Origin of the sequence: Paraburkholderia humisilvae (assembly GCF_902859855.1) — a bacterium.
In the GTDB taxonomy this organism is placed as follows: domain Bacteria; phylum Pseudomonadota; class Gammaproteobacteria; order Burkholderiales; family Burkholderiaceae; genus Paraburkholderia; species Paraburkholderia humisilvae.
In genome coordinates, this window is sequence record NZ_CADIKH010000029.1 from 1 (window position 1) to 57,671 (window position 57,671).

The following is a 57,671-nucleotide window of genomic DNA, read 5'->3' on the forward strand; positions in this document are numbered from 1 at the left end:
GCGATTCCAAGCCGTACGGCACTCGGTCTCGTGTTGCTACACAAGGGATGGCCCAAGAGGCCACCAATGGGACGGCTTGCGCCGTCCAGTCGATGCGACGCGTGTCGCACAAAAGTCGTTATAGTAGCAGGTTTAGTTTCCCTTCTTCCCGCAGGTTCATGGAACAAATCCGTATCCGTGGGGCTCGCACCCACAACCTGAAAAACGTCAATCTCGACCTGCCGCGTCACAAATTGATCGTGATCACGGGGCTGTCGGGTTCGGGCAAGTCGTCGCTCGCGTTCGACACGCTGTATGCGGAAGGGCAACGGCGCTATGTCGAAAGCCTGTCGGCCTATGCGCGGCAATTTCTACAGCTAATGGAAAAGCCCGACGTCGATCTGATCGAAGGGCTATCTCCGGCCATTTCGATCGAGCAGAAGGCGACGTCGCACAATCCGCGCTCGACCGTCGGCACCGTCACTGAAATTCACGACTATCTGCGTCTGCTGTTTGCGCGCGTCGGTACACCTTACTGCCCTGATCACGGCATTCCGCTCGAAGCGCAAAGCGTGTCGCAAATGGTCGACACGGTACTCGCGCTGCCCGAGGACACGAAACTGATGATCCTCGCTCCTGTCGTCACGAACCGCAAAGGCGAGCACGCTGAGTTGTTCGAAGAGATGCAGGCGCAAGGTTTCATTCGGTTTCGCGTGCGCTCGGGCGGCGGCACCGCGAATGAAGGGGTCGCGAAGATCGTCGAAGTGGATTCGCTGCCGGCGCTCAAGAAGAACGACAAGCATTCGATCGACGTGGTCGTCGACCGTCTGAAGGTGCGGCCGGACATGAAACAGCGCCTCGCCGAATCGTTCGAAACGGCGCTGCGCCTCGCCGACGGCCGCGCCATCGCGCTCGAAATGGACACGGATAGCGAGCATCTGTTCAGCTCGAAGTTCGCCTGTCCGATCTGCTCGTACTCGCTGCAGGAGCTCGAGCCGCGCCTCTTTTCGTTCAACAATCCGATGGGCGCGTGCCCGGAATGCGACGGGCTCGGCCAGATTACGTTCTTCGATCCGAAGCGGGTGGTCGCGCATCCGTCGTTGTCGCTCGCGGCGGGCGCGGTGAAGGGCTGGGACCGGCGCAACCAGTTTTACTTCCAGATGCTGCAGAGTCTCGCGGCGTTCTACGAATTCGACATCGACACGCCATTCGAGGAACTGCCCGAGAAAATCCGCAAAGTCCTGCTGTATGGTTCGGGCAAGCAAACCATTCCGTTCTCGTACATCAATGAGCGCGGCAGGACGTCGGTGCGTGAGCACGTGTTCGAAGGGATCATTCCGAACCTCGAGCGACGCTATCGCGAAACCGATTCCGTCGCGGTTCGCGAGGAACTCGCGAAGTATCAGAACAATCAGGCGTGCCCGGCGTGCGAGGGCACGCGTCTGCGCCGCGAAGCGCGCTTCGTGCGCATCGGCGCGGACAGCGACGCGCGCGGCATCTACGAAATCAGCGGATGGCCGCTGCGCGACACGCTCGGCTATTTCCAGACGCTGCGTCTCGAAGGCGCGAAACGCGATATCGCCGACAAGGTGATCAAGGAAATCGTCGCACGGCTGATGTTTCTGAATAACGTCGGGCTCGACTACCTGTCGCTCGAGCGCAGCGCGGAAACACTGTCGGGCGGCGAGGCGCAGCGCATCCGGCTCGCGTCGCAAATCGGTTCCGGCCTGACCGGCGTGATGTACGTGCTCGACGAGCCGTCGATCGGCCTGCATCAGCGCGACAACGACCGGCTGATCTCCACGCTGAAGCACCTGCGCGATCTCGGCAACTCGGTGGTGGTGGTCGAGCACGACGAAGACATGATCCGGATGGCCGACTATATCGTCGATATGGGTCCGGGCGCCGGCGAGCACGGCGGCATGATCATCGCCGAGGGCACGCCGGACCAGGTTCAGGCCGATCCGGCGTCGCTCACCGGCCAGTATCTGAACGGCACACGCCGCATCGAGTACCCGGAAGACCGCAAGCAGCCGGATGAGCGGCACCTGCGCATCATCGAAGCGTATGGCAACAATCTGAAGCGCGTCACGCTGGATCTGCCGGTGGGCCTGCTTACCTGCGTCACGGGCGTGTCAGGCTCCGGCAAGTCGACGCTGATCAACGACACGCTGTACCAGGCGGTCGCGCATCACCTGTACGGCTCGGCGACCGAGCCGGCGCCGTTCGAAGCGATCGAAGGCATCGAGCACTTCGACAAGGTGATCAACGTCGATCAATCGCCGATTGGCCGCACGCCGCGCTCGAACCCGGCCACCTACACCGGCTTGTTCACACCGATCCGCGAACTGTTCGCCGGCGTGCCGGCGGCAAAGGAACGCGGGTACGATCCGGGCCGCTTCTCGTTCAACGTGAAGGGCGGCCGCTGCGAGGCGTGTCAGGGCGACGGCGTGCTGAAGGTGGAGATGCACTTTCTGCCGGATGTCTATGTGCCCTGCGATGTCTGTCATGGCAAGCGCTACAACCGCGAAACGCTGGAAGTGCAGTACAAGGGCAAGAACATCAGCGAAGTGCTCGACATGACCGTCGAACATGCGTATGACTTCTTCAAGGCCGTGCCGGTGATCGCGCGCAAACTGAAGACGCTGCTCGACGTCGGCCTCGGCTATATTCGCCTCGGCCAGTCGGCCACCACGCTGTCGGGCGGCGAAGCGCAACGCGTAAAGCTGTCGCTGGAACTGAGCAAGCGCGATACCGGTCGCACACTATACATTTTGGACGAACCGACTACCGGGCTACACTTCCACGACATCGCGCTGCTGCTCGAAGTGATTCACCGGCTCCGCGATCAGGGCAATACCGTCGTAATCATCGAGCATAATCTCGACGTGATCAAAACCGCCGACTGGCTAATCGACCTCGGTCCGGAAGGTGGCGCGGGCGGCGGGCAGATCATCGCGCAGGGCACGCCGGAGCAGGTCGCGCAGTCGAAGGCAAGTTTTACCGGCCGCTATCTCGCACCGTTGCTGAGCCGGGAAGCGCAGACGGCGGAATCCGCCAGTGCGAGCAGCGACGCGGCAAGCAGCGCGGCAAACAAGTCAGCGAGAGCCGCCAAACAAAGCGCATAACCCTGTAGTTTGGAGACTGGACAACGCCAATGGCCAAGCGTAACGAGGCGACCGACGAAAAGCCGGTACAAGACCTGCGCCCCCGCCCGGTCAGGCTGACGAGCGATATGAGCCTGCCGAAGCTATCGGCGGTGGAAATCGGCAGTTATGTCGTCGCGCTGCTGGGGATGTGGGCAGTGCTCGAGCTCAAGCTGCTCGGCGCGCTGCTCGCCGGCATGCTGGTGTTCCAACTGGTCCATACCATCTCGCCGCGCATCGAGCGTCACATGTCGAGCCAATGGGCGCGCTGGCTGGCGGTTGTCTGGCTGTCGATCCTCATTGTCGGCACGCTGACCGGCTTCACGATCGGCATCATCGAGCACTTCGAACACGATGTGCCAAGCGTGCAGCAACTGCTTGGCCAGGCGATGCAGCTGATCGACCAGGCGCGCGGCCGCGTACCGCAATTTATCGCGGACAATCTGCCCGTCGACGTCGATCAGATGAAGGAAAGAGCCGCGTCGATGATGCACACGCACGCGGGCATGCTGCAGCAAAGCGGCAAGATGGTCGCGCGCGGCTTCACGCACGTGCTGATCGGCATGATCATCGGCGCCATCGTCGCGGTCGGCGCGCAAAGGCATGTGCAGCGGCTGCCGCTTTCGACCGCGTTCATCCAGCGCATTTCGCGCTTTTCCGATGCGTTCCGGCGCATCGTGTTCGCACAGGTGAAGATCTCCGCGATCAACACCGTGTTCACGGCGCTTTTTCTGCTGCTGTTGTTGCCGCTCTTTCACGCGCAACTGCCGCTTGCGAAAACGCTCGTGATCGTCACGTTCATCGTCGGCTTGCTGCCGGTGATCGGCAATCTCATTTCGAATACGCTGATCGTCGCGGTCGCGCTGTCGGTCAGTTTTCCGGCCGCGGTCACGTCACTCGTGTTCCTGATCCTGATTCACAAGCTCGAGTATTTCCTGAATGCGCGTATCGTCGGCGGTCAGATCGAGGCGCGCACGTGGGAGCTGCTGATTGCGATGCTCCTGATGGAAGCCGCGTTCGGCATTCCCGGCGTAATCGCCGCGCCGATTTTCTATGCCTACGTCAAGCGCGAGCTGATCTATCTGCGGCTCGTCTGACACAGCCGGCCACTGGGTCAGGGCTGGGAGGTCCGGGCCGCTACGTCAGAAATCGAAGCGCGCGTTCAGCGACAACGTGCGCGGATCGCCCGGTCCCACATAGTCGGCGTACTGGAACATCCAGTAACGGCGGTTGAACAGGTTGTCGACGGCCGCGCGCAAGGTGACGTCGTGGCCGGCCAGGCGTGTCGCGTAGCTCGCGCCCGCATTCACCAGCAGATATCCGCCCGTTCGCAGACCGCCCGCCGGACGCACCTCCGTGTTGCCGGTGTACTTTGCGTCGACACCGAGCCGCAGGCCCGGCACGCCCGGCACCGCATAGCTGACGTAACCTGCGCCGACGAAAGTCGGCGCACCCGCGACACGGTTGCCGACGTTCGCCGCGCCGCGCTGATATCTCGTGTTGATCCACATTACGTCGCCACCGACGGTCCAGCTTCTGCCGAGCCGCACATCCGCGCCCGCTTCGATGCCCTGGAAAATCTGTTCGCCATCCTGTACGAAGACGTTCGCACCGTTCGGATATTCGGCGCCGCGCTCGGTGCGGAACAGCGCGGCCGTCGCGCTCCAGCGCTCATGCTCGCTTTTGACGCCGACCTCGTACTGCTTGCTGCGAATCGGCGGCAGCAACGCGCCGCCGTTCGCGTAGGTCGGCGCGACGATCGAACCGGGCTCCAGCGATTCGACGTAGCTGGCATACAGCGTCGTCGTGCGCGCGAGCTTGAACATCAACGCGACGGTCGGCGTCAGCACGCCGTTCTTGCCATACGTCGAGGTTGTCGAACCGTCGAGCGCGTAGCCGTTCTGCTCGTAGTCGGTGTATCGCACGCCGCCGAGTACCGACCAGCGCTCGGTCAGCTGGATCGTATCGCTGGCGAATAGCGCCTTCTGGATGATGTCGGAGCTCGGGAAAGTCGTCAGGCCTTCCGGGCTGTAGAACACGTTCGTGTTCGGCTGATAGAGATTCCCGGTGCCGATCTGATCGTAAAAGCTGTTCACCTCGTAGTCGTTGATCTGCTTCTGGTACGCCGCGCCGAACACCAGTTGATGGGCGAAGGGTCCGGTCTTCACATTGCCCTCGACCGTCGCCTGCCAGAACGTCAGCCGATGCCCTTCCTTGCCGGCAAAGCGGAAGTCGTTGTAGTCGCCGAGATAGTTCTGCAGGAAGAAGGTGCCCTCGTTGCGGTCGCGAAAACTCTTGCTGAAACCGTAGGTCAGACTCGCGGTCCAGTCGGGCGTCAGGTTATAGCGCAAGCCGGCGGTGTACCACTGCAAGTTCGTGTTCAGGTGCTGGTCCGGGCCCGACAGATTGGAGCTGCCGCCGCTCACCGGAGGCGGCAGGTTCAGGCCGGGGTATTGCGCGGTGTAGATCGCGCTCGTGATGCTGGTCGAGTGACGCTCCTGCCACAGCAGACCGAACGTCGCAGTCAGGTCACGTGTGAGCCGCGCGTCGAGCGCGAGCGACACCGCATCGCGTCTGACATGGCCGTCGTTGTAGGTCTGCCCCTCCTCGTGCGTCGCATTCAGCCGGTAGCCGAACATTGCGTTCGGGCCGACGCGACCGCCGAGATCGATGTGCTGGCTCCATATGCCGTCGGTCCGGTAGCCGACGTCGACGCTGCCGAGAAACGTCGCTGAACCGGGCGGTTTCTTCGTCACGTAATTGACGATGCCGCCGGGTGCGCCGAAGCCATACATAAAGCCCGACAACCCCTTGAGCAACTGGACGCTCTCCAACTGCTCGTACGGCATCGTGATGCCGTACGCGTTGAACGGCAGGCCATCGATCTTGAAACCGTTCTGCCAGTCGAGTTGCATGCCACGCACCGTCACATAACTGGCCCACGCGTTGTATGGATTGCTGTTGTCCGATACCGACGCGTCGCGCATGAACACTTCGCCGAGCTTGGCCGGCTGCATCTCCTGCAGTTGTTCGTCGGTCACGATCGTCGTTGAAAACGGCGTGTCGAGCTGCGAACGGGTCCCGAGCGCACCATTGCTGACGTCTTCGTTCAAATTAAGCGGTGTGTCTTGCGATGCCGTGATGCGCACCGCCGGCAATGCTTTTTCAGCCGCGTCCGCTGTCGCATCGGCGGCCGGTTGCAGCTGCGCGAATACGGTTGGCGTCGCGGCCGCGATTGCGAACAGGACTGCCAGGTGAGTCGGCGTCGCCGGGAGCCGGGCGTCGAATGTGTGTCGGAATCGGGATGACCGTGTGTGTCGTTCGGTGTGCTGCATTGTTGTCTGAACCCCTCGTCGCGCCCTTGCTAAGTTATTGAGAACAATTCTCATTTACAAGAGACGCGATGATGCCCAATCCCGTCGGAATTTTGAAAGGAAAGATATGCGGCATTTTGTCGCATATGTCTGTAACGCAGATGGGGCAGGGGCTTCGAGGTAACGGCAGGAAGTGAGTCGGTGACCGCCTACTTTCCTGGCTGTCTACGCGACAGTCCTTGCGGCAACCGTTCACAATCTTTAAGATGCGAACAATTCTTATTTACGCAAGATAGATGCTGGTTATGGATTTCATTTCGCGCGCCGTCGCGGTTTTGCCGGGTTCACCGGGCGCTTCGTTTCGCGCATGAGGCCGCTTCTCGTCCACTTGCATCGATGGTTCGGCATCGCGACCGCGCTGTTCCTGTTCATCGCTGGACTGACAGGCGCGTTGATCGCGTGGGATCACGAGCTCGATGCGATGCTGAACCCGTCGTTCTTCCACGCACGCACAGACGGCCCTGCGCTGTCGTCGCTCGAACTGGCGCGACGGATCGAAGCGGCCGATCCGCGTCTACGGGTCACCTACCTGCCGCTCGCGGTCGAACCCGGACACACGTTGCAAGTGATGGTGTGGCCGCGCGTCGACCCGCGTACGCAACAGCCGTACACGCTCGGCTTCAATCAGCTAGCAGTCGACCCGGCGACCGGCAAGATTCAAGGTCGCCGCGAATGGGGCGCGGTATCGCTCGCGCGGCTCAATCTGATCCCCTTTCTGTACAAGCTGCACTACACGCTGCATTTGCCGTTCACACACGGCGTCGACGTCGGCACGTGGCTGATGGGCGTCGTCGGCATCGTGTGGATTGTCGACAGCGTGATTGCGCTCGTTCTGTCGTTCCCGAGCTTCAAGACCTGGCGTAAGTCGTTTGTGTTTCGCGTACAACGCGGCGGCTACCCGCTCACGTTCGACCTGCATCGCTCCGGCGGCGTATGGATCTGGGGATTGCTGCTGATGATGGCGGTGACGTCGGTGTCGATGAATCTCGGCAATCAGGTCGTGCGACCGCTCGTGTCGTTACTGTCGCCGCTGACGCCGACGCCGTTCTCGGATCCGAAACTCGCTGGCACGCCACAGCCGGGCCAAGCCGACCTCAGCCGTGAGCAGATTCTCGAAGACGCGAGCCGGATCGCAGCGGAAAGACACCTCAGCGCACCGCCGGGCGCACTCTTCTACGCGACCACGTTGCATACGTACGGTGTGGGCTTCTTCACCGCGGGCAACGATCACGGCGAGGGTCCGCTTGGCAACGCGTGGCTGTATCTGAATGCGCAAACCGGTCGGCCGGTGAGCGCGACGATCCCGGGTGAAGGCTCCGCGGGCGACATCTTCATGCAGGCGCAGTTTCCGCTGCATTCGGGACGGATTGCGGGACTGGCCGGCAGGATCGCGATCAGCGCGCTTGGGCTTGCAGTAGCCGTCTTGAGCGTGACGGGTCTGATGATCTGGCTGAAGAAGCTCGATGCGCGGCGACGCCAGACACGCACTCCGCTGAAAACATCGGATCCGGCGCTAGCGAGCAAGCAGCGGACCGAACGCGCAAAGCGCGGCGAGCGAGTCGAACAAGCCGCGTCGCCGCAGTAATGGAGAGGCGAACCGCCCGCCTCGCCTCTCACTGTCCACCTAGCGGAACACCACCGTCTTGCTGCCGTTCAACACAATCCGGTGCTCGACGTGCCACCGCACCGCGCGCGCCAGCGTCACGCATTCGACATCCCGACCGATCGCCGTCAGCTGCTCCGGCGCCATGCTATGGTCGACACGCTCGACCTCCTGCTCGATGATCGGGCCTTCGTCGAGATCGGTCGTCACATAGTGCGCGGTAGCGCCGATCAGCTTCACGCCGCGATCGAATGCCTGGTAATACGGCTTCGCCCCTTTGAAGCTCGGCAGGAACGAGTGGTGAATATTGATCGCGCGTCCCGCGAGCCGGTCGCACAGGTTTGGCGAAAGAATCTGCATATAGCGCGCGAGCACAACCAGGTCCGCCTGATGCTCGTCGATCACTTCGAGCACGCGTGCTTCCTGCGCGGCTTTCGCATCGGCATGGGCATCGCCCTTCGCCGCGCCGGGCGGAAAGTGATGGAACGGAATGTCGTAGCTCGCGGCGAGTTGATAAAAATCCTTGTGGTTCGAGATGATCGCCGGAATCTCGATGTTCAACTGCCCAGTGCGATAGCGAAACAGCAGGTCGTTCAGGCAGTGCCCGATCTTCGACACCATGATCACGACACGCGGTTTCACCGTCGCGTCGTGCAATTCCCAGCGCATCCCGAACTGTTCGGCCAGCGCCGCGAATGCCGCGCGCAGTGCGTCAAGCCCCGGATCGCCGCCGACTTGCTGGAAGTGCACGCGCATGAAGAACTCGCCGGTGCGGCTGTCGCCGAATTGCGCGGAGTCGAGAATATTGCTGCCGCGCTCGAACAGAAAGCCCGAGACCGCGTGGACGATGCCGGGCCGATCGGCACACGACAGTTTGAGGATAAAGCTGTGATCGGTCGACATGACCCAGATGACTCCCTTCTGCGAAACCTTTGATTCGTTCAATTCGACGTGAGACCGGATTCGGCTACGGGCGGTTCGAACAACGCGTCGATGCCCGCACACGCGTCTTCATCGATCCATTGCCGACGCAGCATGCAATCGAGCGTCGCAAGGCTCGCATCGACGGTCATTGCGTCTTCTTCGATCCAGCGCGCCACTTCATCGATGCGCGCGAGCCGATGCTCGCCTACTTCGCCATCCTGATTGCGTGGCGCGAAGTCTTCCGGCAATACGAGATCGTAGATAAAAATCTGTTCAGCCTGCGTGCCCTCAGGCAGCGACTGCAACACATGCACCGCACGCCCTGGTGATGCACGCACGGCGATGTCTTCAGGAATGCCCGCTTCTTCCCAGCACTCCTTGATGATGGTTGTCTCGATGCTGAAGCCCCAGCCAATGCCGCCCGCGACGACGTTATCCAACATGCCGGGGTCGGTGGCCTTCGTGTCGCTGCGGCGGGCAATCCATAGCCGCGGCGCGGCTTGCGCGTATTCTACGATGCCGTTCAAATGCACCGCGTAGGTCATCGTGCCGAAGAAGCGCGACGCCGCGCGTTCGATGTACGCAAGCGGCGGCGCATCGAATGCATTGCGGATCGCGTAGGTTTCGTCGCGCCAGCCGGGAATGTAGCCATCGGCAGCGAGCGCGCCGATAACGGCGCCGAGCGCCGCGGTGCGACTGTCGACTGTCGAATAGCGCGAGCTCAGCACAACGCGTTGCGCGTCGGTCTCGAACACGTCCGGCCAGCGGGCAAGCCATGGCGCGTCCGTCGCGCGTATCCAGCCGACCTGCTGTCCGTCGATCCAGAACGAACGATGCGCGCGTGCATCGAAGCGGCGTGCGGCGGAAATGCAAGGCAAAGTCATCAGAACTCCGGCAATCTCGGTTTTTCGCGTGTCGTCGCGCGTGAAACGGTCAAGCGCGATCAAGCGGCATCAAGCGCAATCAATCGCGCAGCGCGACCCGCAAGCCGATCGCGATAAAGGTCGCGCCGGCAAGGCGGTCGAGCCACACGCCCGCGCGCGGGCGGCGCTTCAGCCAATTGCCGATCATCCCCGCGCATACGCCGAACAGCGAGAACACCGCGACGGTCTGCAGCATGAACAATGCGCCCAGTTCGAGCATCTGCACCGTGACGCTTTGCACGCCGTGAGGATCGACGAATTGCGGCAGAAACACCACGAAGAACAATGTCACCTTCGGATTCAGCATATTGCCGATCACGCTTTGCCGGAAGATCGACGACAACGGCTGCGGCCGCCGCTCGTGCGCGGTCGCCAACCCCTTGCTGCGCAGCGCCTTGATGCCGATCCAGATCAGATACACGGCGCCCGCGAGTTTGATCACCTGGAACGCGACCGGCGACGAGCGCAGCACCGCTGCCACGCCGAGCGCGGCAAGCGTCGTGTGAAACGTGATGCCGGCCGCAAAGCCGAGCGCCGCGACGAGACCGGCCGCGCGTCCCTGTGAAATGCCGCGCGCGAGCACCTGCAGATTGTCGGGACCGGGCGCGAACGTGATCGCAACCGACGTGGCGAGAAACAGCAGGAAGTTGGGCATCGCGCGAACCTTTTTACGTGACGACGACGTGTAGTGGGTCATGCGCAGCGAACTCAATGGCCGCCGAAACCGGTCACCGTATAAAGCGGCAACCCCGCCGAACGCAGCAGCGCCGATCCGCCGAGGTCCGGCAGATCGATGATCGCCGCGCCTTCGATGACCTCGGCGCCGAGGCGCTCGAGCAGCCGCTTGCCGGCGAGCATCGTGCCGCCGGTCGCAATCAGGTCATCGACGATCACGACGCGATCGCCGGGCTTGCATGCGTCTTCGTGAATCTCGACGGTGGCCGAACCGTACTCGAGCTCGTACGACTCCGCGACGCGCTTGTACGGCAGCTTGCCCGCCTTGCGGATCGGAATGAAGCCGATGTTCAGCTCGTACGCGAGAATCGGCGCGATGATAAAGCCGCGTGCATCCAGCCCCGCGACGTAGTCGAGCCGCGCGTCGATATAACGCTGCACGAACAGGTCGATCAGCACGCGCAGCGTTTTCGGGTGCCGCAAAAGCGGCGTGATGTCGCGAAACTGCACACCGGGCAACGGCCAATCGGGCACCGTGCGGATCTGGCTTTTGACGAACTCGGCCGCATCGAACGGTGGGTTCGCAGGCACGTCGGACATGATGTCTCCACAAGGATCGCTGACGATCCGAATCAAACTCGAGAATGTTTCAGTACAGTCGCGGCGCTTCTCGCAGCGCCGGCGCATGGGGGCACGGTTCGCCTCCCGGTCAGCCTCTCAGTTCGCCTTTGGGGCAACCGTCCAGTTCAGGCAAGCGCCGCGACAGACCGGCGCGCCGCTCAGTCAGGCTGTCGCGGCGCTCGCCCGCCGATGTTTCGACAGTCGCTCTTCCGCTTCGGCAAGCGCTTCGGGCATCCCGCGCAGCACGACGATGTCGCTTGCGCGCAGCTTCGTCGATGGGTCCGGCTCGACGCCGCGAATCCCGTGGCGGCGAATCGCGGTCACCTCGACACCCAGTTCGTACAGCCCCAGTTCGTCGAGCGTGCGACCGACCGCGTCGGCCTTTTCGTCGACCGGCACCGATTGTAGCCGCACCTGTTCGTGGCCGTCGTCATCGTCGACGTCGTCGGCGCCGTGGAAGTAGCCGCGCAGCAGGCTATAGCGCTCATCGCGCAACTCTTCGACCCGCCGCAGCACGCGCCGCATCGGCACGCCCATCACGACGAGCGTGTGCGACGCCAGCATCAGGCTGCCTTCGACAATCTCCGGAATCACTTCGGTCGCACCCGCTGCGAGCAGCCGGTCGAGGTCGCTATCGTCGACCGTACGCACGATGACCGGCAGCGTCGGCTCGAGCTCGTGCACGTTATGCAGCACACGCAGCGCCGACGGCGTATTCGCGTAAGTGATCGCGACCGTTCGCGCGCGATGAATGCCCGCCGCGAGCAGCGACTCGCGCCGCGCCGCATCGCCGAATACCACCTGCTCGCCGGCCGCCGCCGCGGCGGCGACACGGTCCGGGTCGAGGTCGAGCGCGACATACGACAGGCCTTCGTGCTCGAGCATCCGCGCCAGGTTCTGCCCCGCGCGGCCGTAGCCGCAGATAATCACATGGCCGCTTTGCTTGAGGCTTTGCGTCGCGATGCGCGTCATCTGCAACGACTGCTGCATCCATTCCGTCGACGACAACCGCAACACGATCCGGTCCGCGTTCTGGATCAAAAACGGCGCGGCCAGCATCGACAGCAGCATACCGGCGAGGATCGCCTGCAGCAGCGTCGCATCGACCAGGTGCTTGTCGAGAATCAGATTGAGCAGCACGAAGCCGAATTCGCCGGCCTGCGCGAGGCCGATACCAGTGCGCATCGCCACGCCGGGCGTCGCGCCGAAAAGGCGCGCGAGCGCGGTCACCATTACCGCCTTCAGCAGGATCGGCCCGATCAGAAAGCCGAGCACGATAAGCGGGTGATGCCAGATCACGGTCGGGTTCAGCAGCATGCCGGTCGTCACGAAGAAGAGCCCGAGCAGCACGTCGCGAAACGGCTTGATGTCCTCTTCTACCTGATGGCGGTACGGTGTTTCCGCGATCAGCATCCCCGCGATGAATGCGCCGAGCGCGAGCGACAGGCCGAACTTGTCGGTCACGAACGCCGCGCCGAGCGTCACGAGCAGGAGGTTCAGCACGAACAGCTCCTGCGAGCGCCGCCGCGCAACCACATTGAACCAGCGTGTCATGAAGCGCTGCCCGACGATCAGCAGCAACGCGAGCGCGACGACGATCTTCATGAACGCCAGACCGAGCGCGGCCATCACGTCTTCGGTCTGGCCGCCGAGCGCCGCGATCACGATCAGCAGCGGCACCACCGCGAGATCCTGAAACAGCAGCACGCCGAAGATATTGCGGCCATGCTCGGTCTCGATCTCGAGCCGCTCCGCGAGCATCTTGCTGACGATCGCCGTCGACGACATCGCCAGCGCGCCACCTAGCGCGATGCAGCCCTGCCAGGACAGATGCACCCAATGCTGGAACGCGAAACCCAGCCCGAGCGCGACGCCGATCGTGCCGAGCACCTGCAGCAGGCCGAGCCCGAACACCAGCGTGCGCATCGCGCGCAGTTTCGCCAGCGAGAACTCGAGCCCGATCGAGAACATCAGGAACACGACGCCGAACTCGGCCAGATTCTGCGCGCCCTTCGAGTCCGGCACGATGCCGAATGCGTGCGGTCCAACCAGAATGCCGACCGTCAGATAGCCGAGCATGGGGGGAAGATTCAGATACCGGAACACGACGACGCCCACCACTGAGGCCAGCAGCAGAAAGAGCGTCATTTCAAGCGGGGAAATCATCGGCGAGAGCGTCCAGGTTCGTCAGCGGCCGCCGCGCGCAAACCACCGCGCAGCAAGGTTCAGAGGCCCGTGAAGGCGACGCCCGGACAAGTTCCGTCCGGCGCGGCGAACATACGCCTTTGTTATACTCCGCGAATGATAGCGAAAATCAATGGCGACCGGGCGCTTGCGCTGGCTCGCGACGTGCTCGACATCGAAGCGGACGCCGTGCGCGCGCTTCGCGATCAGCTCGACGACGGGTTCGTCGAAGCGATCGACTTCATTCTTGGCTGCCGTGGCCGTGTGGTCGTTTCGGGCATTGGCAAATCCGGCCATATCGCACGCAAGCTCGCGGCGACGCTCGCGAGCACCGGCACTCCGGCATTCTTCGTACACCCCGCCGAAGCGAGTCACGGCGACCTCGGCATGATCACCTCGGACGACGTGTTCATCGCGATGTCGAACTCTGGGGAATCCGAAGAACTACTCGCTATCCTGCCGCTGATCAAACGGCTCGGTGCGAAACTGATCGCGATGACCGGCCGTCCCGGCTCGAGTCTCGCGAACATCGCCGATGTCCATCTGAACGCCGGCGTCTCGAAAGAAGCCTGCCCGATGAATCTTGCGCCGACGGCCAGTACCACCGCGGCGCTCGCACTTGGCGACGCGCTCGCGGTCGCGGTGCTCGAGGAACGCGGCTTCGGCCCGGACGACTTCGCCCGCTCGCATCCGGGCGGCGCGCTCGGCCGGCGTCTGCTCACCTACGTGCGCGACGTGATGCGCATTGGCGACCAATTGCCACAGGTGACGCCCGACCAGACGGTGCGGGACGCGCTGTTCCAGCTGACTGCCAAGCGCATGGGCATGACCGCAGTCGTCGACGACGAAACGCGCGTGAAGGGCATTTTCACCGACGGCGACCTGCGCCGGGTACTTGAACGCGACGGCGACTTCCGCAATCTATCGATCGGCGCGGCGATGACACCGCACCCGCGCACCATCGGTCCGGACCGTCTCGCGGTCGAGGCCGTGGAACTGATGGAACGCCACCGCATCAATCAGTTGCTCGTGGTCGATGAAGCCGGGCGACTGATTGGCGCACTCAATATGCACGACCTGTTTTCGAAGAAGGTGATCTGATGGCTGTTTCCCTTACCGCGACTGAACGCGCGAGCCGCGTGAAGCTGATGATTTTCGATGTCGACGGCGTACTGACCGACGGCGGCCTGATGTTCACCGCCGAGGGCGACTGGATGAAGTCGTTCAACTCGATGGACGGCCACGGCGCAAAGCTGCTGCGCGACGCAGGCATCGATACGGCGATCATCACCGGCCGCCAGTCGGGCATCGTTGTCGAGCGCGCGAAGAACCTGCGCATCACGCATGTCTATCAGGGCGTGGAAGACAAGCGTGTCGCATTCGCGGACCTGCTGAAGCAGACCGGCACGAAACCCGAGGAATGCGGTTACATGGGCGACGACTGGCCCGACCTCGCGGTAATGCTGCAAGTCGGCTTCGCCGCGGCGCCGGCCAATTCGCATCCGGAAGTGATTGCGCGTGCGCATTGGGTCAGCGAAGCGCGCGGCGGCCATGGCGCCGTGCGCGAAGTGTGCGACACGCTGCTGCGCGCGCAGAACCGCTACGACGATCTGCTGCGCGCCGCGTGCGGAATGTGAACGGATCGAACGGATGAACAGGTTTCGCTGGACTTCGCTTATTCCGGTCGTCGCGATGGCGCTGCTTGCCGGCATCACGTACTGGCTGCTGCAGGCGACGAAACCGCACACCAACGAAGACGTGATTCGCCCGAAGGCGCACACGCCCGATTACTTCGCCGAAAATTTTTCAGTCTCCGAGCTCGATCAGTCGGGCGTGACGCAGTACCGCCTCACTGCACAGAAGCTGATTCACTACGAAGACACTGAAGACAGCGACCTGACGAAGCCGGCCATCCGCGCGTTCCAGCCCGGCAAGCCGATCGTCACCGCGACCGGCGACTGGGGCACGGTGAATAGCGATGCATCGATCGTCAATCTCTACGACAACGCGCGCATCCTGCGCGCCCCCGGCGACGGCGATCCGGAGATGCAGGCGGATTCGCAGCATTTTCGGGTGCTGGTGAACGACGATGTGATCGAGACTGAAAAGCCGGTTAAACTTCGTCGCGGTCTTTCGGTCATGACGGCCGACGGCATGAATTACAACAATGTTACCCGGGTCATGAAGCTGTTCGGCAACGTGCGCGGCGCCATCGCCGCGTCGGACACGGCCGGCAGCATCTCCAGGTGATCCGGGTGTTTCATTTCCAGCGTGACTGCATGAGCGAATCGTTCCCCCGTTTCAATACCGGCTGCCTGCGCAAGCCGCACGCGTTTCGCGTGTGGCGTGCGCCGCTGGTCGTTCAGCTGGCGGCATTGCTCGCCGCGCTGCCGCTCGCGGCCTTCGCTCCGGTCGCGCACGCGGAGCGTGCCGACAAGGACAAGCCGCTCAATATTGAAGCGGACAATATGACGTACGACGACCTCAAGCAGGTCAATATCTTCACCGGCCATGTGGTCGCGACCAAAGGCACGATCCTGATCCGGGCCGATCGCGTTGAGGTGACCCAGGACCCGCAGGGCTATCAGTTCGCGACCGGCACCTCGACCGGCAACAACCTCGCGTACTTCCGGCAGAAGCGCGACGGCGTCGACGAATACATTGAAGGCAATGCCGAACGCATCGACTACGACGGCAAGCAGGACCTCACCACGCTGACCACGCGCGCAACCGTACGCAGGCTGCAAGGGCTGTCGACGGTGATGGACGAGGTGCACGGCAGCGTCATCACGTACGACGGCCAGAGCGATTTCTATACGGCGAAAGCGGGCCCGGACGTCGCCAGCCCGGGCAACCCGACCGGCCGCGTGCGTGCGATGCTCGCGCCGCGCAATACCGGCGCGCAGCCCGCTTCCGGGCCGCCGGTCACGCTGCAACCGTCGACCCGCTTCCAAGGCCAGAACGCGAATCCAACGCCCGGTACGTCGACCGCTCCGTCGTCCACTGACAGTCAAGGACAAGGAACCACCAAGCCGTGAGCACCCCTGCCCTCCCCAATCGCAAGCCGGCAGGCACCAGCAGTTCGCTCGCCGTGCGCAATCTGAAGAAGCGCTACGGCTCGCGCACGGTCGTCAAGGACGTCTCGCTCGATGTGAAAAGCGGCGAAGTGGTCGGCCTGCTCGGGCCGAACGGCGCCGGCAAGACCACCTCGTTCTATATGATCGTCGGCCTTGTGTCGCTCGACGCGGGTGAAATCGATCTGGACGGCAAGTCGATCAGCCTGCTGCCCATCCATAAACGCGCAGCGCTCGGGCTTTCGTACCTGCCGCAAGAGGCTTCAGTGTTCCGCAAGCTCTCCGTCGAGCAGAACATCCGCGCGGTGCTCGAACTGCAGTACGACGACAACGGCAAGCGCCTGTCGAAGGATGCGATCGCGCAACGCACCGAAGCGTTGCTCGACGAATTGCAGATTGCTCACCTGCGCGAGAACCCGGCGCTGTCGCTGTCGGGCGGCGAGCGGCGGCGCGTCGAAATTGCCCGCGCGCTCGCGACCAACCCGAGCTTCATTCTGCTTGACGAGCCGTTCGCGGGCGTCGACCCGATCGCGGTGCTCGAGATTCAGAAGATCGTCAAGTTCCTGAAGCAGCGCAATATCGGCGTGCTGATCACTGACCATAACGTGCGCGAAACGCTCGGCATTTGTGATCACGCGTACATCATTAGCGACGGCACCGTGCTGGCCGCCGGCGCGCCCGGCGACATTATTGAAAACGAGAGCGTGCGGCGCGTCTATCTGGGCGAGCACTTCCGCATGTAACGTCGCGCGAACCTGCGAACGGCGATGCGGATGTGCGAGGTTACATCGTCCGCGAGCGCGCAGGGAGTGGCTTCAGTAATTTTGACAAGATAGGCTCGATATTTCGCGCCCCGCGCGCCTATCCGCCTCGAAAAATCTCCCCCACCCGCATTTATGCGGTGTCGCAAGGTTTCGCGGTCGTGGCAAACTCTCTACAATGAATTCACTGCCATGAAAGCTAGCCTCCAACTCCGCCTGTCGCAGCATCTTGCGCTGACACCCCAACTGCAACAGTCCATCCGGCTGCTGCAGCTGTCTACACTTGAGCTGCAACAAGAAGTGTCGATGGCGATTTCGCAGAATCCGCTGCTCGAAACCGAGGACGACTGGATCGCGAGTCCGCTACGCGTGGCCGGCGACGGCTCGGTGATCGCACAGGCTCCGGCCAACGCGGCGCCGGAGCCGATGGCTAACGTGCCGTCGTCGTCCAGCTCTTCCGCGTCCGGTGAAAGCGCCGAGAGCAGCGAACCGCAGGGCGTCGACGAATACAACGGACTCGCGTCGGATAGCAACGCGGACGCGAACCAGTGGAATCTGGACGACTACGGCCGCTCGGGCAACGCTTCGGATGACGACGACCTGCCGCCGTTGCAAATCCACGAATCCACTACCACACTGCGCGATCATCTAACCGCGCAACTGCGTGTCACGCAGGCAAGCCCACGTGATCGCGCGCTCATCACGTTCCTGATCGAATCGCTCGACGACGACGGTTACCTGACCGCCACGCTCGAAGAAGTGCTGGCCGACCTGCCTGATGAACTCGAAGTCGATCTCGACGAGTTGAACGCAGCGCTCGCGCTGCTGCATAGTTTCGATCCGGCCGGTGTGGGGGCACGCTCCGCGTCCGAATGCCTGAAGCTGCAACTGTGTCGGCTTGGACCGTCGCCGACGCGCACGCTCGCGCTCGAGATCGTCGCACACCATCTGGAACTGCTCGCCGCACGTGACTTCACGCGTTTGCGCAAACACCTGAAGGCAAACGACGATGACCTACGCGACGCGCATACGCTGATCCGTTCACTCGAACCCTTTCCCGGCGCGGCCTACGGCAAGGCTGAAGCAGACTACGTGGTGCCCGACATCATGGTGCGCAAAACGGCACAGGGGTGGCAGGCCGAGTTAAACCCGGAAGTGGTGCCGAAGCTGCGCATCAACCATCTGTACGCGAATATTCTGCGCAACAACCGCGGCGATCCGGGCAGCGGATCACTGCGTCAACAACTGCAGGAAGCGCGCTGGCTAATCAAAAACATCCAGCAACGATTCGAAACGATCCTGCGCGTGGCGCAAGCGATTGTCGAGCGTCAAAAGAATTTTTTTGCCCATGGTGAAATTGCCATGCGCCCCTTGGTTTTGCGGGAAATTGCTGATACGCTGGGCCTACACGAGTCGACGGTCTCACGTGTAACAACCGGGAAGTACATGCTCACCCCATTCGGGACGCTTGAATTTAAGTACTTCTTCGGATCTCACGTATCGACCGACACCGGGGGCGCGGCCTCTTCCACGGCCATTCGCGCGCTCATCAAGCAACTGATAGGAGCTGAAGACACCAAATCTCCTCTTTCAGACAGCCGCATTGCCGAACTGCTGGCGGAACAAGGTTTCGTGGTTGCACGGCGCACCGTGGCGAAATACCGCGAAGCGTTGAAAATTCCAGCAGTCAATCTGCGCAAGTCTCTGTAGCTCGCTGCCTTCCGCGGCGGGCATTTTCCGGCCGCGCCGCTGGTTGGCGGAGCAGGCTGGCCGATACGACCTGTTGCGCTGTTACCGGGGAACGGCACAGGCAGGCCGGCAGATCGACCGGCGCTGACGCAATCCATGCGGATCCTGGCGGCCATTCGCTTGGAGAAGCACTATGAATCTGAAGATCAGTGGACACCATCTCGAAGTCACACCAGCATTGCGAGAATACGTGATCACCAAGCTAGATAGAGTGCTAAGGCATTTCGATCAGGTGATCGACGGCAACGTGGTCCTCTCGGTCGACAATCACAAGGAAAAGGAAAAGAGACAAAAGGTTGAAATCAACCTGCATCTGAAGGGCAAGGATATTTTTGTCGAGAGTTGCGATAGCGATCTGTACGCGGCAATCGACTTGATGATCGATAAACTGGACAGGCAAGTCATTCGTCACAAGGATCGCCTGCAAGGCCATCAGCACGAAGCAATCAAGTATCAACCCGTGCCGTCCCAGGCGGAGGTGCCGCCGCAATAGGCCACGAAGCCTGGCAGCCAGTCAGGCGACACGAGTCTCACGCGAAACCGCCCTTTTCAGGGCGGTTTTTTCGTTTGGCGAAACCTTCTCCCAAATAGTCGCCATTTTTCAATCGGGAGGGCTCGCGCCTGCTTCGGTTGCGAAATCGACCGGCATGGCGCGGCGCACCATCCGTCGCAACGCTGTTCTATAATGTTTTGGTCACTTTCGGGGTCAATCAGCCCGAGTCCTGCTTTTTGGGCTCAACTGCGCATCGCCGTGAGCATCTGCCGAGCATGGAACGCTATTCAAACGCCACAGCGAGGAGAACCCAGGCGATCAACGCGCCTGCCAACATGAATCGTTTAGCCAAATATCTTCCGCTCGAGAACGTCGTCGTCGGCCTTTCCGTTACCAGCAAGAAGCGCGTATTCGAGCAAGCGGGCCTGATCTTCGAAAACCAGAACGGCATTGCCCGCAGCACCGTCACCGACAATCTGTTCGCGCGCGAGCGTCTTGGCTCGACCGGGCTGGGTGAAGGCGTGGCGATTCCACATGGCCGGATCAAAGGCTTGAAGCAGCCGCTCGCCGCGTTTGTGCGCCTCGCGGACCCGATTCCGTTCGAGTCGCCGGATGGTCAGCCGGTATCGCTACTGATCTTCCTGCTGGTCCCAGAACAGGCGACCCAGCAGCACCTCGAAATACTGTCGGAGATCGCCCAACTGCTGTCCGACCGCGAGACCCGCGAGCGCCTGCACACGGAAGAAAATCGTGAAGCGTTGCATAGCCTGCTGACTCAGTGGCAACCTTGACAGATACCAGCATAGCGGCACAATGCGCGACCAGGGGCTTCGCCCGGTTTGCGCAGCGGCTGGCCAGCCGATCGGCAGTTACCGCACGGGTAATCGTGCGGGCGACCGTTTGACGCACGATCTGCCGTCGCGCACTCGCGCAGGACCGGTGGCCGCCGGAAACCAGCCGGCGGACCGAATGGCAACTGGAATCGCAACCGAACAGGCCCGCGCCGGCCAAACCCGCGGCGCACGCGTCGCGACGAAGAGCAGGTAAGCGGCGCACACCGGAGTCATGGACACATGGATACGTCCAGCATCAACGCCCAGAGTATTTTTGACGACAACGCCGCCACGCTGAAGCTCAGCTGGCTGACCGGGCATGAAGGCTGGGAACGCGGCTTTTCGGCGGAAACGGTTGCCACCGCAACGTCCAGTGCCGACCTCGTGGGCCACCTGAACCTGATTCACCCGAACCGGATTCAGGTGCTTGGCGAAGCCGAGACCAACTACTACCAGCGCCAATCCGACGAAGACCGCTCGCGCCATATGGCCGAGCTGATCGCGCTCGAACCGCCGTTCCTGGTGGTGGCCGGCGGCGTGGCCGCGCCTGCGGAGCTGGTGTTGCGCTGCACGCGCTCGTCAACGCCATTGTTCACCACGCCGATGTCACCGGCGGCGGTGATCGACAGCCTGCGGCTCTACATGTCGCGCATCCTTGCACCTCGCGCGACGCTCCACGGCGTGTTTCTCGACATTCTCGGCATGGGTGTGCTGCTCACCGGCGACTCCGGCCTCGGCAAGAGCGAACTCGGCCTCGAACTGATCAGCCGCGGCCACGGTCTCGTCGCCGACGATGCGGTCGACTTCGTGCGCCTTGGACCGGATTTCGTCGAAGGGCGCTGCCCGCCTTTGCTGCAGAACCTGCTCGAAGTGCGTGGCCTCGGCCTGCTCGACATCAAGACGATCTTCGGTGAGACGGCGGTGCGCCGCAAGATGAAGCTGAAGCTGATCGTTCAACTGGTGCGCCGCCCGGACGGCGAATTCCAGCGACTGCCGCTCGAAAGCCAGACGGTCGATGTGCTCGGCCTGCCGATCAGCAAAGTGACCATTCAGGTGGCGGCCGGCCGCAACCTTGCGGTGCTGGTCGAAGCCGCGGTGCGTAACACGATCCTGCAGTTGCGCGGGATCGATACGCTGCGCGATTTCATGGACCGCCAGCGCCTCGCGATGCAAGACCCGGACAGCCAGTTCCCAGGCAAGCTCATTTGAAATTACGACGGTGGGCGGCGGAGCGGACGAAAAAAGCTGATGCTATGATGAAACCAACCGACCCCTCTACCCCATGCGCATCGTCCTGATCACCGGCATCTCCGGCTCCGGCAAGTCTGTTGCGTTGAACGCGCTCGAAGACGCAGGCTACTACTGCGTCGACAACCTGCCGCCACGCTTTCTGCCTGAACTCGCGACCTACCTCACCGCCGGCGGCCACGACCGCCTCGCCGTCGCAATCGACGCCCGTTCGAGCGCGTCGCTTGACGAAATGCCCGAAATGATCCGCGACCTGTCGCGCGAACACGACGTGCGCGTGCTGTTTCTGAACGCAAGCACGCAGTCGTTGATCCAGCGCTTTTCGGAGACGCGCCGGCGCCACCCGCTGTCCGGTTCAACCGCGCATGATGCGGATGTCGGCCTGCTCAACTCGCTCGCCGAAGCGATCGAGCGCGAGCGCGAACTGGTCGCCGATCTGGTCGAATTCGGGCACCAGATCGACACCAGCAATCTGCGCGCGAACACGCTTCGCGCGTGGGTCAAACGTTTCATCGAACAGGAACACACCGGCCTCGTGCTGATGTTCGAATCGTTCGGGTTCAAGCGCGGCGTGCCGCTCGACGCCGATTTCGTGTTCGATGTACGCACGCTGCCGAACCCGTATTACGATCATCTATTGCGGCCGCTTACCGGTCTCGATCAACCCGTCATCGATTTCCTCGACGCACTGCCCGTCGTGCATCAAATGATCGACGATATCGAGGCGTTTCTCGTCAAATGGCTGCCGCATTTTCGCGACGACAACCGCAGCTATCTGACTGTTGCCATCGGCTGCACGGGCGGACAGCACCGCTCGGTGTTCATCGCGGAGACGCTTGCCGCGCGTCTGAAGGATCATGCGAACGTGATCGTGCGGCATCGAGACGCACCGATCGACGTCGAACAGTCGTCGAAGCTGGTGGCTTAGTCGGCCGCGCGTGCGCGGCCTTAACCGAAGCGTTGCGCCATGTCATCTACCTCGCCCGTGATTGCCGATGTGCCGCTTTTCCCACTGCACACGGTGCTCTTTCCCGATGGGCTTCTGCCCTTGAAGATCTTCGAAGCGCGCTATCTCGACATGGCGCGAGACTGCCTGCGCGATCAATCGCCGTTCGGCGTGTGCCTTCTGAAAAGCGGCGGCGAGGTCGCGAAGCCGGATGAACCGTCGGTGCCCGAGTCGGTTGGGTGCCTGGCGGACATCGATCAATGTGACGTCGACGAATTCGGCATGCTGCTGATTCGCGCGCGCGGCACACAGCGCTTCAGGCTGCTGTCGTACCGGGTCGAACCGAGCGGCTTGCTGGTCGGCATGGCCGAGCCGCTGGGCGAAGACGTGCCACTCGAAGGACAGACGCATCTCGCGAAGTTCGGCGCGTGTGCGGAAGTGCTCGAACGGATCATCGCGAGCATCCGCGAACGCGATCCGGACAGCCTGCCGTTCAACGAACCGTTTCGGCTCGACGATCCGTCGTGGGTATCCAACCGATTGTCGGAAGTCCTGCCTATTGCACTGCGCTCGCGGCAAAAGCTGATGGAACTGCTAGATGCGGGCGCGCGCATCGATGTCGTGCATCACTATATGCAGCAGCACCAGTTGCTTTAGCGATTGCGTAGTGGGCTGCAACGCGGGCTGCAACGCGGGCGCGCTGCGAAACAACCCGGCGCTACAGCAGCGAACCCTGCAGACCGTCAAGCAGCTTTCGCACGGGCGCCGGCACGCCATACGCATCGATGTCGCTCAATGCGACCCACGCCGTCTCGCCATCCGCGAGCGCCGCGTGCGCACCGGCAACGCGATTCAACTCGACGATGCGCGGTTCGATGTCGAGCCGAAAGTGCGTAAACGTATGCGTGAGCGGCGCGAGCGGCGACACCGCCGCGCTTGCGCCAAGCGCGCGCGCGCGTTGCGCGAGCGCGGCTTCATCGGCGGCCTCCGGCAAACTCCACAAGCCGCCCCAGATGCCCGACGGCGGGCGTTTTTCCAGCATCACGGAATTGCCGTCGCGTAACACCAGCATCCAGGTACGCCGTGTCGGCACCGCCTTCTTCGGCCGCGCAGCCGGCAGTTCGCGCTGGCGTCCGGTCACGTTCGCCACACAATCCGCCGCGAACGGGCAGCGTGCGCAGTCGGGCCTGCCGCGTACGCACAGCGTCGCCCCCAGATCCATCAGACCTTGCGTATAGGCGACGACTGCTTCATTTGTCGCGTTCGATGGCAGCAACGACTCGGCGAGCACCCACATCGCATTCTCGACGCGCTTCTCGCCCGGAAAGCCTTCGACGCCGAACACACGCGCGAGCACGCGCTTTACATTGCCGTCGAGAATCGTCGCGCGCGCACCGAAAGCGAACGACGCAATCGCCGCCGCCGTCGACCGGCCAATACCCGGCAATTCGGCAAGCGCCTCGACGGACGCGGGAAACACACCGCCATGCTGCTCGACGACCCCCTGCGCGCAGCGATGCAGATTGCGCGCGCGCGAGTAGTAACCGAGCCCGGCCCACAACGCCATCACATCGTCGGCCGGCGCCGCGGCGAGCGACGCAACGTCTGGAAAGCGCGCAAGAAATCGCGTGTAGTACGGGATGACCGTCGACACCTGAGTCTGCTGCAGCATGATCTCGGACAGCCAGATCCGGTACGCGTCGCGGGTGTTCTGCCACGGCAGGTCATGACGGCCGTGCTGGCGCTGCCATGCGATCAAGCGCACAGAGAAATCGGTCAAAGCGGGTATCGTGGGTAGAACGGACATTGAACAATCAGCGCTGGCAGGTCGGACAATAGTAAGTGGAACGCTGCCCTTGCACGATTTGCCTGATCGGCGTTCCGCATACCCGGCACGGCAGCCCCGCGCGATCATAGACGAAATAATCGAGTTGGAAGTAGCCGCTTTCACCATCGCTGCCGACGAAGTCACGCAATGTGCTGCCGCCTTTTTCGATGGCGGCGGCAAGCGTGACGCGTACCGCATCCGCAAGGAGTTCGTAACGCACAAGCGACACGCGGCCCGCCTGTGTGGTCGGCCGGATCCCCGCGCGAAAAAGGCTTTCGGAGGCGTAAATGTTGCCCACGCCGACTACAATTTCACCAGCGAGCAACGCCTGCTTCACCGATACGGTCCGCCCACGCGTTTTGCGGTGCAAAAGCTTACCCGAGAACGCCGGTGCGAACGGTTCGATGCCCAGTCCGGCAAGCAGCGGATGTTCGAGCACGTCGCCGTCCGCACGCGCGTGCCAGAGCACCGCACCGAAGCGGCGCGGGTCGCGAAAGCGCAAAATAAAATCGTCGAAGATCCAGTCGACATGGTCGTGCTTCGCAGCCGCCGGCGGATGCGGCACATTGCGCAGCACGCGCAACGTCCCCGTCATACCGAGGTGCACGATGAACCAACCCTCGTCTATCTCGAACAGCAAATACTTGCCTCGCCGCTCGACGTTCTTCACGAGCTGGCCGCGCAGCATGCGCGGCAGATCCGCCGGAATCGGCCAGCGCAACGCGGGGGTGCGCACCTCCATCCGCTCGACCCGGTGCCCGGCCACATAAGGCTCGATCCCGCGGCGGGTGACTTCGACTTCTGGCAACTCTGGCATGTCTAACAGGTCTGCAACTTGCGTTGTTGGTTATGCGCGTATTGTAGCGAGCGCGTTACAATCGACCGAAACATTGAACGGATTTCCATGAACCTGTCCTTCGTAAAGCTCTTTCTGAAGCGTCCGGCCGACGCCGGCCGCGAGCCCCACGGCGAGGCGAACACTTTGCCGCGCGGAGCCTTCGCGCGCCGTCTGGTGGGTGCCGCAGCGCTGGCCGCATGGACGTTCGGCGCGCTGCCCGCGCATGCGCAGGACCCGTCTCCCGATACAGATGACAATTCAGTTTCGGTGCAAGATGCGTTCGGCACAGACGCCGATGAGCAAAAAAATCTTCCCGATGTGCCGCTGACGAGTCAGATCGTATTCCAGGTGCTCGCTGCGGAAGTCGCGCTGCAGCGGAACCAGCCGGCCCCCGCTTACCAGACCTACCTGGCGCTCGCGCGCGACACGCATGATCCGCGGATGGCGCAGCGCGCAACCGAAATCGCGCTCGCCGCACAAAGTCCGACGGACGCGCTGGCGGCCGCCCAATTGTGGCAGCAGTACGCACCGGGCTCGGAGCGCGCGGCGCAGCTTGATGCGTCGCTGCTCGTGCTGTCCGGCAAACCTGATGAGGCAGCGCCGCTGCTCGCAAGCGAGCTCGCGAAGATCAAGCCGGAAAATCGCGGCGCTGGAATCCTTTCGCTGCAGTTGCTGATCTCGCGCGGCCCGAACCGCGTGGGCGGCCTGCACGTGCTGCAGGATTTGTTGAAGAACGACATGAACCGGCCCGAAGCACAGCTGGCGATCGCGCGCCAGCAACTGCTCGCCGACGACCCGCCGGGCGCGCGCAAGTCGCTCGAACAGGCGCTCGCGCTGAAGCCGGATTTCCTGCCGGCCGCGTTGACGCTCGCGCAGATGGGCCCCGAGGAGCGCCAGGAAGGGATCGCGTCGCTCGAGAAGTACGTACAGCAGAATCCCAAGTCGCATGACGCCCGCCTCGCGCTGGCGCAAATGTACCTTGCAAGCGACCGTCTCGACGACGCGCAAAAGCAGTTCGAAATCATGCACAAGGACAACGCGAACGACCTCACGCCGCTGATGGCGCTCGCATTGATCAAGATTCAGCAGAAGCACTTCCCCGAAGCGCAGACCTACCTGACGCAATACGCGCAGCAAGCCGAGAAGACGCAAGGCGCCGACCCGGGCCAGGCCTACATCTATCTCGCGCAGCTGGCGCTCGAGCAGAAGAACGAATCGGCCGCCGCCGGCTATCTCGACAAGATCCCGCAGAGCAGCCAGCAATACATCCCGGCGCAGATCACGCGCGCGCAACTGCTTGAGAAACAAGGCAAGCCGGACGATGCGCGCAAGCTGCTGGCCGGCATTCATCCGCTGGACCCGCGCGACCAGGCCCTGCTCGCGCGCACCGACGCGGCAATTTTGTTCGACGCGAAGCGCTATCCGGAAGCCGAAGCGCGGTTGCAGCAAGCGGTGGACGACTTCCCCGATGATCCCGATCTCACGTACGACTACGCAATGGCGGCCGAGAAGACGGGCCATTACGACGTGATGGAAACGCAGTTGCGCAAGCTGATGCAAACCCAGCCGGATAACGCACAGGCTTATAACGCGCTCGGCTATTCGCTCGCGGATCGCAACCAGCGCCTGCAGGAAGCGGACAAGCTGGTCGAGAAGGCATCGGCCCTCGCGCCTAACGACGCGTTCATCATGGATAGCGTGGGCTGGGTCAAATATCGTCTGGGCGACACGTCCGATGCGATCAAGATCCTGCGCAAGGCGTACGATCTGCAGCCGAACGCGGAAATCGGCGCACACCTGGGCGAAGTGCTGTGGAAGAGCGGCGATCAGGAACAGGCGCGCGCTGCGTGGCGCGAAGCGCGCAAGCTCGAACCGGATAACGACACGCTCCTCAAGACGCTCAAGCGCTTTCAGGTGAACGACCTCTGATGCATTTTTTCGCGCCGCTTCACCGCCATCTCATCCGGTTTTTCCGCAGCACCCGGGCGCCGCGCCGCGCGGCGCCCATTCTTACGACTCTTGCAACCGCTGCGCTCGTCGCGCTTGCCGGTTGCGCGAGCGTCAAGCCGCAAGGTCCGTCCACCTCGAATGCAACCACGTCCGTCACTGCGCAGACCACGCGCGCCTATCACGGGCGCTTCGCGGTGCAGTACGTCGACCCGTACGGCCGTCAGCAAAACGCGTACGGGAATTTCGACTGGCGTGAGACCGGCGACACCGTTACCGTGCAACTACGCAATCCGCTTGGCCAGACGATGGCGATCGTGACGTCGTCGCCGTCTTCGGCGACGCTCGAGTTGCCGAACCGCCAGCCGCTCACCGCCGACAACGTCTCGACGCTGATGCAAAACGCGATGGGCTTCGCGTTGCCGGTCGAAGGTCTGCGCTACTGGCTGCAGCCATCGGTCGCACCGACTTCGCAAGCGCGCACGGTTCCCGATCCCGAAGATCCGGCGCGGCCGAAGGAGATCGAGCAGGACGGCTGGACAATCGACTATCTCGCGTACGCGGACGCACCCGCAACCGGCGTAAAACGCTTGAATCTGAACCGCGAGCAACCGCCGCTCGGCATCAAGCTTGTGATTGACCAATAAAATAGCGCGTCGCCACCCACTTACGCGCTACATCCCGGACTCATGACCGACACGAACGATTCGCTGCGCGATTGCCTCGCTCCCGCGAAGCTCAATCTTTTCCTGCACATCACCGGCCGCCGGCCGGATGGTTACCACACGCTGCAGACGGTGTTCCAGTTGCTCGATTGGGGTGACCGCCTGCATTTCACGCGGCGTGCGGACGGCCGCATCGAGCGCCTGACTGACGTGCCGGATGTACCGGCCGAGCACGACCTGACGGTGCGCGCGGCAAAGCTGCTCAAGAAGCACACGGGCACCACGGAGGGCGTCGACATCGAGATCGACAAGCGTCTGCCGATGGGTGCGGGTCTCGGCGGCGGCAGTTCGGATGCGGCCACCACGCTGCTCGCACTAAACCGGCTATGGCGAGTGAATCTGTCGCGTGCCGAACTGCAATCGCTGGCGCTGCGCCTGGGCGCCGACGTGCCGTTCTTCGTGTTCGGAAAAAATGCATTCGCCGAGGGTGTCGGCGAGGCGCTTCAGACGGTAGAATTGCCGCCGCGTTATTTCCTCGTGGTGAAGCCGGAAGTTCACGTCCCGACGGCGGCGATTTTCTCTGAAAAATCGTTGACAAGGAATTCCGAACCCATCACAATTACGGACTTTCTTACACAGCAAAGCCGCAGCGCAGAATGGCCCGACGGGTTCGGCCGGAATGACATGCAGCAAGTTGTCGTGGGAAAATACGCGGAAGTTGCGCAAGTGTTGCGGTGGTTCGAAACCTTATCGAATAGCATCGCGCCAGCGCGGATGACCGGGTCGGGCGCAAGCGTTTTTGCAGCATACCGCAGCATCGGCGAAGCACAGGCGGCTCAAGCCGCATTGCCGGGCGGATGGATTAGCGCAGTAACGGCAAGCCTCGATACGCATCCACTCTTTGGCTTCGCGTCATGAGTTTCGCAACGTCGAATGTTCCTACACATCCGGCGGTGTTCAAAGTTAGTGTAGGGGAGTCGCCAAGTTGGTTAAGGCACCGGATTTTGATTCCGGCATGCGAGGGTTCGAGTCCTTCCTCCCCTGCCAAAATTTCTCGCAGTTCCTCGCCTCCCACAGCCTGAAGCAGGTGCATGATGAGCAGCCATGACGGCCTGATGGTTTTTACTGGCAACGCGAATCCGGCGCTTGCACAGGAAGTCGTCAAGATTCTCGGTATTCCCCTCGGCAAAGCAATGGTCAGCCGCTTCTCGGACGGCGAGATCCAGGTCGAGATTCAGGAGAACGTGCGAGGCAAGGATGTGTTTGTCCTGCAATCCACCTGCGCGCCGACGAACGACAACCTGATGGAACTGATGATCATGGTCGATGCGTTGAAGCGCGCTTCCGCCGGCCGGATCACCGCTGCGATCCCTTATTTCGGCTACGCGCGCCAGGATCGTCGCCCGCGCTCGGCACGCGTCGCGATCTCCGCGAAGGTCGTCGCCAACATGCTGGAAATTGCCGGCGTCGAGCGGATCATCACGATGGATCTGCACGCGGACCAGATTCAAGGCTTCTTCGACATCCCCGTCGATAACATCTACGCCACGCCTGTGTTGCTCGGCGATCTGCGCAAGCAGAATCACGAGAACCTGCTGGTAGTGTCGCCGGACGTGGGTGGTGTGGTGCGCGCACGAGCACTCGCGAAGCAGCTGAACTGCGATCTTGCGATCATCGACAAGCGCCGTCCGAAGGCGAACGTCGCGGAAGTGATGAACATAATCGGCGAAGTCGAAGGCCGCACTTGCGTGATCATGGACGACATGGTTGATACGGCCGGCACGTTGTGCAAAGCCGCGCAAGTGTTGAAGGAACGCGGCGCGAAGAAGGTGTTCGCATATGCGACGCACCCGGTGCTGTCGGGCGGTGCCGGCGAACGCATCGCCGCATCGGCGCTCGATGAAGTGGTCGTCACCGACACCATTCCGCTGGGTGAAGAAGCGCGTTCGTGCGCGAAGATCCGTGCGCTGTCGAGCGCAGGGTTGCTTGCCGAGACCTTCTCGCGCATCCGTCGCGGCGACTCGGTGATGTCGCTGTTCGCGGAGAGCTGAACCCAATTTGCGAAGCTGCCGCGCTAATGTGAGCGCGGCAGCTTCGCACAATCGGCATGAACGAACGAAGGTTCATGCCGTCGAGTCCGATGCCTCACGCCGGCAATAAGCAACATCGCGGCAATGAGGTCCTTTTTACTGCCTGGTCGCGGGCAGTTGTATTGGAGAAGCAAATGAAAGTCATCGCTTTCGAGCGTAATCTGCATGGTACGGGTGCGAGCCGCCGCCTGCGTAACTCGGGCAAGACCCCGGGTATCGTGTATGGCGCAAGCAGCGAACCGCAACTGATCGAAATCGATCACAACGCGCTGTGGCACGCACTGAAGAAGGAAGTGTTCCACTCGTCAATTCTCGACCTGGAAGTGGCCGGCAAGTCGCAGCAGGTTCTGCTGCGCGACGTGCAATACCACCCGTTCCGTCAGCTCGTGCTGCACGTGGATTTCCAGCGCGTCGACCCGAACACGAAGCTGCACACGAAGGTGCCGCTGCACTTCATGAATCAGGAAACCAACCCGGCCGTGAAGCTGTCGGGCGCGGTGATCTCGCACGTCGTGAACGAAATCGAAGTCGAGTGTCTGCCGGCCGCACTGCCGGAGTTCCTCGAAGTCGATCTGGCGAAGATCGAAGCGGGTCAAACGATGCACGCGAATGACATCGTGCTGCCGGCAGGTGTCTCGCTGACCGCGCACATCGTGTCGGAAAACCCGGTGATCGCGTCCGCGACGATCCCGGCTGGCGCCGTTGCAGATGAAGCGACCGATGCGTCGTCGGCCGCTGGTGAAGGCGCAGCTACGCCGGCCGCCTGAGTGGGCGACTGAGCCGCATTGCGCGAGCTATCCTCTCGATCCGTTTCAATGAAACGGTCGACGTGACCCGCCGAGGTTCGCCCCGGCGGGTTTTTTTTCGCGGGTTTCTCTGCGAAGCTGATGGTTCTGTTACCGCAAGTTCTGTTACCGATTACCAGGCTAACCACCGGCTGCCGGAACGTCCGGATAGCCGCCTATCCTCGACAACATGATCAAGCTGATCGTTGGGCTCGGCAATCCGGGCGCCGAATATTCCGCGACGCGGCACAACGCCGGCTTCTGGCTCGTCGATCAACTCGCGCGCGAAGCCGGCGCGATATTGCGCGACGAACGGCGCTTTCACGGGTTCTATGCGAAGGCGCGTCTGCACGGCGAAGAGGTGCATCTGCTCGAGCCGCAAACGTATATGAACCGTTCTGGCCAATCGGTCGTCGCCCTCGCGCACTTCTTCAAGATCCTGCCGGACCAGATTCTCGTCGCGCACGATGAGCTCGATCTGCCGCCGGGCACCGTCAAGCTGAAGCTCGGCGGCGGCAGCGGCGGCCACAACGGGCTAAAGGACATCTCCGCGCATCTGACCACGCCTCAATACTGGCGCTTGCGTATTGGCATCGGTCACCCGCGCGACCTGATTCCGGAAACCGCGCGTGCCGGCGCGAAACCCGATGTCGCGAACTTCGTATTGAAGCCACCGCGCAAGGAAGAGCAGGATGTCATCGATGCGTCGATCGAGCGAGCGCTCGCGGTGATGCCGCAAGTCGTCAAAGGCGAACTCGAACGCGCGATGATGCAATTGCATCGCAACGGTTAGTGCACGACGCGCATCCCACGAACCCACGTGGTCGCGCGATGCACATGATGATTGAGGAGGCCCGCTTGAGCCGCTACTGGAGCGACATCGTTCACCGCCTGACGCCGTATGTTCCCGGCGAGCAACCCGCGCTCGCGCATCCGGTGAAGCTGAATACCAATGAGAATCCGTACCCGCCATCGCCCGCGGTTCAAGCGGCGATTCACGATGAGCTCGGCGGTACGGGCGAGTCGTTGCGGCGCTATCCGGACCCCACCGCACGCAAGCTGCGCGAGACGGTTGCCGCCTATCACGGGCTCGCCGTCGAGCAGGTGTTTGCTGGCAACGGCTCTGATGAAGTGCTCGCGATGGCGTTCCAGGCGCTGCTCAAGCACGATCGCCCGCTGCTGTTTCCGGACATTACCTATAGCTTCTATCCGACGTATGCACGGCTGTACGACATCGACTATCGTACCGTACCGCTCGACGATGCATTTGTGATCCGTATCGACAATTACTCGGTGCCGAACGGCGGCATCGTGATACCGAATCCGAATGCGCCGACCGGTCATGCATTGCCGCTCGCCGAGATCGAACAGATCGTCGCCGCCAATCCGGACTCGGTTGTCGTGATCGATGAAGCGTACGTCGACTTCGGCGCGCAATCCGCGATCTCGCTGATCGGCCGATATCCGAATCTGTTGGTCGTGCAAACGGTATCGAAGTCGCGTTCGCTCGCGGGCATGCGCGTCGGCTTCGCGTTCGGCGACGCCGCCTTGATCGACGCGCTGGTGCGCGTGAAGGACAGCTTCAACTCGTATCCGCTCGATCGCATCGCACAGGTCGCCGTCACCGCTGCCTATACGGACGACGCATGGTTCCGCGACAGTTGCGCGAAGGTGATCGCAAGCCGCGAACGGCTGTCAGCAGGATTGACCGCGCTCGGCTTTGATGTCGTGCCATCGGCGGCGAACTTCGTGTTTGCGCGCCACGATGGTTACGATGCCGCGGCGCTCAGTGCCAAGCTTAGGGAAAGGGAAATTTTCGTACGTCACTTCAGGTTGCCGCGTATCGATCAGCATTTGCGCATCACAATTGGGACCGATGCCGAATGTGACACGCTGCTCGCCGCGTTGCACGCGTTGCTTGACGGTGAAGGCCGTTAGCAGCGCGTTCCGCGTGACGCGGCGACAGGACTCAAGCGCTCAAGCGCCCTTCGCCGCCTGCAGCGCGCGGTACTTGACCATCAACTGTTCCGGCGTTTCCGCGTGCTGCGGGTCACGTGGAATGCACTCGACCGGACACACCTGCTGACATTGCGGCTCGTCGAAATGACCGACGCACTCGGTGCACTTCTTCGGGTCGATCACGTAGATTTCCGGGCCCATTGAGATCGCGTCATTCGGGCACTCGGGCTCGCAGACGTCGCAGTTGATGCACTCGTCGGTAATCATCAGGGCCATGCTGCCACCCACTTCTCTGGAAACAACAACATATTATAGCTTTCCAGCCTTCCGCGCGGACGTGCTGTAGCGACGCGATCGAGTTACAGCGGCATGGTGACGAGTGAGACGACGAGCGGCAGCACGCTCGAAAGGAAATTGAAGATCGCTTCTCTCGTCAGGCCGGGGCTTGAATGCACGCCCGACGCTCTTGTCGACCGGCTTTGCCGCGTTGTTGTTAAATCAACCCTTGTACGGCCATGCGGGTATGCGCCTCTGGCGTTTGGTCGTTTCAAGCAGTGACACCGTGAGGCTCGCCGTCTCGCCGGACACCCTGGGCGGTGGGTCGCCGTGCCCGACGCCGTTGACGCGCTCAACCGACGCTACCCTGCGCGCGGTGAGCGACAGCGCGGTCGCCGCAGCGGCGAACACATAAAAATTCGATCCGAGGTTGAACATCGTGCCGGCGATCGAACACATGATCAGCGCTGCGAACATGCTCTGCCGCATCGCATGGCAGACCATGCGATTAAGCAGCGGCGCCTGCGTCGGGATCCGCGCGGCGAGGCAGTTCCACGCGAACACGCCGAACAGCACGCCCCCGGCAAAGCCGAGGTTCGAAAGCAGCGCGAGGACAAAGCTGGAGGTCCGCGCGCTACCGAGCCCGATGCCAAAGCCATAGGTATCGATGATATTGGTGAGCGCCTGCTGGTTCCATGCGCCGCGTTCGCGCCCCGAATCGCTGTCAGCCTTGGCAAGAACCGTATCGCTGAAAAAGTTGGTCACCGATTCGAGAAGGCCCGGTTTGAATACCAGGCTGAACAGCAGCGCAAGGATCGCGAGACACCCCACGGTGGCGAACAAATACCCTTTTCTCGCGCGGCTTCGCGGGGAAATCCGGTCGTCACGGCTGCACACCAGCACCATCAGGTACGCGGCCATTCCGACATACGCGGTGGTCGAGGTGGACAACATGATCAGCACGGCCGACGCGAAGGCAATCAGGCCGGTGACGCGCGGTCGGTAACCGAACAGCCACATGTTGGCCGTAAACGCGAACAGTTGCATCGTGAAACCGGCAAACGTGGATGCCTCGGTGAATGTCCCGGTAATACGCCGAAGCCCGCCCACCTCTTCGCCGTCGTGAACCGTGTAGCCCGCAGTCTTGATCCAGCTCAGCGCGTTCACGCCGGCGGCGCCCGACACCATATCGACGACACCCGCGAGCACGTTCAACCCGGCGAGCACGAGCATGGCTTGCGCCAGATGCCGGTAGCCATCCTTCCTCGCGAGAAAAATCGTCATGCAGCAGTAAATCGCCACGTCGCTGACGAAATACACGGACTGCGTGAGGTTGCCGGACACCGGGGCAAGCGGTACGGGCCCCACCGCGTTGGGATCGGCGGCGTCGTGGCTGATCGCGAACACGTTGGTCGCGCCCGCGAACGCGCGCGGCAGGAACCACGCGCCCACCAGCGCCACGATGGTCAGGCACAGCAGCGGAAAACCCGGGCTGCCGGGCGCCAGCGGCCGCCACAATCCCGCCGGGCCGCCCATGTTGAACGCGCGGATGAAAAGGAAAATCAGAAACAGCGTTTCGGGAGGAATGGCCATGCCACCCAATGCCGGCAGCGCAAGCGTGGCCGCGCACGAGAACAGCCAACTTACGATGAGAATGTAAACGGTCCAGCGGGAATCGACGTTCAGCGCGAGCACGCCCAACACGAGCACGATCACGGCGAATACCTGAATTTCCATGTTTGTCGATCCTTCGTAGACGCTATCCCCGGTAATCGTTTATATCGCCGGCCGGGTCCGGCTGCCATCTGGATTAATCACTGTTGGTGCGTTGCATAACAAAGCGCTCGCCCCAAAAGAACCGCATGATGCAACACGCGCTTTGCATGCCATCCGGTCGAACGAAATACGACGGAAAAAAAAGAATGGCGGTGAGCCGTCTGGTTTCGATGGCGGCGTGATCAATCGCGCCTTTCCTGATGAAAGGCGACGGGGTACTACGCTGGCCGCCTGAGCTGCAAAAGCGTGTCCGAACAACCGGAGCTGTCACATGCGCTGGAGTTCGCGTTCACGTCCGAAGGGCACGGAACGTATCGTCCGGGCTGAAAGATCGACAGCAGGTAATCCCTCATGCCCGGGTCGAAAATCGGCTGATACACGGTTGCAGGCAACCCTCCGCCAGAACCGAACGAAAACGCGACGGGAAACGACCCGTCGAGGTAACGCTTGAGGTCCCCGCGCGTTGCGAATGACGTGAAATCGATCACGCACGCATGGGCATGACGACCAGCGACGGCCTTCCTGAAATCCGCCACGCTGTCGGGCTTCGAGTACGGGCCCGTACGAATCTCGACGACCGCTGCATGTCCCGGATAGTAGAGACGCGCTTCATCATCCACGGTCTCGGCGACGCGGGGCGGCCGCCGCAATGTCACGATCAGGTCGGCGTCCGTCGCGGGGCTGTGATAGCGCTGCAACGCGGCAACCGGTGACGTATACCCGTTTGCCAGCGCTTCCTTCAGCATCGGCAGCAATGCCCCGCCCGAATACGCGACCGCGTCGGACAGGGCCGCCAGCACGGCGAGCAGGCCGTAGATCAGCGCCGCCCGGGCCGGCATCCTGGACGTCGGGATGCGGGTCCGCAAGCCGACCAGCCCAGCGACGACAAACGTCAGCCCATAGCTGAGCGTTCGGGGGTCATACAGGTCGTACTGGGTCCGCAAACGTAGACAGAACGCAAGCAGCAGAAAGCCCGCGCCCATGAAGGCCAGCAACCGTGCTTCGGGCGCGTCTGATTCGCCCGCGCTTCCGTCCTTCGATCGCTCCAACCAATATTTCCGGGTCAGCCACAACAGCACCGACACCGAAACGCCCAGAATCACCACTTCCTTCGCGAATTGCCGAACGAATCGGAACACCAGGAAACCGGGCGTCTCCGGCGCGGGGAGGCGCGGCATGCCCGTGGCCATGCCGGTCAGCACCGTATTGAACTTCAGGTAAGCCGCGAAGAACAGCGCCGCGACGACAAACGCGGGCAATGTCCTGAGCGCGGTGCGCCAGCCATACGCTAGCCACACGCACAAAAATACCACCCCCGCGAAAGGCGCGAAAAAGTAGCGCGACGACACACCCACGAGCAGGAAGAACGTCAGCAGTGCGATTGCGCCATAGGGATAGGGCGCGTCGCGCCGATGCGCGCGCGAGAGCGCGAACAAGGTTCCGCAACAGGCGAGCAGAAACAGATTCTCGGACCACGTGTACAGAAACAGGCCGATCGTGAACGGGTTGACGATCACGAACGTGGGCACCAGCGCGTTGCGGAACGTGCCTCTGAGCAACACGAATGCGAAGAACAGCAGGATCACGTTCGTGACCTTGCTGCTCAGCATCAGACTCGCCATGTCGGCGGAAGGCGCGGTCAGCGCGAGTGCAAGCGGATAACCGCACGGAAACATCGCGAAATACGAGCCGGCGATGGAACACCCTTCCCCGCGCTTGATCGATTGCGCGAGTAGCAGGTAGTTCCACGAGTCGTGCGTCAGGAAGCCGAATGCCGCCGCGAACGCCGCGCCCGAAGCCAGCACGACGAATATCGCCAGCATGTACGCGGATTTCGTCGAGTACCAGCATGCTCTGGACTTTTCGTCCAGCGGTCGCGAGTCCAGTTGAGCCGTTCGCATCGTTGCGTGAATCTCCAGTTTTGGCGACTCGTTTATATCGCACGCGCAGCATGAATTTAGTGCGACGGAGCACATTCCCCGGCAACGCCTTGCGCGATGCACGCGCGCGGCTTCGGGTACTACGTTCGCCATCCCACAGACCGGCGACGTGCCCGCTTCTACAGTCGCTCGCATCGACCGCGTTCGCGGCGCGGGCCGCACGGGCTTGCGCGGTTCGCGTGCTGGCACGGGATCGTCATGCGTTTTTCGCGCGAACGGACTTGCGGCCGGCACACGACGCAGCACGCGAAGCCGGTCACGGTCATCGGGAGACTCCGGAAATGCCAGCTTCCAGTCCACGCACTCGCATGCCGATCGCGCCCGCCGTTTCCGTTTCGCTGGATCTGCTGCGCTTCGCGCTTGCGGTGATCGTCGCGATCGTGCACCTGACGCAGCGCTATTTTCAGAATGCGTGGCCGGACCTGACTAGCGTCGGGATCGTCGCGGTCGGCGGCTTCTTCGTGCTGAGCGGCTATACGATCCGCTCGTTCTCACCGTCCGTCGCCGAATTCGACGCGCGCCGCTTTTTCATCGACCGTGCGACACGACTCCTGTCCGTGACGCTGCTCGCACTCGTGGCGACGCTCGCGCTCGACACGTATTCATCCACCGTCGCGCCCGCATGGTACAACCACAATTGGGGGGCGCAGGCGGACCATCCGGTGCTGCGCATCGCGGCAAATGTACTGCTCCTGAACCAGGTGTGGAGCCTCGACGTGTCGCCGCTGTCAAACTCTCCGTTCTGGAGCCTTTGCTACGAGGCGGGTTTCTACGCGATCTGGGGCGCGCTGCTCTTTTGCAGACGCACCGGCCGCACACTGCTGATCCCAATCGCGGTCGCGCTGCTGTACGGGCCTAATGTGATCGTGATGCTGCCGTTCTGGCTGACGGGCGTGCTGATCCACGACCGGTTCGTGACGCCGCCGTCGCGGCGCGGCGCGATTGTCGCGCTGCTCGTATCGCTGATGGCTGCACTGGCGATAGCGGCGTCATACAAGCGGATGAGTCCCGCGCTGAACCGGGGGCTCGATGCGATCTTCCTGCCGATCGGCTGCCCGCACCACGTGCAGGCAACGCTCATCGGCGGCTGCCTGCTGTTCGTGTGCGTGCTCGTTGCGCTGTTTGCCGCGCTTGCGCTCGCGGGACCGCGGCTGCATCCCGGCGCGCGGCTCGTCGCGTTCGCACGCAAGCTCGGCGACGCGACGTTTCCGCTGTATCTGCTGCATTTTCCGCTGCTCGTCGCCATCGGTGCGACACGCCAGGGACAGCCTTTGTCGACTGCCGGCAAGCTGATCGTGCTTGTTGTGCTCATCGCGCTCGCGTTCGCGGTCGTGCCGCTCGGGCATCGCCTGAAGAATGCGATGCGTGCACTGGCGAAACGCGACGCGACGACTGCGCCGGTGCGCGGCGTCGCCGGCGCGGACGACGTGATTCGCTGACGCGCCGCGCGCCGGCGCCTAGGTGGCTTTGCCGGGCAATGGCCGGCAAAGCAATCTACGCCCTTCGCTCGTCAATCGGAAATGCTTGAAAGTCTGTCTGGACAGTGCACTTCAAAATTAATCAGGAACGCAAATTGATGCACGCGTCGATAACCCCCAGGGCCATACCTGACTCACCACGCGCCGGCCGGCGGCAGCTCGACGCACCACCGGCTTCATCTTGCGTAAAGGGAATAGTTTGCGCGTGTTACGGCTGGTTCGCCTGCTGCGCCTGGTTTGCTGCGACTTTATCCTGCAGGCGCTTTTCCACCGACGGAAACACGAACTTGCTGACATCGCCGCCCAGTTGCGCGATCTCCCGCACGATCGTCCCCGAAATGAACTGGTACTGATCGGACGGCGTCATAAACATGGTCTCGACGTCCGGCAGCAGATAGCGGTTCATGCCCGCCATCTGGAACTCGTACTCGAAATCCGACACCGCGCGCAAACCGCGCACGATCACCCGGGCGTTATTGCTGCGCACGAAGTCCTTCAGCAACCCCTTGAAGCTCGCGACCTGCACGTTGGGGTAGTGGCCAAGCACCTCTCGCGCGATATCCAGGCGTTCGTCCAGCGTGAAGAACGGCCTTTTGTTGCGGCTGTCGGCGACGCCCACCACCAGCGTGTCGAAGATGCTCGACGCACGGCGCACGAGGTCTTCATGACCGCGCGTCAGCGGATCGAACGTTCCCGGGTACACGGCGACTACCATGGACTTCTCCTCTCTTCCGTCAAACTAAAAGTGCGCCGTGCCGGCGCCACGCCGCGATGCGATTCACCCGCAAGGCGCGACTCCCGGCTGCAGCGCGTGACGGCCGTTATCCGGCACTTGTAATGGAACGCGCATTATTCATCATTTTCGCGTTGCAGCAAATGATAATGGACCGCGCCGGCCTTACCCTGCCGGACGATCGTCCATCCTGCGAGCGCCGGTATCGGTTCGATGTCGAGCGCAGCGCCCGCTTCGACATACAGCAACCCGCCTGCCGCGACGAGCGGCGCCGCAAGTTCGAGCGCGCGGTCGAGCAGGTTCTCGCCGAACGGCGGATCGAGGAAAACCACGTCGAACGAACCGGGGGCAAGGCCTGCGGCAAGCCGTAGCGCGTCCGCCTCGGCGACTTCGATCGCGCGCGCGGCGAGTTTCGCCTGGTTTGCCCGCAGTTGTGCGGCGGCGCGCGCGTTGCGCTCGACCATCAGCACGCGCGCGGCGCCGCGCGACGCGGCTTCGAAACCGAGTGCGCCGCTCCCGGCAAAGAGATCGAGACAACGCTGACCGTCAAGACGCTGGCCAAGCCAGTTGAAGAGGGTTCCGCGTACACGGTCAGGCGTCGGTCGTAGACCATCGAGGTCGATAACCGGCAGCGGCGTGCGCTTCCAGTCACCGCCAATGATGCGGATCGTATGTGCGTAGCCGCGTCCGGGCGGCGGCGCGCTGCGCGCGCGGGATGAGGAAAGACGGGACATGTCAATCGGCGTAGCTGAACGGATACGGGCGGCGCACTGCGCGCCGCCCGGAGCGCCCACGTTACCACACGGGTGGCCGACGTCTCGCCGCGCCGCGAGTGCGGGCGACGCCTGATAAAATGTCAGCCTTGCGCTTGCGGCTTCCACGCAACCTGCCCGCAGTTTCCCCATTCGTGACCTTCGCGCTGTGGCCTTTGTCGTTATGGCCCGCATTTAAGCTTTGCGACCTTCGCCGGCAAAACCCGGCGCGTCTCTTCAACACGCCAGCACATGTTCAGTTTTCTAAAACGATTCAGGGGTTCCAAGACGTCCGACAATGCGCAGACCGAGTCGCCGGATGTCGCGGACGTGGCGCCGGATGCGCCCGCCGAAACGCCAGTGGCCGATGCGCCTGCCACTTCGTCGCGCGCCGACCGCACGCCCCCCGAGACACAGCAGCCGCTGCGCCCGGTGGCGCCGCAGCCCGTGCCCACACCCGCACCACCTGCAGCGGAGGCATCGCCTGCCACGCCGGCATTCGCACCTGAGCCGATTAATTCAGCCGCTGCGCCGCGCGCCGAATCGCAGCCGCAGGCTAGCTCGCCGCCGCCAGCGCCGTTCCGGCCGGCACCACCCGTCGCACGCGAACCGCAGCCTGTGCAGCGTCCCACCAGCCCAGCCGCGCTTGAGCCCGCAGCATCCGACACCTTCGAAACCGTCGAAATCGTTCCCCCGCCGACGCCCGAGCCTGCCGCGAAGCGCTCGTGGCTGTCGCGTCTGAAGAGCGGCCTCTCGAAGACGAGTTCGAGCATCACCGGCATTTTCGTCGGCACGAAAATCGACGAAGACCTGTACGAAGAGCTCGAAACCGCGCTGCTGATGTCCGACGCGGGCGTCGACGCAACCGAGTTCCTGCTCGAGTCGCTGCGCGAGAAAGTCCGCAATGAGCGGCTCACCGACCCGCAGCAGGTGAAAGCCGCACTGCGCGAGTTGCTGGTCGGCCTGCTGAAGCCACTGGAAAAATCGTTGATGCTCGGCCGCGACCAGCCGCTCGTGATGATGATCGCCGGCGTGAACGGCGCCGGCAAAACCACCAGCATCGGCAAGCTTGCGAAACATCTGCAGCGCTTCGATCAGTCGGTGCTGCTTGCCGCCGGCGATACGTTCCGCGCCGCCGCGCGCGAGCAGCTCGCGATCTGGGGCGAACGCAACAACGTGACCGTTGTGTCGCAGGAAAGCGGGGACCCGGCCGCGGTTATTTTCGACGCGGTGGGCGCCGCGCGCGCGCGCAAGATCGACGTGCTGATGGCCGATACGGCAGGACGCCTGCCGACGCAGTTGCATCTGATGGAAGAGCTGCGCAAGGTCAAACGCGTGATCGGCAAAGCGCTTGAAGGCGCGCCGCACGAAGTGCTGCTCGTGATCGACGCGAATACCGGTCAGAACGCGCTCTCGCAGGTGAAGTCGTTCGACGACGCGCTAGGCCTCACCGGCCTGATCGTGACGAAACTCGACGGCACCGCGAAGGGCGGTATTCTCGCTGCGATTGCGCGGCAGAGGCCCGTACCGGTGTATTTCATCGGGATCGGCGAAAAAGTCGAGGATTTGCAGCCGTTTAGCGCCGAGGAATTCTCCGACGCGCTGCTCGGCGGCTAATCGCGCGGCGCGCCGTCTCTCCGCGCCTTCACTCCGCGTCAGGCTGCGCGCCCGGCGCCGCGTCCGCGAACGCGCTCAACTGGTTCGCCTGGTCGTAAATAGCGCGGATCGTCGGAAACCCGCTCATATCGACGTTGAACCGATCCGCGTTGAACACCTGCGGGATCAGGCAAGCATCGGCAACGGTCGGCGTATCGCCGAAACAGAACGCCCCACTACGACGGCTGGCGACCAGATGCTCTTCGAGCGCCTTGAAGCCCGCGCTGATCCAGTGCTGATACCACGCATTTTTCACGTCATCGCTCGCGCCGACCGTGTGCTTCAGATACTTCAGCACGCGCAGGTTGTCGAGCGGATGGATTTCACACGCAACTTGCAGCGCGATGCCACGAATGTATGCGCGTTCAGCGGGCGACCCCGGCAGCAGCGGCGGCTGCGGATGCGTCTCCTCAAGATACTCGATGATCGCCAGCGACTGCTGCAGCACCTTGCCGTCGTCGACGAGCGTCGGCACCACCGCATCGTGATTCAGCTCCCGGTACGCGCCGGCGAACTGCTCGCCGCCGTTGCGCAGCAGATGCACCGGCAGATAGTCGTACGGCAGCTGCTTGAGATTGAGCGCAATGCGCACGCGATACGCGGCGGAACTACGAAAGTAGCTGTACAGCTTCATCGATATGTCTCCCCCAGTCCGCAGACGATGCGCGACCCGGTCTGTTCGCGACCCGGCTGAACCGGGCTTTTTCTCGCAATCCGACTACGTCTGAATGCGCAGTTAAACCACGCGCACACTGAACTCGCCCAGTCCGTCGACGCCCCCCTTCATCAGATCGCCCTTCGCGACCGCGCCAACCCCTTCCGGCGTGCCGGTGAAGATCAGATCGCCCGGCTGCAGTTCGAATAGCGTCGACAGATACGCGATCGTCTCCGCGACCGACCAGATCAATTGCGATACATCCGAGCGCTGTTTTTCCGCGCCATTCACCGACAGCCAGATCGCGCCCTTGCCGATATGACCCACTTTCGACACCGGATGAATCGGCCCGAGCGGCGCCGAATAGTCGAAGCCCTTCGCGGTGTCCCACGGGCGGCCGAGCTTTTTCGCTTCCGCCTGCAAATCGCGGCGCGTCATGTCGAGGCCGAGCGCGTAACCGTACACGTGATCGAGCGCGCTATCGACAGAAATGTCCTTACCTGCCTTGCCGATCGCCGCGACCATTTCCATTTCGAAGTGCAAGTTGCCCGTTTGCGGCGGGTACGGCAATTCGCCCGTTGCACCCGGCGCGACATACAACACCGCATCGGACGGCTTGCAGAAGAAGAACGGCGGCTCGCGATTCGGGTCGTGCCCCATCTCGCGCGCATGCGCCTCGTAGTTGCGCCCGACGCAGTAGATGCGACGCACCGCGAACTGATCGCTCGATCCGGCCACCGGCACGCCGACAACCGGCGCCGGCGTAAAGACGTAACCCATTCCGTTCTCCGTCAAATATGAAACCGCGTGCGCGGCAGGTGAAATCTCAAAACAGCGAGTTTAACGCGCTGATATATCGCGCGCTTGACGCTTGCCCGCTCGCGCGGGAGTCGGTTGCTCCGGTGGATCGCGGCGGGCGTTCATGGGCGCGGACATGAGGCGAACCGCGCACCGTGCGATACTCAAGCTATTCCGATCAGCCGATCAAGCGTTACGGTGACCGCCGGCATCGCTCCGCGTACGGACCGTCGCGTTTGCACCACTACCCCGCAGTACCGCCGATCTCAGTCCGATGAACGATTCCGCCGCTACCGAGTTGCCCCCTTTCCCGTGCGCCCGCTTCATCAAGGAGATCGGGCGCGGTCCGCATGGCGCCCGTGCGCTGACATCCGAAGATACCCATGCGCTCTATAGCGCGATGCTCGACGGCCGCGTGTCCGACGTCGAGCTGGGCGCCGTGCTGCTGGCTTACCGGTTGAAAGGTGAATCGGCGGATGAACTCGCCGCGATGCTGGCCGCCGCGCATGCATCGTTTGAGCCGATCCGCGTGCCGGATCGGGGGTCGCGCGCGGTGTCCGCAGTGTCGATCCCGAGCTACAACGGCGCACGCAAGCAGCCCAACCTCGTGCCGCTGCTTGCGCTGCTGCTCGCGCGCGAAGGCGTGCCGGTGCTGGTGCACGGCGTGACCGAAGATCCGGGCCGCGTCACGAGCGCGGAAATTTTCGCCCGGCTGCAGGTTGCCGCCGCGCGGACACATAGCGATATCGAAGCCGCCCTCGTCGAACGCCGAGTCGCGTTTGCGCCGATCGGGACGCTTGCGCCAAAGCTCGCGCGGCTGCTCGCACTGCGGCGCGTGATGGGCGTGCGCAACTCGACACACACGCTCGTCAAGATCCTGCAGCCGTTCGCGCCGCCGGCGCTGCGGCTCGTGAATTACACGCATCCGCCGTATCGCGAGAGCCTCACGCAACTGTTCGTCGCGCATCCGGACGCGGCTGCGGGCGGCGCGCTGCTTGCGCGCGGCACCGAAGGCGAAGCGGTCGCCGACACCCGCCGCCAGGTACAGATCGACTGGCTGCATGACGGGCAGTGCGAGACGCTCGTGATGCCGGAGCGGTCGTCCGCGGACGCGCCGACGGTCGATCTGCCCGAAGCGCGCGATGCGGCGACCACGGCCGCGTGGATCGCCGACGTGATGCGCGGCGCGGCGCCCGTGCCCGCCGCGATTGAGCGGCAGGTCGAAGTGATCACCGGGATCGCGAAAAAAGCGGCCTGACCGGCGGTATGCGAGACGGCGGCCACGGCGCACCGCGCAATCCGCGGTTGACATATCTACGCCCGCTGTCTTACATTCGCACCATGCGTTCCATCCTGAACTCCCTCCGAATTACCAGCGGTCGCCTAGCGCGGCCCCTATCGCTACGTCTAGCGTAAGCGAGGCGTAGCGCCGCGTTTGCCTAGGGCTCCCGTCCGAAAGCCGCCGCGGTCCTCCCTGCAGTTCCCCGTTGTTCCTGTTTCATCCCAACCGTAGTTCCTTCACAACCTGTAGTCGTCTGTACTCGCCCGTATACCGTTCGGACGAGTCGCGAGGGTCAAATGCACGTTGCAAGCACTCCGTTGCTGAACGTCGCCGGCGTCACCATCGCCATGGCGTTCTCCACACCGTTCTTCGTCCGCGTCCGTTCGTTGCTCCAGCTAGCGCCGGCGCTTCCCGCCGGCGCGCGGTCCGTGCATCCGTGGTATCGAGCCAACCGCTCGGCGCCTCACCCCATCGCATACGACTAAACGAACGAGGCCATCATGTTGCGCGACCCTGCCGAGAAATACCGCCCCTTTCCCACCGTCCGTTTGAACGGCCGAAAATGGCCGAGTCGCACCATCGATCGAGCGCCGATCTGGATGAGCACCGATCTGCGCGACGGCAACCAGTCACTGATCGAGCCGATGAGCATCGCGCAAAAGCTCGAGTTCTTCGACATGCTGGTGTCGATCGGCTTCAAGGAAATCGAAGTTGGATTTCCGTCCGCCTCGCAAACCGACTTCGATTTCGTTCGCAAGCTGATCACCGAGGCGCGCATTCCCGACGACGTCACGATCGAAGTCCTTGTGCAATCGCGCGAAGACCTGATCGCGCGCACGTTCGACGCGCTCGAAGGCGTGCCGCGCGCGATCGTGCATCTGTACAACGCGATCTGCCCGTCATTCCGCAAGATCGTGTTCAACCAGACGAAGGACGCCGTGAAGGCACTCGCGGTGGAAGGCACGCGGCTGATTCGCCAGCACGCCGATGCGCGACCGCACACGCACTGGATCTACCAGTACTCGCCGGAGACGTTCAGCATGACCGAGCTCGCGTTTGCGCGTGAAGTCTGCGACGCGGTCGCACAAACGTGGCGGCCGACGCGCGAGCACAAGATGATCGTCAATCTGCCGGCCACGGTCGAAGCGTCCACGCCGAACGTCTACGCGGACCAGATCGAATGGATGGACGGCAATCTCGGCTACCGCGACAGCATCATCTTGTCCGTGCATCCGCATAACGATCGCGGCACCGCAGTCGCCGCAGCGGAACTCGCGCTGCTGGCAGGCGCGGATCGCATCGAAGGATGCCTGTTCGGCAATGGCGAGCGCACCGGTAATGTCGATCTCGTCACGCTTGCGTTGAACCTGTACACACAAGGCGTCGATCCGGGCCTCGATCTGTCTGATATCGATGGCGTGCGCCGCGTCGTCGAACGTTGCAATCAGTTGCCGGTGCATCCGCGCCATCCGTATGCGGGCGACCTCGTCTATACGGCGTTTTCGGGCTCGCATCAGGACGCGATCCGCAAGGGCTTCGTGCAGCAGGTGCCCGGCGCGGTGTGGGAAGTGCCCTACCTGCCGATCGATCCAGCCGATGTCGGGCGCGGCTACGACGCGGTGATCCGCGTGAACAGTCAGTCCGGCAAAGGCGGCGCGACTTACCTGCTCGAGCGCGGCATGGGTTTCGCGCCGCCGCGCCGCGTGCAGATCGAGTTCAGTCACGCGGTGCAGGCCGTGGCAGACGAGTCAGGCGCGGAAGTCAGCGGGGAAGCGATCTGCGCGCTGTTTGCCCGCGAATATTTCGATGTGGCAGGGCCAGCGCGGCGCGTCGATACAAGCATCGTGCACTGGGAAGGTCGCCCGATCCGCATCGGGGGCGTTCAAACGGGTGCTGCAAGCGGGGCGCACAGCGGGGCGCACGACGCTCATGCGCAATGGGTCGCCGCTGCGATCGCCACGGCCACCGGCCAGCGGATCGAGATCACGTCGTGCGAAACCGTGCGGGCAACGGACGGCCGTATCGCGGTATTCGTCGGCTGCCGGGTGGGCGACGAAACGCCGCGCCATGGTGGGGGAATCGGCACTGACGAAGCAGCGGCGATCGTCGATGCGGTGATCAGCGGTGTCAATCGCGCCGCCGTGTGGACGTCTGCCGAACGCAGCAAGGTCGCGGCCTGATACGCGCAGAGTAGCGGCAAGCATCGGAAAGAGCCGACGGAAAATTCAAGAGAACGGCGGCAGGAAGGCGGTGCGTCAGTCACGCGGGGCAGTTCCGATCGGACTGCCTTGTACGAACGGTCAGCTCAAGAGGCTATACCGGGAGAGGTGACGGGGGGCAGTAAAAGGTGTCTCTCCGTCATTCCAGCGCGCAGCGGGTCGCCTGCCACGCGATCAGGCGCCACTGCCCTTCTTCCTGCGCCTGAATCGCGGTGTACGCAATCGGAAAAAGCAGTGCACCGTTGTTCGCTTCCATCTCGATCAACGCGCGTCCCGTGACTACGCACGTTTCGCGTCCCACCGGCAGCACATCCTGCGACTGGATCTCGATCTGGCGATAGCGACGGCGGCCAGCGGTAATCGCGTCAATGAACTGCCGCTTGGTCTCGCGTTTGCCGTTCGTATGCACGTAGATCACGCTATCCGAAAGCAACGCGTCGAGCTGCGGTCCATTGCCGTCGACCATCGCGCGAAAGCGATCGCGCTCGAGCCCGCGAATCGCCTCGATTACTTTAGCGGCCATCGCATTCGCCCCTTCACCGACGGAGCCGAAAGCGGCCGCGGTCGTCAGAAGTTGTACTGCACGTATATTTGGTGGAAATTTATACCAGGATTCGGCTCTTTGATACTGGCGTTGGAGAGGTGCTGGAAGCGATAGCCGATCTGATAGTGCTGATGCTCGCCGAACGCGAAACCGGCGCCCGCCATATCCGCGAACTGGAATGCGGAGCTCATCGTAAAGCTGCTCGACTCGCGCGGGTGGGTAATCAAACGCACACCGACGCCCAGTTCCACGTACGGGCGCAGCCAGCCGCTGCCCTTGATAAAGCGAACCACCGGCGTCACACCGAATTCGCCGATGTTGTCGTGCACGTTGCCTTCGTCGGTATGCCACCATGCGGCATGTGCCTCGCCGATCAGCGCAAAATGCCAGTCTCCTATCTCCCACCACGTGAGGTTGGGGTCCCACACGAAACCGAGGTCAAGTTTGCGAACATGGTGGTCCGCCGTACCCGCCGCTAATTGAACACCGAACTGATCGGCCGCCGCAGCCCCGGAAAAGCCGAGAAAAGTTGCCGTGCAAACGCTTTTTAGCACCAGATCACGCCAGAACTCTTTGTTTTCGTTCATCTTGTACCCTGAATTGCCAGGTTGAATCTTCAAGTGAGTTAAGAGCAAAACGGTCGTTTTTTGAGATATCCGCGAACATCGTTCCCTAAAAATTCTGCCACTGCGGTGCGGCTCCCCTCGTTTCAGGAAAGAATGATGCCCCTTAGATGGCCCCACATGCAGTGCGGATGAATCCTAACCTGCTAGGGCAATATTCGCAGAAATGGGTACAATACTATTGAGAATTAGGTTTCGATAGGAAATTCTGGAACTTGGATGATTTTAGAGTCTCTAAGTGTTAGCACTCGGTAAAGCAGAGTGCTAACATCTTGGTGGCGCCGCTTAATACGGCGTTTTGTCTGACCCAAAGGAGTACGCTACGTGAGTAACGCAATGACCCTTCCGAATACTCTCAGCCCGTCGTCGGCTAAGTCCGGCTCGGCAGGTGCACTGACGCTCGCGCACGCTTCGCTTCTGCCCGGGCAGTTGGGCAACATCGACGCCTACATCCAGGCCGTGAACCGGATTCCGATGCTGACGCCGGCAGAAGAGCGGCAGTTCGCGACAGAATTCCGCGAGCAGAACAATCTGGAGTCCGCGCGGCGGCTGGTGCTGTCGCACCTGCGGCTGGTCGTGTCGATCGCGCGCAACTACCTCGGTTATGGCCTGCCGCATGCGGACCTGATTCAGGAGGGCAACATCGGCCTGATGAAGGCGGTGAAACGCTTCGACCCGGCGCAGAACGTGCGCCTCGTGTCGTATGCAATGCACTGGATCAAGGCGGAGATCCACGAATACATCCTGCGCAACTGGCGCATGGTGAAGGTTGCGACCACGAAGGCCCAGCGCAAGCTGTTCTTCAATCTGCGCAGCCACAAGCAGGGTTTGCAATCGTTCACGCCGGACGAGATCGACGGCCTCGCGAAAGAGCTCAATGTGAAGCGTGAGGAAGTCGCGGAAATGGAAACCCGGCTGTCCGGCGGCGATATCGCGCTGGAAGGTCAGGTCGAGGACGGCGAAGAGTCGTTCGCGCCGATCGCTTACCTCGCGGATTCGCATAGCGAACCCACCGCGGTGATCGCTCAACGCCAGCGGGACAAGCTGCACAGCGATGGCATTGCCACCGCGCTCGAGTCGCTCGACGCGCGCAGCCGCCGGATCATCGAAGCGCGCTGGCTGCAAGTCGAAGACGACGGTTCGGGCGGCTCGACGCTGCACGAACTGGCTGACGAATTCGGCGTGTCGGCGGAACGCATCCGGCAGATCGAAGCAAGCGCGATGAAGAAGATGCGCAACGCGCTCGCCGACTACGCATAACGCGTGAATACCGGGCTTTGTCCCGGGCAAGAAAACTGAGGCCCTGCCGTCGAAAGACTGGCAGGGCTTTTTTGTCTCAGTTTCTACCGCGCTCGTCACCCCGGCGTTGCTCCCCGTCGTTCCCTTGACGTAGCGCAACGCGGGTCACAATACTTCTGTCTTCAGGACGCCTTCGCGACTTAATGCCGCATCGCGCAATACGCGTCGCGGCAACCGCGCTCCTAGAATCGTTATGCCCTTGCTAGCGGCCGCCAGGCGCCGCCGGCCAGGTGACGTCGTCATCCACCGATCATGACCATAACGCTCAATCTCAGGAACCCGCTGCGCGCCGCATCGTGGGCGCGCATCGCAAGCTGGGCGCGCGGCCCGACCTTCGCACGCGACATCGTCATCGTGCTCGCGATCAAGTTCGCGCTGCTGTTCGCGCTCAAGCTCGCTTTCTTCAATCATCCGCAGGCGCAACACATGTCGCTGCCGCCTGAGCAAGTCGCACAGGCACTGCTATCGGTGCCCGCATCGAATCCGTCCGAAGGTGATCACCATGCCCGTTAACGAAGTCGTCGAGCTTTCGCGTCTTCAGTTCGCCATTACGGCGCTCTACCACTTCCTGTTCGTCCCGCTCACGCTTGGGCTGTCGTGGCTCCTCGTGATCATGGAGTCCGTCTACGTGATGACGGGCAAGCAGATCTACAAGGACATGACCCAGTTCTGGGGCAAGCTCTTCGGCATTAACTTTGCGATGGGCGTCACGACCGGCCTTACGCTCGAGTTCCAGTTCGGCACCAACTGGTCGTACTACTCGCACTACGTCGGCGATATCTTCGGCGTGCCGCTCGCCGTCGAAGGTCTGATGGCGTTCTTCCTCGAATCAACCTTCGTCGGGTTGTTTTTCTTCGGATGGAACCGTCTTTCGCGGGTTCAGCATCTGATCGTCACATTTCTGGTCGCGCTCGGGTCAAACCTGTCGGCGTTGTGGATTCTCGTTGCGAACGGCTGGATGAACAATCCGGTCGGCGCGGAATTCAACTACGAAACGATGCGCATGGAACTCGTGAACCTGTTCGACGTCGTGTTCAACCCGGTCGCGCAGGTGAAGTTCGTGCATACGGTGTCCGCGGGTTATGTGACTGCGTCGATGTTCGTGCTCGGCGTGTCGTCGTGGTATCTGCTCAAGCGACGCGACACCGAATTCGCGCTGCGCTCGTTCGCGGTCGCAGCAGGTTTTGGACTTGCATCGACTCTCTGTGTCATCGTGCTCGGCGACGAATCCGGCTATCGCACGGGTGAAGTCCAGCAGGTGAAGCTCGCGGCCATCGAATCCGAATGGGAGACCTCGCCGGCGCCCGCGCCGTTTACGATCATCGGTATTCCAAATCAAACGGGAGAGCGCACCGACTACGCGATCCGCATTCCGTACGTGCTCGGCCTGATCGCGACGCGCTCGCTCGATGTGCCCGTGGTCGGCCTGAAGGACCTGATTGCGCGGCACGAAGCGCGCATCAGGAACGGCATGATCGCGTACGAAGCATTGCAGAAGCTCAAGCAAGGCGACACCAGCGACGAAGTGCGCGCCACGTTCGACGAGCACAAGGCCGACCTCGGCTACGGGCTGCTGCTCAAGAAATTCGCGCCGAACGTGACTGATGCAACACCAGAGCAAATCAGGCAGGCCGCGAAGCAATCGATTCCACCGGTCGCGCCGGTGTTCTACTCATTCCGCCTGATGGTCGGTCTTGGCTTCCTGTTCCTCGCGACCTTCGTGCTCGCATTCTGGTTCTGCGCACAGCGTTCGCTGCTGCTCGACAAGCGTCGCTGGTTCCTGCACTGGGCCGTGTGGGCGATTCCGCTGCCCTGGCTCGCCGCGGAGTTCGGCTGGATCGTCGCCGAAGTCGGGCGCCAGCCGTGGACAATCGCCGGCATTCTGCCGACCGCGCTGTCCGCGTCCAGCCTTGCGCCGAGCGACCTCTACGTGAGCCTTGCGGGCTTTGTGCTGTTCTACACCGCGCTGTTCGTCATCGAGATCATGTTGATGTTCAAGTACGCGCGACTCGGGCCGTCGTCGCTGCACACCGGGCGCTACCACCATGAAACGCTGCGCGAGCAGCCGATTGGCGCGAAAACGGCGACCTGACGCGCCGCTGTCCGATCCGCCTCTTTCTGTACGGAAAACATCATCATGGACTACGCAACCCTCAAATTGATCTGGTGGGCGCTGATCGGCGTGCTGCTGATCGGCTTCGCGCTCACCGACGGCTTCGATATGGGCGTCGGCATGCTTCTGCCGTTCATCGGCAAGACGGACAACGAACGGCGTATTGTCGTCAACACAGTCGGCGCGACCTGGGAAGGCAATCAGGTGTGGCTGATCACGGCGGGCGGCGCGATGTTCGCCGCATGGCCGCTCGTTTATGCGGCATCGTTTTCAGGCTTCTACTTCGCGATGCTGCTGGTGCTGTTCGCCCTGTTCTTCAGGCCGGTCGGATTCGACTACCGCGGCAAACGCGACAATCCCCGCTGGCGCAACGCATGGGACTGGGCGTTGTTCGTCGGCGGCTTCGTACCGGCGCTGGTGTTCGGCGTTGCGTTCGGCAATTTGCTGCAAGGCGTGCCGTTCGCCTTCGACCAGGACCTGCGCACGACTTATCACGGCAGTTTTTTCGCGTTGCTGAATCCGTTCGCGCTGCTGTGCGGACTCGTCAGCGTGTCGATGCTCGCTGCGCACGGCGCGGCATTCGTCAGGACGAAGTCAGATGGCATGATCGCAAAGCGCGCGGCGCGCGCGCTGCGCATCGCATCGCTTGTCGCCGTTGTGCTGTTTCTGCTGGCGGGCGCGCTGATCGCGACCGCGATCGGCGGATATCAGATCGTCGATGCTCCGCCGCTCGACACGGTGGCAAACCCTCTGCTGAAAAGCGTGATTGGCGCGCCGGGCTTGTGGCTCACGAACTATGCGTCGTATCCGTGGATGACGGCCGCGCCGAGCGCCGGCGTGCTCGGCGGACTGCTCGCATCGTTGCTCGCCAGTTCCCGCTTTGAGAAGACCGCGTTTCTCGCGACGTCGCTCATGGTGAGCGGCGTGATTCTGACTGCCGGGTTTTCGATGTTCCCGTTCATCATGCCGTCGTCACTCGATGCACGCAGCAGCCTGACCGTCTGGGACTCGACGTCGAGCCGCATGACGCTGCAGATCATGCTGATCGCGGTCGTGATCTTCCTGCCGATCATTCTTGCGTACACGAGCTGGGTGTATCGCGTGATGCGCGGCAAGGTGACCGCGCAAGCGCTCGAGCGAGACCATCACTCGATGTATTGACCACCGACGCGCGAAGCCTTGCGCCGCGCGTCGCATCAACAAGGGGTATTCAATGTGGTATTTCAGCTGGATTCTCGGCATTGGCGTCGCACTCGCGTTTGGCATCATCAACGTGATGTGGCTTGAGGCGCGGCGTTCGACCGTCGTGGCAACAACGAAGCGGTAAACGCAACGCGGCGCCCTTGTATCAAGGGCGCCGCGTCTACTTCGCTGCGTCGTTTCCCGCTGCTGGTTCGCGGACTTGCGCAGTTCGACTTTCGACTACGCCGGCTGTACCGCGGCGCCGCCAGTCGCCGGCAAGCGCGCCGACAGCTGCTGCTCATAGCGTTGCGCAGCTCGCCCGACGACCACATGGAACGTATCGGTCGACACCCACGCGACATCGAGCATGCCGAGCCGCTGACGGTCCACCGCCGACGCATCGCGCACGACGATGCGCAGACGCGTCGCTGCGACCACCTGCAGCGACACGATATTCGTCGCGCCGCCGAACACCGCGAGCCAGCGCAGCGGATCCGGGTCCAGCGGACCGCTCGCGGCTGCCGATGCCGCGGCAACCGCCGCGACCGTCTCAGCGGCCGACGTCTGAGCCACCGAAAGCGCGGCATGGCTCGCCGCGGCGGCTCCGCCGCCCGAAGTGCCTGCGGCGTCGACGCCCTGCCCGATCGCCGTGCGGATTTCGTCGGCAATGATGTCCGCTTCCGGCCCGATGATCACCTGCACATTGGTCGAACCGCGCTTCAATACGCCACGTGCGCCGATCGATTTCAATCCGGCGTCCGACACTTTTTCAGAATCCCGCACCGACAGACGCAAACGCGTGGTGCATGCATCGACGACCGTCAGATTGTCCGCACCGCCCAACGCTGCGATATACCGTTGCGCACGCGGCAGTGCTGAGCCGGCCGCCGGCGCGACATAGCCGCCGGCGACGGCCGCCGAAACGGCCTGTACGGAATCGGCGCCTTCCGGCTCACGGCCCGGCGTCGCCATGTTGAACTTGCGGATGAAGAAGCGGAACAGGCCGTAGTAAACAACCGCGTAAGCGAGCCCTATCAGAATCGCCTGCCAGCCTTTCGTCGACAGCCCGTAGTTCAATACGTAGTCGATCGCACCGGCCGAGAACGTAAAGCCGAGATGGATGCCGAGCGCCGAGCAGATCGCCAGCGCGAGGCCGGTCAGCACCGCGTGAATCGCATACAGCACCGGCGCGAGGAACATGAAGCTGAATTCGATCGGCTCGGTGACGCCGGTCAGAAACGACGTCAGCGCCATCGAGAACAGCAGGCCGCCGACCACCGCGCGGCGCTCCTTCGGCGCTTCGTGGAACATCGCCAGACACGCGGCCGGCAGGCCGAACATCATGACCGGGAAGAAGCCCGTCATGAAGGTGCCCGCAGTGGGGTCGCCGGCAAAGAAGCGATGCAGGTCGCCGGTCACCGCGGCGCCGCCGGGCGGCGTAAACGTGCCGAACACGAACCACGCAAGCGAGTTCAGAATGTGATGCAGGCCTGTCACGAGCAGCAGCCGGTTCAGCAGACCGAATACGAACGCGCCGATTGCGCCGGCCGTCGTCAGCCAGTGGCCCGCGATGTCGATCGCCGACTGTATCGGCGCCCACACATAGCCGAACACAATGCCCAGCACGAGACACACGACACCCGTGACAATCGGCACAAAACGCTTGCCGCCGAAGAACGCGAGGTAGTCGGGTAGCTTGATGTCCTTGTACCGGTTGTACAGCATCCCGGCGACGATACCCGCGATGATCCCCGACAGCACACCCATGTTGAGCTTGTCGTTGATGTCCTTCATCACCGCGACTTCGACGAGATAGCCGATCGCGCCGGCCAGCGCCGCGACGCCGTTATTGTCCTTCGCAAAGCCGACCGCGACGCCGATCGCGAACAGCAGCGGCAGGTTGTCGAAGATCGCACCGCCCGCATCGGCAATCATCTTGATGTTGAACACGTCCGGCTGTCCAAGCCGCAATAGCAGCCCGGCGACCGGCAGCACCGCAATCGGCAGCATCAGCGCGCGACCGAGGCGCTGCACCTTCAGAAAAGGGTTTCCATCCATTGTCCGCTCCACTCCACTTTCTTTTCATCGCGACGTCGAATGACGTCCATGCATGGGCATGCGTCAGCGCGGCGTGCGCCGCGCATTCGCGCTTTCACTTAATCGAGCGGCCAGTTTTGCCGGCTCGCCGTTCTTACCGCTTGTGCCGAATCGAGCGCGAGCGCATCCTGCGCGCGCTGACGGCACTGCTGGTAATCGAGGGTGCGCACTCGCGCCTTGATCGCCGGCACCGACACCGGGTCCACCGAAAGCTCGGTCACACCGAGGCCGACGAGTAGCGGCACCGCGAGCGGATCGCCCGCGAGCGCGCCGCACACGCCGACCCACTTGCCGTGCTTCTGTGCGCCGCGCACGGTCGCATCGATCAGCCGCAGCACGGCCGGATGCAGTCCGTCGGACTGTGCGGCGAGCTCCGGCTGACAACGGTCCATCGCGAGCGTGTACTGCGTGAGATCGTTGGTGCCGATCGACAGGAAGTCCGCGTGCTGCGCAAGCTGGTCGGCAAGCAGTGCGGCCGACGGCACCTCGATCATCACGCCCACTTCGACCGGCTCGGTGCGTCCGGCTTCATTTGCGAGTTCGTCGATACGGCGGCGCAAGCGCACCAGTTCGCCGGCGTCGGTCACCATCGGCAACAGAATGCGCACGGCGCTGACCGGCTGCACCGCGAGCAATCCGCGCAACTGATCGTCGAGCAGATCCGGACGTACCTGCGCGAGACGGATGCCGCGCAAGCCGAGCGCCGGATTCGGTTCGGGCGGCAGCGTCAGATAGTCGACCTCCTTGTCCGCGCCGACGTCGAGCGTGCGGATGATCGCCGTGCGACCCGCGAGCGCATCGACAATCACCTGATAGCTCTGCCGATGTTCGTCGACGCTCGGCGCCGCCTGCCGGTGAATAAACAGCAGCTCGGTGCGCAACAGGCCGACCGCGTCGGTGCCGTTGTCGACAGCGGTCTTCGCATCGTCGAGCGTCGCGATGTTCGACGCGACTTCGACGCCACGGCCATCGCGTGTCGCCGCGACCTGATGCGACGCGCGCCGATTCGTTTCGCGCACGCCGGCAAGGCGCCGGCATTCATTGCGCGCGCGCTCGACATCGCGCAGGCTCGGCGCGTATTCGAGCCGACCGTGGCTCGCGTCGACGACCACCTGCGTGTGTTCCGCGATCCGGTGCAGCGCGTCGCCCATCGCGACCAGCGCCGGGAGGCCCAGCTGCCGCGCGATGATCGCCGCATGCGAAGTCGCACCGCCGCGCGCCATCAGCAGCGCGGTCACGCGCGTGCGATCGAGCGACGACAGATCGGACGGCGTGAACTCGTCGGCGGCCAGCACGGCTTCGTCGGGCAGTGCGCGCGCCGCCGTGTTTGCATAGCCGAGTGCGCGCAGCACGCGTTTGCTGATGTCGCGCAGGTCCGCCGCGCGTTCGGCGAGCAGCGTATCGTCAACGTTCGCCAGAACCGCGATCTGCGACTGGATGGCTGCGCGCCATGCGAATCCCGCGCTCTTGCCCAGGCTGATCAGATCGCGCGCTGCATCGACGAGCGTCGGGTCTTCGAGCAACACACGATGCACGGTGAAAATGCCCGCCGCGCCGACCGCGCCGCGCTGCGACGCGTCGCGCACGGTCGCGTTCAATTCCGCGTCGACCGCGGCGATCGCTTTGTCAAGGCGCCGGCTTTCCGATGCAGGGGTGCCTTGCGCGTGCTCGGGCGTCACGATATCGGCGTCGTCCCAACGCACGAGCTTGCCGACCGCGACGCCCGGCGCCGCGCACACGCCCGCAAGCGTGTTCGGCGCGGATGTCGCAGCGTTCGACGCAACGCTCGCCCCCATCAAACCCTCAACCTGCGGCGCCGGCGAGCTTTGCCGCGCCGGCTTCTCTTCGATCTCGCCATGCGCTTCGCGCATCAGTTCATGCGCAACCGCTTCGACTGCCGCCGCCGCCTGCGCGCCGATGCCGACAATCTCGACCGTCGCACCTGCGCCCGCACCCAGCCCGAGCAAACCGACGACGCTTTCGACCGGCGCCTTGCGCCCGTTGTAGCGCACCTCGACATGCGCATCGAAGCCGCGCGCCGCTTCGCGCACGCGCGCCGCGGGCCGCGCATGCAGGCCGCCGGCGTGCGCCAGCGTGACTTGCCGGCGCGCCTCGTCGGTCACCGCGCTGGCACTGCGCGCTGTTTCGGCAGCGGCGCCAGCGCGCGCACGCAGCACGAGTAGCGGCGTTTCGCCAGCTTTCAGCTTGTCGCCGCTGGCGCTGCACTCGACGATCTCAAACGCCTCGGAATTCGCGATCGCGATCACTGACACGAGACTCGGCGCCGTGCGTGCAATGGTGTCCTGATCGAACTCGATCAGCACGTCGCCGGCGCGTACGTGTGCGCCCTGTTCGATCATCGGCGCGAAGCCTTTGCCGTTCAGCGCGACGGTGTCGATGCCGATATGCAGCAACACTTGCGCACCTTCCGCGGTCACGATCGTCACCGCATGCCCGGTACGCGCAATATGGGTGATCACGCCGTCGCACGGCGCAAGCAGCTTGCCTTCGAGCGGATCGACGCCGATCCCGTCGCCGAACATGCCACCCGAGAACACGGGGTCGGGCACGTCCGCGAGCAGCACCGCGGGTCCGGTCAATGGCGCAACCAGAACGATATGGTCTGCTAAATCATTCACCGCCTGGCTGTTCGCAGGACTGGCCGTATGGCTCATCAAAACTATCTCCTCGACACGTCGCATCTGGGTTCCCGATCAGTGAGTTTCTGTGACCTTGTTCAGATGGCGAGGCGCGTCAGGGTTGCGTCCGCGTGCAGCCGCAAGGCCGGCTGCCATCACATAGAAGGAAAGGATCGCGGCGATCGGATCGAGCGCCGGATGGGCCGTCGACACAAGCGGCAGGGTGCGCTCTGCGATAGAGTCCGGTGCCGCGAGCAGCACACGCGCACCACGCGCCTGCATGTCGCGTGCGAGCTGCAGCAGGCCTGCCTGCTCGGGGCCCGGCAGCGCGAACACGAGTAGCGGATAGTCGCGATCGATCAGTTCCATCGGACCGTGCCGCACTTCGGCGCTCGAAAACGCTTCGGCCTGGATGCCGGACGTTTCCTTCAGCTTGAGCGCCGCTTCCTGCGCGATCGCCAGGCCAAGACCGCGACCGATCACGATCATCCGCTCGATGCCGCGTAACTCGTCGATCGCTTTCGACCAGTCGAGCGCGCCCGCCTTCTGCAGCGCATCGGGCAACGATTGCAGCGCGCCGAGCAAGGCGCCATCGCGCTGCCAGCGCGCGACTAGTTGGGCGGAAACCGACAGCATCGCGATGTAGCTCTTGGTCGCGGCGACGCTAACCTCCGGGCCTGCCAGCAGCGGGAGTTGCCATTCGCAGATGTCCGCGAGCGGCGATTGCGGAGCGTTCACCGCGGCCACCGTCAGTGCACCCGCGTTGCGCAGCGCGGCCATCGTGCCGACCAGATCAGGACTCTTACCGGATTGCGAGAACGCGATCGCAAGCTGTTCGCGTACCCGCAGCGGCGCTTGCTGCAGCGTCGCGACCGACATCGGCAGCGACGCGACCGGCACGCCGAGCCGGCTCATCGCGAGGCTCGCGAAGTAGCTCGCGGCGTGGTCGGAGCTGCCACGCGCA

General features: G+C 63.0%; 49 protein-coding genes, 1 tRNA gene and 1 pseudogene (1 of these 51 running past the window's edge). 31 read left to right on the top strand and 20 right to left on the bottom strand.

The window, feature by feature from the left end; translation table 11 throughout:
* Positions 1-158 precede the first annotated feature (158 nt).
* Both uvrA and HV796_RS25870 read left to right on the top strand, forming a co-directional pair.
* Positions 159-3,107 (top strand): excinuclease ABC subunit UvrA, encoded by a 2,949-nt coding sequence (gene uvrA / locus HV796_RS25865; protein ID WP_175229345.1) that lies wholly within the window; start codon positions 159-161, stop codon positions 3,105-3,107.
* 29 nt (positions 3,108-3,136) lie between these two features.
* Positions 3,137-4,222 carry an AI-2E family transporter gene (locus HV796_RS25870; RefSeq protein WP_175229346.1) on the top strand — a complete coding sequence of 362 codons (1,086 nt, stop codon included), beginning with the start codon at positions 3,137-3,139 and terminating at the stop codon, positions 4,220-4,222.
* A 45-nt stretch (positions 4,223-4,267) separates the two neighbouring features.
* Here the strand turns inward: HV796_RS25870 and HV796_RS25875 are convergent, their stop codons facing one another.
* Positions 4,268-6,460, bottom strand: a complete 2,193-nt coding sequence (locus HV796_RS25875) for a TonB-dependent siderophore receptor (RefSeq protein ID WP_175229347.1) — start codon at positions 6,458-6,460, stop codon at positions 4,268-4,270.
* 346 nt (positions 6,461-6,806) lie between these two features.
* Between HV796_RS25875 and HV796_RS25880 the strand changes: the two genes are divergently transcribed.
* Complete coding sequence (locus tag HV796_RS25880; RefSeq protein WP_175229348.1) at positions 6,807-8,084, top strand: PepSY-associated TM helix domain-containing protein; 1,278 nt, start codon at positions 6,807-6,809, stop codon at positions 8,082-8,084.
* 39 nt (positions 8,085-8,123) lie between these two features.
* On the opposite strand, the gene purU is transcribed toward HV796_RS25880, so the two are convergent.
* The 5 genes from purU to HV796_RS25905 form a co-directional block, all read right to left on the bottom strand.
* Entirely contained in the window at positions 8,124-9,005 is an 882-nt protein-coding gene (gene purU, locus HV796_RS25885; protein WP_175229349.1) for a formyltetrahydrofolate deformylase, read from the bottom strand.
* A 38-nt stretch (positions 9,006-9,043) separates the two neighbouring features.
* Positions 9,044-9,910, bottom strand: coding sequence for an NUDIX hydrolase (locus HV796_RS25890; RefSeq protein ID WP_175229350.1), 867 nt, complete (start codon positions 9,908-9,910; stop codon positions 9,044-9,046).
* Between the two features lie 79 nt (positions 9,911-9,989).
* Positions 9,990-10,604: a LysE family translocator gene (locus tag HV796_RS25895; protein ID WP_175229425.1), complete on the bottom strand. Its 615-nt coding sequence runs from the start codon at positions 10,602-10,604 to the stop codon at positions 9,990-9,992.
* Between the two features lie 53 nt (positions 10,605-10,657).
* Entirely contained in the window at positions 10,658-11,224 is a 567-nt protein-coding gene (locus HV796_RS25900; protein WP_175229351.1) for an adenine phosphoribosyltransferase, read from the bottom strand.
* Positions 11,225-11,407: 183 nt separating this feature from the next.
* Positions 11,408-13,411, bottom strand: coding sequence for a monovalent cation:proton antiporter family protein (locus HV796_RS25905; RefSeq protein ID WP_175229352.1), 2,004 nt, complete (start codon positions 13,409-13,411; stop codon positions 11,408-11,410).
* A gap of 135 nt (positions 13,412-13,546) precedes the next feature.
* Here HV796_RS25905 and kdsD point away from each other — a divergent pair, with 135 nt between their 5' ends.
* The 11 genes and pseudogenes from kdsD (at position 13,547) to HV796_RS25960 (ending at position 23,190) form a co-directional block, all read left to right on the top strand.
* On the top strand, positions 13,547-14,530 hold the full coding sequence (gene kdsD, locus HV796_RS25910) for an arabinose 5-phosphate isomerase KdsD (RefSeq protein WP_175229353.1): 984 nt from the start codon (positions 13,547-13,549) through the stop codon (positions 14,528-14,530).
* Entirely contained in the window at positions 14,530-15,066 is a 537-nt protein-coding gene (locus tag HV796_RS25915) for a KdsC family phosphatase (protein WP_175229354.1), read from the top strand. The genes kdsD and HV796_RS25915 overlap by 1 nt, the downstream gene beginning before the upstream one ends.
* A gap of 13 nt (positions 15,067-15,079) precedes the next feature.
* Positions 15,080-15,679 (top strand): LPS export ABC transporter periplasmic protein LptC, encoded by a 600-nt coding sequence (gene lptC, locus HV796_RS25920; RefSeq protein WP_175229355.1) that lies wholly within the window; start codon positions 15,080-15,082, stop codon positions 15,677-15,679.
* A gap of 29 nt (positions 15,680-15,708) precedes the next feature.
* Positions 15,709-16,386, top strand: a pseudogene (gene lptA, locus HV796_RS25925) (lipopolysaccharide transport periplasmic protein LptA); the annotation flags it as partial.
* A 77-nt stretch (positions 16,387-16,463) separates the two neighbouring features.
* The gene (lptB, locus tag HV796_RS25930; protein WP_175229357.1) at positions 16,464-17,246 is read left to right on the top strand and encodes an LPS export ABC transporter ATP-binding protein; all 783 of its coding nucleotides are present in this window, start codon (positions 16,464-16,466) and stop codon (positions 17,244-17,246) included.
* 210 nt (positions 17,247-17,456) lie between these two features.
* Entirely contained in the window at positions 17,457-18,974 is a 1,518-nt protein-coding gene (locus HV796_RS25935) for an RNA polymerase factor sigma-54 (protein ID WP_175229358.1), read from the top strand.
* 172 nt (positions 18,975-19,146) lie between these two features.
* The gene (gene hpf / locus HV796_RS25940) at positions 19,147-19,506 is read left to right on the top strand and encodes a ribosome hibernation-promoting factor, HPF/YfiA family (protein ID WP_175229359.1); all 360 of its coding nucleotides are present in this window, start codon (positions 19,147-19,149) and stop codon (positions 19,504-19,506) included.
* Positions 19,507-19,781: 275 nt separating this feature from the next.
* Entirely contained in the window at positions 19,782-20,297 is a 516-nt protein-coding gene (locus HV796_RS25945) for a PTS sugar transporter subunit IIA (RefSeq protein ID WP_134190614.1), read from the top strand.
* A 282-nt stretch (positions 20,298-20,579) separates the two neighbouring features.
* The gene (hprK, locus tag HV796_RS25950) at positions 20,580-21,548 is read left to right on the top strand and encodes an HPr(Ser) kinase/phosphatase (RefSeq protein WP_175229360.1); all 969 of its coding nucleotides are present in this window, start codon (positions 20,580-20,582) and stop codon (positions 21,546-21,548) included.
* 73 nt (positions 21,549-21,621) lie between these two features.
* A complete protein-coding gene (rapZ, locus tag HV796_RS25955; RefSeq protein WP_175229361.1) occupies positions 21,622-22,515 on the top strand; it encodes an RNase adapter RapZ in 894 nt (297 codons plus the stop codon).
* Between the two features lie 39 nt (positions 22,516-22,554).
* Complete coding sequence (locus tag HV796_RS25960; protein WP_175229362.1) at positions 22,555-23,190, top strand: LON peptidase substrate-binding domain-containing protein; 636 nt, start codon at positions 22,555-22,557, stop codon at positions 23,188-23,190.
* Positions 23,191-23,251: 61 nt separating this feature from the next.
* On the opposite strand, the gene mutY is transcribed toward HV796_RS25960, so the two are convergent.
* Together mutY and mutM are read right to left on the bottom strand one after the other, a co-directional pair.
* A complete protein-coding gene (gene mutY / locus HV796_RS25965) occupies positions 23,252-24,340 on the bottom strand; it encodes an A/G-specific adenine glycosylase (protein WP_175229363.1) in 1,089 nt (362 codons plus the stop codon).
* A 7-nt stretch (positions 24,341-24,347) separates the two neighbouring features.
* Positions 24,348-25,178, bottom strand: coding sequence for a bifunctional DNA-formamidopyrimidine glycosylase/DNA-(apurinic or apyrimidinic site) lyase (gene mutM, locus HV796_RS25970; protein ID WP_175229364.1), 831 nt, complete (start codon positions 25,176-25,178; stop codon positions 24,348-24,350).
* An 87-nt stretch (positions 25,179-25,265) separates the two neighbouring features.
* Between mutM and HV796_RS25975 the strand changes: the two genes are divergently transcribed.
* The 8 genes from HV796_RS25975 to hisC all read left to right on the top strand — a co-directional run bounded on the left by HV796_RS25975 (position 25,266) and on the right by hisC (position 32,624).
* Positions 25,266-27,128 (top strand): tetratricopeptide repeat protein, encoded by a 1,863-nt coding sequence (locus HV796_RS25975; protein ID WP_175229365.1) that lies wholly within the window; start codon positions 25,266-25,268, stop codon positions 27,126-27,128.
* Positions 27,128-27,793, top strand: coding sequence for a lipoprotein insertase outer membrane protein LolB (gene lolB, locus HV796_RS25980; RefSeq protein WP_175229366.1), 666 nt, complete (start codon positions 27,128-27,130; stop codon positions 27,791-27,793). Before HV796_RS25975 ends, lolB begins: the two co-directional genes overlap by 1 nt.
* Positions 27,794-27,835: 42 nt before the next feature.
* Positions 27,836-28,729 (top strand): 4-(cytidine 5'-diphospho)-2-C-methyl-D-erythritol kinase, encoded by an 894-nt coding sequence (ispE, locus tag HV796_RS25985; protein WP_175229367.1) that lies wholly within the window; start codon positions 27,836-27,838, stop codon positions 28,727-28,729.
* Between the two features lie 52 nt (positions 28,730-28,781).
* A tRNA-Gln gene (locus HV796_RS25990) sits at positions 28,782-28,858 on the top strand.
* Between the two features lie 47 nt (positions 28,859-28,905).
* The gene (locus tag HV796_RS25995) at positions 28,906-29,862 is read left to right on the top strand and encodes a ribose-phosphate pyrophosphokinase (RefSeq protein ID WP_175229426.1); all 957 of its coding nucleotides are present in this window, start codon (positions 28,906-28,908) and stop codon (positions 29,860-29,862) included.
* Positions 29,863-30,035: 173 nt separating this feature from the next.
* Positions 30,036-30,668, top strand: coding sequence for a 50S ribosomal protein L25/general stress protein Ctc (locus tag HV796_RS26000; RefSeq protein WP_175229368.1), 633 nt, complete (start codon positions 30,036-30,038; stop codon positions 30,666-30,668).
* A 208-nt stretch (positions 30,669-30,876) separates the two neighbouring features.
* On the top strand, positions 30,877-31,479 hold the full coding sequence (gene pth / locus HV796_RS26005) for an aminoacyl-tRNA hydrolase (RefSeq protein ID WP_175229369.1): 603 nt from the start codon (positions 30,877-30,879) through the stop codon (positions 31,477-31,479).
* A gap of 65 nt (positions 31,480-31,544) precedes the next feature.
* Positions 31,545-32,624: a histidinol-phosphate transaminase gene (gene hisC / locus HV796_RS26010; protein ID WP_175229370.1), complete on the top strand. Its 1,080-nt coding sequence runs from the start codon at positions 31,545-31,547 to the stop codon at positions 32,622-32,624.
* A 39-nt stretch (positions 32,625-32,663) separates the two neighbouring features.
* Here the strand turns inward: hisC and HV796_RS26015 are convergent, their stop codons facing one another.
* The 3 genes from HV796_RS26015 to HV796_RS26025 form a co-directional block, all read right to left on the bottom strand.
* Positions 32,664-32,921 (bottom strand): YfhL family 4Fe-4S dicluster ferredoxin, encoded by a 258-nt coding sequence (locus tag HV796_RS26015; RefSeq protein WP_175229371.1) that lies wholly within the window; start codon positions 32,919-32,921, stop codon positions 32,664-32,666.
* Between the two features lie 222 nt (positions 32,922-33,143).
* Positions 33,144-34,658, bottom strand: coding sequence for an O-antigen ligase family protein (locus tag HV796_RS26020; RefSeq protein ID WP_175229372.1), 1,515 nt, complete (start codon positions 34,656-34,658; stop codon positions 33,144-33,146).
* Positions 34,659-34,915: 257 nt separating this feature from the next.
* Positions 34,916-36,598: a hypothetical protein gene (locus HV796_RS26025; RefSeq protein ID WP_175229373.1), complete on the bottom strand. Its 1,683-nt coding sequence runs from the start codon at positions 36,596-36,598 to the stop codon at positions 34,916-34,918.
* A 347-nt stretch (positions 36,599-36,945) separates the two neighbouring features.
* Here HV796_RS26025 and HV796_RS26030 point away from each other — a divergent pair, with 347 nt between their 5' ends.
* Positions 36,946-38,076: an acyltransferase family protein gene (locus HV796_RS26030; RefSeq protein WP_175229374.1), complete on the top strand. Its 1,131-nt coding sequence runs from the start codon at positions 36,946-36,948 to the stop codon at positions 38,074-38,076.
* A gap of 247 nt (positions 38,077-38,323) precedes the next feature.
* Here HV796_RS26030 and coaD read toward each other — a convergent pair whose 3' ends face one another.
* Together coaD and rsmD are read right to left on the bottom strand one after the other, a co-directional pair.
* Complete coding sequence (coaD, locus tag HV796_RS26035; protein ID WP_175229375.1) at positions 38,324-38,830, bottom strand: pantetheine-phosphate adenylyltransferase; 507 nt, start codon at positions 38,828-38,830, stop codon at positions 38,324-38,326.
* A gap of 134 nt (positions 38,831-38,964) precedes the next feature.
* Positions 38,965-39,582, bottom strand: a complete 618-nt coding sequence (gene rsmD / locus HV796_RS26040) for a 16S rRNA (guanine(966)-N(2))-methyltransferase RsmD (protein ID WP_175229376.1) — start codon at positions 39,580-39,582, stop codon at positions 38,965-38,967.
* Between the two features lie 270 nt (positions 39,583-39,852).
* Here rsmD and ftsY point away from each other — a divergent pair, with 270 nt between their 5' ends.
* Entirely contained in the window at positions 39,853-41,217 is a 1,365-nt protein-coding gene (gene ftsY, locus HV796_RS26045; RefSeq protein WP_246356040.1) for a signal recognition particle-docking protein FtsY, read from the top strand.
* Between the two features lie 28 nt (positions 41,218-41,245).
* On the opposite strand, the gene maiA is transcribed toward ftsY, so the two are convergent.
* A complete protein-coding gene (gene maiA, locus HV796_RS26050; protein ID WP_175229377.1) occupies positions 41,246-41,890 on the bottom strand; it encodes a maleylacetoacetate isomerase in 645 nt (214 codons plus the stop codon).
* Positions 41,891-41,992: 102 nt separating this feature from the next.
* A complete protein-coding gene (locus tag HV796_RS26055; protein WP_175229378.1) occupies positions 41,993-42,691 on the bottom strand; it encodes a fumarylacetoacetate hydrolase family protein in 699 nt (232 codons plus the stop codon).
* Positions 42,692-42,983: 292 nt separating this feature from the next.
* Between HV796_RS26055 and ybiB the strand changes: the two genes are divergently transcribed.
* Both ybiB and leuA read left to right on the top strand, forming a co-directional pair.
* Complete coding sequence (ybiB, locus tag HV796_RS26060; RefSeq protein ID WP_175229379.1) at positions 42,984-43,967, top strand: DNA-binding protein YbiB; 984 nt, start codon at positions 42,984-42,986, stop codon at positions 43,965-43,967.
* A 524-nt stretch (positions 43,968-44,491) separates the two neighbouring features.
* Positions 44,492-46,171 (top strand): 2-isopropylmalate synthase, encoded by a 1,680-nt coding sequence (gene leuA / locus HV796_RS26065; RefSeq protein ID WP_175229380.1) that lies wholly within the window; start codon positions 44,492-44,494, stop codon positions 46,169-46,171.
* Positions 46,172-46,349: 178 nt separating this feature from the next.
* On the opposite strand, the gene HV796_RS26070 is transcribed toward leuA, so the two are convergent.
* Complete coding sequence (locus HV796_RS26070; protein WP_175229381.1) at positions 46,350-46,733, bottom strand: nuclear transport factor 2 family protein; 384 nt, start codon at positions 46,731-46,733, stop codon at positions 46,350-46,352.
* 44 nt (positions 46,734-46,777) lie between these two features.
* Positions 46,778-47,341: an acyloxyacyl hydrolase gene (locus HV796_RS26075; RefSeq protein WP_175229382.1), complete on the bottom strand. Its 564-nt coding sequence runs from the start codon at positions 47,339-47,341 to the stop codon at positions 46,778-46,780.
* A 360-nt stretch (positions 47,342-47,701) separates the two neighbouring features.
* Here HV796_RS26075 and rpoH point away from each other — a divergent pair, with 360 nt between their 5' ends.
* The 5 genes from rpoH to cydX all read left to right on the top strand — a co-directional run bounded on the left by rpoH (position 47,702) and on the right by cydX (position 52,116).
* Complete coding sequence (gene rpoH / locus HV796_RS26080) at positions 47,702-48,637, top strand: RNA polymerase sigma factor RpoH (protein ID WP_175229383.1); 936 nt, start codon at positions 47,702-47,704, stop codon at positions 48,635-48,637.
* A gap of 291 nt (positions 48,638-48,928) precedes the next feature.
* Positions 48,929-49,189 carry a cytochrome oxidase putative small subunit CydP gene (gene cydP, locus HV796_RS26085; protein ID WP_175229384.1) on the top strand — a complete coding sequence of 87 codons (261 nt, stop codon included), beginning with the start codon at positions 48,929-48,931 and terminating at the stop codon, positions 49,187-49,189.
* On the top strand, positions 49,179-50,768 hold the full coding sequence (locus HV796_RS26090; protein WP_175229385.1) for a cytochrome ubiquinol oxidase subunit I: 1,590 nt from the start codon (positions 49,179-49,181) through the stop codon (positions 50,766-50,768). Before cydP ends, HV796_RS26090 begins: the two co-directional genes overlap by 11 nt.
* A gap of 45 nt (positions 50,769-50,813) precedes the next feature.
* Positions 50,814-51,950 carry a cytochrome d ubiquinol oxidase subunit II gene (gene cydB, locus HV796_RS26095; RefSeq protein WP_175229386.1) on the top strand — a complete coding sequence of 379 codons (1,137 nt, stop codon included), beginning with the start codon at positions 50,814-50,816 and terminating at the stop codon, positions 51,948-51,950.
* A gap of 52 nt (positions 51,951-52,002) precedes the next feature.
* Positions 52,003-52,116: a cytochrome bd-I oxidase subunit CydX gene (cydX, locus tag HV796_RS26100; RefSeq protein ID WP_175229387.1), complete on the top strand. Its 114-nt coding sequence runs from the start codon at positions 52,003-52,005 to the stop codon at positions 52,114-52,116.
* Between the two features lie 95 nt (positions 52,117-52,211).
* On the opposite strand, the gene nagE is transcribed toward cydX, so the two are convergent.
* The 3 genes from nagE to HV796_RS26115 all read right to left on the bottom strand — a co-directional run.
* The gene (nagE, locus tag HV796_RS26105; RefSeq protein ID WP_175229388.1) at positions 52,212-54,029 is read right to left on the bottom strand and encodes an N-acetylglucosamine-specific PTS transporter subunit IIBC; all 1,818 of its coding nucleotides are present in this window, start codon (positions 54,027-54,029) and stop codon (positions 52,212-52,214) included.
* A gap of 98 nt (positions 54,030-54,127) precedes the next feature.
* The gene (gene ptsP, locus HV796_RS26110; protein ID WP_175229389.1) at positions 54,128-56,770 is read right to left on the bottom strand and encodes a phosphoenolpyruvate--protein phosphotransferase; all 2,643 of its coding nucleotides are present in this window, start codon (positions 56,768-56,770) and stop codon (positions 54,128-54,130) included.
* Between the two features lie 12 nt (positions 56,771-56,782).
* Positions 56,783-57,671, bottom strand: the 3' portion of a protein-coding gene (locus HV796_RS26115) for an SIS domain-containing protein (RefSeq protein WP_175229428.1). The gene runs 119 nt beyond the window's last position; only the last 889 of its 1,008 coding nucleotides appear in the window; the start codon falls outside the window, past its right edge; its stop codon occupies positions 56,783-56,785.

Bases quoted from the DNA above. Each gene is read 5' to 3' on its own strand.
- uvrA (WP_175229345.1), top strand. From the start codon at position 159: ATGGAACAAATCCGTATCCGTGGGGCTCGCACCCACAACCTGAAAAAC.
- HV796_RS25870 (WP_175229346.1), top strand. From the start codon at position 3,137: ATGGCCAAGCGTAACGAGGCGACCGACGAAAAGCCGGTACAAGACCTG.
- HV796_RS25875 (WP_175229347.1), bottom strand. From the start codon at position 6,460: ATGCAGCACACCGAACGACACACACGGTCATCCCGATTCCGACACACA.
- HV796_RS25880 (WP_175229348.1), top strand. From the start codon at position 6,807: ATGAGGCCGCTTCTCGTCCACTTGCATCGATGGTTCGGCATCGCGACC.
- purU (WP_175229349.1), bottom strand. From the start codon at position 9,005: ATGTCGACCGATCACAGCTTTATCCTCAAACTGTCGTGTGCCGATCGG.
- HV796_RS25890 (WP_175229350.1), bottom strand. From the start codon at position 9,910: ATGACTTTGCCTTGCATTTCCGCCGCACGCCGCTTCGATGCACGCGCG.
- HV796_RS25895 (WP_175229425.1), bottom strand. From the start codon at position 10,604: ATGCCCAACTTCCTGCTGTTTCTCGCCACGTCGGTTGCGATCACGTTC.
- HV796_RS25900 (WP_175229351.1), bottom strand. From the start codon at position 11,224: ATGTCCGACGTGCCTGCGAACCCACCGTTCGATGCGGCCGAGTTCGTC.
- HV796_RS25905 (WP_175229352.1), bottom strand. From the start codon at position 13,411: ATGATTTCCCCGCTTGAAATGACGCTCTTTCTGCTGCTGGCCTCAGTG.
- kdsD (WP_175229353.1), top strand. From the start codon at position 13,547: ATGATAGCGAAAATCAATGGCGACCGGGCGCTTGCGCTGGCTCGCGAC.
- HV796_RS25915 (WP_175229354.1), top strand. From the start codon at position 14,530: ATGGCTGTTTCCCTTACCGCGACTGAACGCGCGAGCCGCGTGAAGCTG.
- lptC (WP_175229355.1), top strand. From the start codon at position 15,080: ATGAACAGGTTTCGCTGGACTTCGCTTATTCCGGTCGTCGCGATGGCG.
- HV796_RS25935 (WP_175229358.1), top strand. From the start codon at position 17,457: ATGAAAGCTAGCCTCCAACTCCGCCTGTCGCAGCATCTTGCGCTGACA.
- hpf (WP_175229359.1), top strand. From the start codon at position 19,147: ATGAATCTGAAGATCAGTGGACACCATCTCGAAGTCACACCAGCATTG.
- HV796_RS25945 (WP_134190614.1), top strand. From the start codon at position 19,782: ATGGAACGCTATTCAAACGCCACAGCGAGGAGAACCCAGGCGATCAAC.
- hprK (WP_175229360.1), top strand. From the start codon at position 20,580: ATGGATACGTCCAGCATCAACGCCCAGAGTATTTTTGACGACAACGCC.
- rapZ (WP_175229361.1), top strand. From the start codon at position 21,622: ATGCGCATCGTCCTGATCACCGGCATCTCCGGCTCCGGCAAGTCTGTT.
- HV796_RS25960 (WP_175229362.1), top strand. From the start codon at position 22,555: ATGTCATCTACCTCGCCCGTGATTGCCGATGTGCCGCTTTTCCCACTG.
- mutY (WP_175229363.1), bottom strand. From the start codon at position 24,340: ATGTCCGTTCTACCCACGATACCCGCTTTGACCGATTTCTCTGTGCGC.
- mutM (WP_175229364.1), bottom strand. From the start codon at position 25,178: ATGCCAGAGTTGCCAGAAGTCGAAGTCACCCGCCGCGGGATCGAGCCT.
- HV796_RS25975 (WP_175229365.1), top strand. From the start codon at position 25,266: ATGAACCTGTCCTTCGTAAAGCTCTTTCTGAAGCGTCCGGCCGACGCC.
- lolB (WP_175229366.1), top strand. From the start codon at position 27,128: ATGCATTTTTTCGCGCCGCTTCACCGCCATCTCATCCGGTTTTTCCGC.
- ispE (WP_175229367.1), top strand. From the start codon at position 27,836: ATGACCGACACGAACGATTCGCTGCGCGATTGCCTCGCTCCCGCGAAG.
- HV796_RS25995 (WP_175229426.1), top strand. From the start codon at position 28,906: ATGAGCAGCCATGACGGCCTGATGGTTTTTACTGGCAACGCGAATCCG.
- HV796_RS26000 (WP_175229368.1), top strand. From the start codon at position 30,036: ATGAAAGTCATCGCTTTCGAGCGTAATCTGCATGGTACGGGTGCGAGC.
- pth (WP_175229369.1), top strand. From the start codon at position 30,877: ATGATCAAGCTGATCGTTGGGCTCGGCAATCCGGGCGCCGAATATTCC.
- HV796_RS26015 (WP_175229371.1), bottom strand. From the start codon at position 32,921: ATGGCCCTGATGATTACCGACGAGTGCATCAACTGCGACGTCTGCGAG.
- HV796_RS26020 (WP_175229372.1), bottom strand. From the start codon at position 34,658: ATGGAAATTCAGGTATTCGCCGTGATCGTGCTCGTGTTGGGCGTGCTC.
- HV796_RS26025 (WP_175229373.1), bottom strand. From the start codon at position 36,598: ATGCGAACGGCTCAACTGGACTCGCGACCGCTGGACGAAAAGTCCAGA.
- HV796_RS26030 (WP_175229374.1), top strand. From the start codon at position 36,946: ATGCCGATCGCGCCCGCCGTTTCCGTTTCGCTGGATCTGCTGCGCTTC.
- coaD (WP_175229375.1), bottom strand. From the start codon at position 38,830: ATGGTAGTCGCCGTGTACCCGGGAACGTTCGATCCGCTGACGCGCGGT.
- rsmD (WP_175229376.1), bottom strand. From the start codon at position 39,582: ATGTCCCGTCTTTCCTCATCCCGCGCGCGCAGCGCGCCGCCGCCCGGA.
- ftsY (WP_246356040.1), top strand. From the start codon at position 39,853: ATGTTCAGTTTTCTAAAACGATTCAGGGGTTCCAAGACGTCCGACAAT.
- maiA (WP_175229377.1), bottom strand. From the start codon at position 41,890: ATGAAGCTGTACAGCTACTTTCGTAGTTCCGCCGCGTATCGCGTGCGC.
- HV796_RS26055 (WP_175229378.1), bottom strand. From the start codon at position 42,691: ATGGGTTACGTCTTTACGCCGGCGCCGGTTGTCGGCGTGCCGGTGGCC.
- ybiB (WP_175229379.1), top strand. From the start codon at position 42,984: ATGAACGATTCCGCCGCTACCGAGTTGCCCCCTTTCCCGTGCGCCCGC.
- leuA (WP_175229380.1), top strand. From the start codon at position 44,492: ATGTTGCGCGACCCTGCCGAGAAATACCGCCCCTTTCCCACCGTCCGT.
- HV796_RS26070 (WP_175229381.1), bottom strand. From the start codon at position 46,733: ATGGCCGCTAAAGTAATCGAGGCGATTCGCGGGCTCGAGCGCGATCGC.
- HV796_RS26075 (WP_175229382.1), bottom strand. From the start codon at position 47,341: ATGAACGAAAACAAAGAGTTCTGGCGTGATCTGGTGCTAAAAAGCGTT.
- cydP (WP_175229384.1), top strand. From the start codon at position 48,929: ATGACCATAACGCTCAATCTCAGGAACCCGCTGCGCGCCGCATCGTGG.
- HV796_RS26090 (WP_175229385.1), top strand. From the start codon at position 49,179: ATGCCCGTTAACGAAGTCGTCGAGCTTTCGCGTCTTCAGTTCGCCATT.
- cydB (WP_175229386.1), top strand. From the start codon at position 50,814: ATGGACTACGCAACCCTCAAATTGATCTGGTGGGCGCTGATCGGCGTG.
- cydX (WP_175229387.1), top strand. From the start codon at position 52,003: ATGTGGTATTTCAGCTGGATTCTCGGCATTGGCGTCGCACTCGCGTTT.
- nagE (WP_175229388.1), bottom strand. From the start codon at position 54,029: ATGGATGGAAACCCTTTTCTGAAGGTGCAGCGCCTCGGTCGCGCGCTG.
- ptsP (WP_175229389.1), bottom strand. From the start codon at position 56,770: ATGCGACGTGTCGAGGAGATAGTTTTGATGAGCCATACGGCCAGTCCT.